Origin of the sequence: Noviherbaspirillum sp. (assembly GCF_035654295.1) — a bacterium.
In the GTDB taxonomy this organism is placed as follows: Bacteria; Pseudomonadota; Gammaproteobacteria; order Burkholderiales; family Burkholderiaceae_D; genus Noviherbaspirillum.
In genome coordinates, this window is sequence record NZ_DASRXF010000207.1 from 1 (window position 1) to 50,256 (window position 50,256).

The window sequence follows — 50,256 nt, forward strand, 5'->3', positions numbered from 1 at the left end:
TCCGCGACGAAGTGGCGCGGCTGCTGGATTCCTATGGGAATCATCCGGGACATGTGTTCAACCTCGGCCACGGCATTTCCCAGTACACCCCGCCGGAATCGGTGTCGGTGCTGGTGGAGGCGGTGCACGAGATGAGCCGGGACATGCGCGCGGGGGGCGCCGCCGGAGCCGCCAATGCCTGAACGGGCCATGCGCTCCCTGCTGGCCATCGTGCTGCTGTTCACGCTCGCCGCATGCGGGCGCAATGAAGCGACCTACCGTACCAAGGGCGAAGTGTTCGGCACGGTGGTCGACGTCAGCATCTACGGGGAAAGCGAGGCGCGCGCCAATGAACTCGGCCGGCGGGTGATGGAAGAGTTCGCCCGCCTGCACAAGAAATTCCACGCGTGGAAGCCGAGCGAGCTGACCGCGCTCAATGATGCGATCGCGCGCGGCGAACCTTATCAGGCGGACGCCGAAATGGTGGATCTGCTGAAGGCGGCAACCCGGCTGGCGGAGGATTCCGACCATACCTTCAATCCCGCCGTCGGCCGCCTGATCCGCCTGTGGGGCTTCCAGAGCAGCGAGATCCGTCCGCAGGGACCGCCGCCGGAAGAGATCCGGCGCCTGGTCGATGCGAAGCCGCGCATGTCGGACCTGGCGTTCGAGGGCACAACGATTTCCAGCCGCAACCCGTCCGTGATGCTGGACCTCGGCGGTTACGCGAAGGGCTACGCGCTGGACCGCGCAGCCGAGATCCTGCGTGCCGAAGGCGTGAAGGCGGCACTGATCAACGTCGGCGGCAACCTGCTCGCTATCGGCCAGCCGGGCAATCGCCTGTGGACGGTGGGCATCCAGGACCCGCGCGGCGCCGGGACAATTGCCGCGGTGGAATTGCGCGACGGCGAAGCGGTGGGCACCAGCGGCGATTACCACCGCTACTTCATGAAGGACGGCAAGCGCCACGGCCACATCATCGACCCGCGCACCGGCGAGACCTCCGACCATGTGGCTGCGGTGACCATCATCATCTCCGGCGGCAAGGATGCCGGGACACGCTCGGACGGCTACACCAAACCCCTGTTCGTCGTCGGCCCGGAGCAGTGGCAGGCGATGGCGGACCGCCTCGGCCTGAAGGAAGTGCTGCTGATCGATACCAAAAAGAACGTGATGATCACGCCCGCCATGCGTGAACGCCTGGCGAACGCATCACCGCATCCCGGATAACAGGCTCCCTCTCACACGGACCACATGAAGAAGATCGCGCCGACCAGCGCGCCGACGCTGGTCAGCACCGCGATCGTCCGCACGGTGTGGAGCTGAGTCCACAACAGCAGGCCGGTGATGGACAGCAGGATCATGCCGCCGGCAATGGTGTCGGACAGGAGCACCCAGAACGCATTGACGCCGATCGACATGTGCAGACGCGTCAGCGTGCCGATCGGCGTCGCATCGACCTGATCCAGCTTCACGAAACGGTTGCCGACGAAATACTCGGCGGTCACGCCGCGCTCGGGGCGGGTGAGGGTGACGGTCCAGCGTTCCGGCTGCATCACCTCCCTGTCTGCCCAGACCACGGCTTTCGCCGGCTGCGTCTTGATGACCGGCGGCGCCGCGGGTGCAAAGTTCAACTCCTGCTGCAGCCATGCCGACAGCTCCTCCGGCTTGCCGAAACTGTGCCCGGGCAGGGCGACCTGCGCCGTGCGCTGAACGGTTTTCTCCACCGGAATCTTCATGATCGCGCGATGGTTGAGCAGGAAACCCGTCACGCCGAACAGCAGGCCGAGCACCGCGCCCCACAGGCCGACGTAAAGATGGGTCTTGCGCAGCCAGGTGAGGAAGATTGCGCGCCGGCTGCGCTTGCGCACCCTTGCATCCGTTTCGGGGGAGGCATCGGTGGCGGTGTCGATCGAGCGGGTGAATGCGTCGGCCTTCATGGATTACTCCATCGGATGCTTGGGGGGAACGGCCGGGCCCGGATCGGCGCCCTCGCTCCTGACGAAGGTATAGGTGAAGTGGCTGCGCACGTTGTCGAACTTCGCATTGCCGAATTCACCCGGCGTCTTGTCTACGTGGAGCACATGCAGCACGTACTGTCCGCGCCACGGCGCGTTGATGCGCACCACACCCCGCGCATCCGTCGTGTGCTCCTGTATCCATGTGTTCGGCGCGATCACTTCCAGCTTCGCACCCTTGAGCGGCTGACCCCGATACAGGACGGTGAAGCTGTCCGCTTCCTGCGCCTGCACGTCAAGCGGCAGCACAGATGCCCCGTTCGCCGGCTGGCCGCTGCGGGCGTAGTAGTTGGTCTTGGCAATTCCGAGGCCGTGCTTTTGCAGGTCGCGCACCTCGAGCGATTCTTCCGCGACGACATGGCTCGCCGCCTTCCCGGAAACGGCGATATGGTCGGCTGCCCGCGTCATGACGGCGGCGGACTGCTTGCCGCCTGCATCCACGACAAACGCTTGTGGCCCCTTGATGTTGTCCAGCTTGCCGGGGCTCGGTTCCTTGAGCAGCGCTTCGGCTTCGCCGAAATAAAGCTTTGCGCCGGCTTCGCCGGATTCGAGCCACAGATAGTGGGCCTGCGCGGCGCCGCATGCTAGCAGCGCCGCCATTGCGATAGTGAGTTTCTTCATCGTTCGTTCTCCGTCAGAACTTGTATCGTGCGGTCAGCTGCACCGAGCGCGGCGCGCCGGGCAGGTTGAGGTTGGCAGAAGTGCCATGTCCGGACACGATGTACTCGCGGTCGAACAGGTTCAGCACATTGAGCGTCAGGTCGAGCGGGCCGGCGCGGTAGTAGGCCATGGCGTCGAACGTCGTGTAGGAGGGCAGGGCGACGGTGTTGCCCGGATTGGCGAAGCGGTCGCCGACGTAGTTCACGCCTGCGCCCGCACCGAAACCGCCGCCCAGCGCCTTGGTGATCCAGAGGTTGGCCGCATGCTTCGGTGTCAGCGTCGGCCGCTTGCCCTGCACGGGCTGGCCGGCGTCGCGCGCGACCGAGGCGGTCACCTTGCCATCGAGATAGGAGTAGCCCGACCAGATCTGCCAGCCGTGCGAGAGGTCGCCGGTGAAGGTCAGTTCCAGGCCATCGGTGCGTTGCGTGCCGATGGGGATGAGGCGGTTCGTGGCCGGGTCGGTCGACTTGATGTTGGTGCGCTCCAGGCGGAACAGCGATGCGGTGGCGGAGGCCTTGCCATCGAGGAAATCGAACTTCGCGCCGACTTCCTTGTTGGTGGTTTCCTCCGGCGCGATCTGCGCATTGTTCGCGGCCAGCGGGAAGGCTTCGGCGGACGGCTGGAACGACTTGCTGAACGAGGCGTAGTACGACTGCGCGAGGTTCGGCTGGTACACCAGGCCGGCGCGCGGACTCCATGCGGTGTCGGTACGGCTCAGGTTGGGCTGGCCGGGGCGGCGCTCCCGTGTTTCCTGCTCGAAGTTGTCGTAGCGGATGCCAACCAGTGCCTTCCATTGCTCCGACAGCGTCACGAGGTCCTGCACATACGCGCCGGCCGTCTTGAGGATGCCGAGGTTGTCGGTTGTTGGCGCGGCCGTCACGGTGAACGGCAGCACGGGCGATACCGGATTGAACAGGGAAACGGTAGCGATGTTGTTTTGCGTGCGGAACAGCTGGTCCTTGTCCTGCTTGCCGAATTCCACGCCGTACAGGATCTGATGCGCCATACCGGCGATGTCCGCCTTCTGCACCAGTTCCGTCTGGTTGAAGAAGCCGTCTTCGTCGCGCAAGACATTGCTGCGGTTGAGCGACGCGGTCAGCGCGGCTTCATTGACCGAAGCGACGTTTGTGTTATTGCGGTCGAGCGTATAGCTGTAACGGCGGAATGCATTGCGCAGCGACAACGTGTTACTGAAGCGGTGGTCCAATGTAAAGCCGAAGGCGTTCACCTCTGCCTGCGAAAAATCGAAGTCCTTTGCGTTGGCGGCGCCGTAATAGGTGCCCGCGGGGACATCCACCGGACGGCCGCGGTAAGCCGGTACACCGAAGTCGGTGACGCGTCGGTCGGACAGGTACTCGGCCTGCAGCAACAACTTGGTATGGTCGCCAAGCTTGAAGGACAGGGAAGGGGAGATCGCCTCGCGCTCCAGGAACTGCTGGTCGCGGTAGCTGTCGGCGCGTTCGATCGCGCCGGTGACGCGGAAGGCGACGCCGCTGTCCTCGACATTGCGGCCGATGTCGAACTCGCCGCGGCGCTGGCCCCTGCTGCCGACGGTCAGGCCGACTTCACTCCTGTCGATGCCCGGCTTTTTTGTGATGCGATTGATCAGGCCGCCCGACGAGCCGCGGCCGTACAGCACGGAGGCCGGCCCCTTGATCACTTCCACTTGTTCCGTGTTGGACAGATCGCGGAAGTACAGCGCGTCGTCGCGCAGGCCGTCGATGAACTGATCGGCGATGGCGGTGAAGCCGCGGATCGTCACCTGGTCGCGCTGCCCGTCGCCATGCGAGAGGCCGATGCCCGGCACCATCTTCATCACGTCCTGCATCGAATTTGCGCCCTGGTCGCGCAGCAGGGTCTGGGGAACGACGTTGACGGTCTGCGGGATGTCGCGCAGCGGCGCCTCGATCTTGGTGGCGCTCGATGCGGTGGGCGGGTTATAGGTCGGCGGCGCCTCGCGGCTGCTCTTGACCTGCACTTCGGGGAGATCGCTTTGTGCGAATGCGGGATGTTGTACGGCGAGCGCAACCAGCAGCGCCAGCCTTTTCTTCGGGAGAGTCATGGTCTCGAATCAAGGTTTGAAGAGGCTGGCTGGGACGGGAGGCCTGGCTGGCGGGTTAAGGAATTTGTGGGTTTGGTGGGTTTCGCTGCGCTCTGCCCACCCTACGGTTCTTTATTTGTTTGGTGGGTTTCGCTGCGCTCTACCCACCCTACGGTTCTTTGTGTGCCTGGTTGGTTTCGTTGCGCTCTACCTACCCTACGGTTCTTTATAAAGGATGGTAGGGTGGGTAGAGCGAAGCGAAACCCACCTTTACCGATAAAGGACTGTAGGGTGGGTAGAGCGCAACGAAACCCACCGAGTGCCGCCGCTACTTCCCCTGCGGATCGGTCACGAAACCGATCTTGCCGAGGCCGCCCGACTGCGCGGCCGACATCACCTGCGCAATCTTTTCGTACTGCGTGGTGCGTTCCGCGTGCAGGTGCAGCTCCGGCTGCGGTTCCTTCTGCGCGGCGGCGGCGATGCGGTTCCTGAGTTCGCCGTCGTCGATCACTTCGTTGTTCCAGTACACCTTGCCCTGCGCATCGATGGACAGGTTGATGTTTTCCGGCTTGGTCTGGTTCGGCTGGCTGGCCGCACGCGGCAGGTCCAGCTTCACGCTGTGGTTCATGACCGGCACGGTGATGATGAAGATGATCAGCAGCACCAGCATCACGTCGACCAGTGGCGTGGTGTTGATCTCGGGATTGAAATCGTCTTCGGAATCGGAGAGGGAGCCCATTGCCATGATGCGCTCCTTACTTGGCCACGGCGACCAGCTTGGCGCCTTCGGTCTGCTCGGCGCGGGCGCCGGTGACGAAGAGGGCATGCAGGTCGAAACCGAACTTGTTGAGCTTGCCGGTGATGGCCTTGTTGCCGCGCACCAGGGCGTTGTAGCCGAAGGTCGCGGGGATGGCGACGGCGAGGCCGAGCGCGGTCATGATCAGCGCTTCGCCCACCGGGCCGGCGACCTTGTCGATGCTGGCCTGACCGGCGGTGCCGATCGATACCAGCGCGTGGTAGATGCCCCATACGGTGCCGAACAGGCCGACAAAGGGTGCGCTCGAACCGACCGAGGCCAGCACGGCCATGCCGCTCTGCAGCTTGCCGGCAGCCTCGTCGATGGCCTGGCGCAGCGACAGGGTGACCCAGTCGCTGACCGACAGCTGGTCGTGCAGGTGGCCCTTGTGGGCATTGTGGTGGCGCATGGCGACCACGCCGGCCTGTGCGATGTCGGCGAAGGGATTGTCCTTGCCGAGGGTGGCGAGGCCCTCGGTGACGCTGGTCGTATCCCAGAACTGATGTCCGGCAGCCTTGCCAGCACGGCCGTAGCGCCACAGCTGCAAGGCCTTGGTGACGATCACATACCACGAGGCGATCGACATCGCGATCAGCAGGAAGGCGACGCCCTTGGTGACGAAGTCGCCTTGGGTCCAGAGAGTTTCGAGTCCGTACGGGCTTGCTTGCATGATGAGTCCTTCAGAAATTAGTTATCCAGCTGGAATCGGATGGGGACGACGGCGTAGGCGGGCACCGGCCGGCCGTCTTCCATGAATGGCTTGAACAGGGCGCGCATGACGGCCTGGCGCGCGGCTTCGTCGAGACGTGCGGAGCCGGAACTCTGCTGCACTTCGACGCGCTCCGGCCGGCCCTTGTCATTGACCAGCACACGCAGCACGGCCTTGCCTTCCTCGCCCATGCGGCGCGAGGCGGGCGGGTACTCAGGCTGCGGCGGCTTCAGGTATTCGATGCCCGAGGTGATGGTCCTGGGCAGGGCCGGCGCCGGTGGCGCGGGCGGGGCCGAAACCACGGGCGGCGCGGGCTCGGCAGCCGGTGCCGGCGGCGCGGGCGGCGCAGGCGGTGCGGTGATGGCGTTCTGAGAAGGGGCTGTGTTGACAACCGGGACCGGGGGCGGCGGAGCGACCCGCTTTTTCACCACGGGAACGGTTTTCGGTTTTTCAGGCGCGGGCTGGGGTTTGGGCGCTTCCGGTTTCGGCTGCGGTTGCGGCGTGACGAAGGTCACGGTCACTTCGCGCGGCAGGGCTTCGGCGGCCTGGCGCAGCAAACCGCTTTGCAGCGCGTAGAAAAAGGCGATATGCAGCAGGATGATCGTGCCCAGCGGGCCGATGCGGCGGAGTTGCTGACGAACATGCGCAGCGAGCGCGCCGGAGGAAGGGCGCGCGGCGGTAGCAGCGGCCGTCATGCGGGCAGGGCGGCGCAAACGCGCGCGAGATTCGTTTTGGATTGTGCGGATGCACACCCACGGCTGGCCATGTCACTTTCCTTGTGCGGTTCTTCTTCTGGCTGGCTACCGTCTGGCGTGACGCCGCGGATGGCTGGCTGGTTAGCGTTCCCGTCAGGATGTTTAATCCGGTAAATGAGAACAATTCGTATTTGCATTATTATCGATTTAGGCTAATAATGCAACGATTCCGGTGATTTACGGTAGCTGTTTCGCCGCTACCGCTCCGAAGCAAGACATTCCCGCCAGCCAAACGGCGCTCATGCGTCGTCAGCCAGCCATAGCGGCGCCATGCCGCACATCGTTTTATCCGCAATCCTCCCAGGAGTTTTCATGCAACACCGCTTGACTGTGCTGGCCGGCGCGCTTTCCGTCGCCTTTTCCTTTTCCGTTCCACACGCCCTGGCGCAATCCGCGCCTGCAAACGAGAACGAACTCTCGACCGTCACCGTCTCCGCGGAACGCACCGGCAGCTTCAAGTCCAATAGCGTGCAGGTCGGCACCTTCCGCGACATGGCGCCCATCGACGTGCCGCAGACCAGCAATGTCATCACGCGCGAAGTGCTGGATGCGCAGGGCGTCAACAGCCTGTTCGGGGCGCTGCAGAACACGGCCGGCGTCACGCGTTCGCAGCTCAACGGCTCGACCTACGACAACATCTCGATCCGCGGCATCCTCGTCGAGAACCGCTTCAACTATCGTCTCAACGGATCGCTGCCGGTGATCAACCTGGTGGACATCCCGCTGGAGAACAAGGAACGCGTCGAAGTGCTGAAGGGCGCATCGTCACTGTATTACGGCTTCGTGCCGCCCTCGGGCATCGTCAACCTCGTGACCAAGCGCGCCGGCAAGGACCCGGTGACCAACCTTGCCGCGTCGGCCAACCAGCACGGCGGGGCCAACCTGCATGTGGACCTCGGCCGCCGCTTCGGCGAGCAGGGGCAGGCGGGCGTGCGCATCAACGCCGGCGGCGGGCGCGAGGACATCGGCGTCGATCATTATTCGGGCAACCGCGCCTTCGCCACCGCCGCATTCGACCTGCGCGCCAACCGCGCGCTCAGCTTCAAGCTGGATGTCGAGCACTACCGCAAGGACGTGACCGAGCAGGCGCTGATCGACATTCCCGCTGCTTCAGGCGGCGTCATCACGCTGCCCGGCGTCCCGAGCAACCGGCAGAACCTCGGCGGCGAATGGCAGAAGTACGACGCGAAGGCGACCAACGTGCTGTTCCGCACCGACTACGCGCTCGACGACAACTGGAACCTGCTGTTCGAGGCAGGCAAGGCGCGCACCGAGCGCGACCGCAATCTCGGCCGCCTGCGCAATTACAATCTCGCCACCGGCAACGGCACGCTCAACATCACTTTCAACCGCGGCCAGTGGTGGGAAAACGAAAACTACCGCACCGAACTGTTCGGCCGCCTGCCCGGCGACCTGATCACGCACGAAGTGTCCTTCGGCTACACCGCGAACGAACGCCCGCAGGATGCCGGCACGGCACAGAGCGTGAACGTCCCGCAGAACCTGTACAACCCGGTCCTTATCGCCGAGCGCTCGCCCACGGGCGCCTTCGGCTCCAGCCCGCTGACCATCAAGGATCGCGGCTGGTACCTGTCCGACCGCATCCTGATCGGCGAACAGTGGCAGGCGATGCTGGGCGCGCGCAGCAGCCGCTACCAGAACGTAACGCCGACGTCACGCTACGAGGCGGATGAGGTGAGCCCGTCGGCATCGCTGATGTTCAAGCCGATGCCGGGCTTGTCGGTCTACGGCAGCTATCTCGAAGCGCTGGAAGAGTCGGGCACCGCGCCGACGGGTACCGTCAACCAGGGAGCGGTACTGCCGCCGGCCCTGGCCAAGCAGAAGGAACTGGGCGTGAAGGCCGAAGTTGCGCAGGGCGTGCTGCTGCAGGCGGCTTACTTCGATATCAAGCGGCCCTCGGCCACGACCACGAACAATGTGTTCGTGATGAACGGCCTCGCGCACTACAAGGGAATCGAGCTGGCCGCCAGCGGCGAAGTGAACAAGCAGCTCTCGCTCATCGCATCGACCGTCTTCATGAATGCGAAGCAGCTCAACGCGGCCAGCGCAAGCACCTTCGGCAAAGTGCCGGAGAACACGCCTGAGCGCACCGCCAGCCTGTTCGCGGAATACCGCCTGCAAGACGTGCCCGGCCTCGCGTTGAGCGGCGGCGTGTACTACGTGGGCAAGCGCGCGGTCGACAACGCCAACCAGGCCTTCATCGACAGCTATACCACGCTCTCGCTCGGCGCGCGTTACACGACCCGCGTGGCGGGCAAGCGCAGCACCTTCCAGGCGGTGGTGGATAACGTCACCGACAAGGACTACTGGTCTACCGCCGGCAACGGCCTGCTCGGCGTCGGCCTGCCGCGCACGCTGAAGGTGACGGCGAAGATGGAGTTCTGAAGCCGGGTATCCGGGACGGAAACCGGAGAGGGGGTTAGGAGGGCGCGAAAACGCCCTCGCATCGATAGAAGGTTCTGGGCATCGGCCACAGCCGGTGCTGCGAGAACGCCATCACGTCGCGCAGTTCCATCGAATCGAGGCAGAATCCGGACATGCCGGTGATGACATATTCCTCGTACTGATCCTGTGAGGGGATGTGCGTCTTCCTGCCCCATGCGCTGACGTCGACGCCGTTACCGGAAAACACCAGAACATGTTCATATCCATGCTTCATGCCGGAATGAAATCGCTGGCTGCCGCAGCGCTGAAAAGCGCCGTCCCAGACGAGTTCGCCGTTCAGCAGCCTGTGCAGCAAATCATCGGTTTCCTCGCCGGAGCGAAGACCCTTATAGAAATTACCGCTGACCAGATGCCCGTTGCCGGACAAGACCTCGAGAGCGTCGCGCCACGCGGTAATACAAGGTTGCATCGGACGCAGAAGAGCCGGCATGCAATACATGTCGGCGCGCTGCGCCAACAGCTGGATTTCAGAGGCATTGTCCCTGGCGCCGCTGTTCATGTACACCGCGCGCGCGCCGTCCAGGGTCAGTCGCGTCTTGACAAGTCCGCCGCCGCTCTGCGCTTCCTGCGGAGAAGCGACTTGAAGGTAGGCGCGTGCACTGTCGTCCAGCAAGGCTGCCAGCGCCTCGTTCTTCCCGAGAAAAACGTTGAGTTCGCTATCGATCCGATGAAGGAAACCCGGCGCCCAGATGTCGCGCAAATTTCTTGATTCGCGCGGGATGCGTTCCTGCAGGTTCCCGAGTGCAAATTGGCTTGAAAATGCGGACATCATGCGCAGGACCCGGGCAGCGGCGCCCCGCCTTCCGACTCCCTGGTCAACATCTTTTTGCACGTGCTGGAGAAGTGGCCGAAACTCGTCAAGCTCCATCAGGAGCTCCCGGCTCAGCCCGTCGCGCCCGAAATTGCCGAGATGGTGCGTTACCACGGCAAGGCTTTGCTCAAGGCGGTGACCCGTACTCGAAAAATGTCTGGATGCAGGCTGATGGAGCGCCCTGAAAATTCCATGTATCGGCATGCCGGTTTCCTGTTCTTCCGGTGGGTTTGGGGTGAAGGCAGCGCGCCATCCTAAGAGTGGTGGAATCGGCCTGCCAGCATCGTTGACAGGCATTAATGCTGCTTGGCGGCGATCCATGAAAATGCTTGTTACTATCTCACCCGTGCAACGATCGATAGGGAGGTTTGACCTTGTACCAGCATACCCAGACTGGAATGGCGATTTTCGCCGCAATGGCCATGGGGCTCGTCGTGGCGGTTCTCGTCCTGTTCCTGGTGCCGGTCCCGCCAGGCGAAGAGGCGGGGCGCTGGATCGTCGCCGGCACATGCGCCGTTCTCCTGCTCGCCGCCTGGTTCTTCTGCAGCCTCACCATCACTGTGCGCGGCGGACTGCTTGCGTGGAGTTTCGGGCCCGGCGTCATCCGGAAGTCGGTGCCGGTCGCGGAGATCGTGCAGCTTGAACCGACGCGCACCTCGATCCTCGCCGGCTGGGGTATTCACTGGACGCCGCGGGGATGGCTCTACAATGTTTCCGGCAAGGAGGCGGTCCGGATAGGCTTGAAGAGCGGGCGGCAGTTCCTCCTCGGCACCAACGAACCCGAGCGCCTGATCCAGGCGATACGGACGGCGCAGGGCCCAAGGGAGACGTCTTGAGATTCCGTATCGTCACACTGCTGCTTGCATTCCTGGCGCTTGCACATCCCGTCCAGGCGCAGGAGAAAGCAATCGAACGTCCCGATTGGGAGAAGCACTTCGCGGCATTCGATGCCACGGGCACCATCGTGGTCGCGGACGAACGCGCGAAGGCCGGCGCCACACTGGTCTATGACGACAAGCGGGCGCGCAAGCGTTATTCGCCCGCGTCCACGTTCAAGATTCCGCACACGCTGTTTGCGCTAGACGCGGGCGTGGTGCGCGACGAGTTCCAGAAATTCCGGTGGGACGGCGTTGCCCGGAGCTTTGCTGCCCACAACCAGGACCAGGACCTGCGTTCCGCGATGCGCACGTCGGCGGTCTGGGTCTACCAGGGATTTGCGAAGGAAATCGGCGAAGACCGTGCCAGAGACTATCTCGCGAAGCTGAACTACGGGAACGCCGACCCGGCGGTGCAACAGGGCGATTACTGGATCGACGGCAAGCTCGCCATCTCGGCCTACGAGCAGATCGGCTTCCTGAAAAACCTCTACCGGAACGCGCTGCCGTTCCGCATCGAACACCAGCGGCTCGTCAAGGACGTCATGATTGTCGAGGCCGGGCGCGACTGGATACTGCGCGCCAAGACCGGCTGGGAAGGGCGCATGGGCTGGTGGGTCGGATGGGTGGAATGGCCGTCCGGCCCGGTGTTTTTTGCGCTGAACATCGATACGCCCAACAGGATGGCCGACCTGCACAAGAGGGAGGCGATTGTGCGCGCCGTCCTGCGCACGCTCGAGGCATTGCCGGGTTAGGGGGCGGTCATCCAGTCGTTGACTCCCGGGAGAAAACCATGATGAAGACCTATCGCGGAAGCTGCCATTGCGGCGCAGTCAGCTTCGAGGCCGAGATCGACCTCACGCAGAGCACCTACCGCTGCAACTGCTCGATCTGCCGGCGCACGCGCTTCTGGCCCGCGATCGCCAAACCGGACGGGTTCCGCCTGCTGACGGGGGAAACCGACCTCACCAAGTACGTGTTCAACACGCGCAAGAACCATCACTACTTCTGCAAGCATTGCGGCGTGCGCGCCTTCGGTATCGGGAATGAAACGCCGGTAGGCAAGATGGTCGGCATCAACGTGATGTGCCTGGAAGGCGTGTCGGAAGAGGAACTGTCGAAGGTGCCGGTCACCTACGTCGACGGGTTGCATGACAACTGGCAGAATCCGCCCGCTTTCTGCAGCCATCTGTAACGCCTGCCGGCGGGCGCATTCATGGATTCGGCGGCATAATCTGGCTTTTCGCCTGACCATCGCATCCGGAAATGATTCCTCTCGACATCGCCCTCGCATTCTTCACCACGTCCGTCCTGCTCGGCATCTCACCCGGGCCGGACAATATCTTCGTGCTGACGCAGTCCGCGTTGCGCGGCCGGCAGGCGGGCATCTTCGTCACGCTGGGCCTGTGCACCGGGCTGATCGTGCACACGCTTGCGGTGTCGTTCGGCGTCGCCGCCATCTTCCAGACCTCGGCGCTCGCCTTCACCGTGCTGAAGTTCGCCGGCGCCGCCTACCTGCTATACCTTGCGTGGCAAGCCTTCCGCGCGCCGGCCACCGGCATCCATCTCGGCGAAGGCAGCGGTGCGAGCGGCTGGGAACTGTACCGGCGCGGCATCATCATGAACATCACCAATCCGAAGGTATCGATTTTCTTCCTGGCCTTCCTGCCGCAGTTCGCTGAACCGGCGCGCGGTTCGCTCACCATGCAGATGATGCTGCTCGGCGGCCTGTTCATCCTGGCGACGCTGCTGGTGTTCGGCACCATTGCGCTGCTCGCGGGAACGATAGGCCGCAAGCTGGGGCAGTCCGCCGGCGCGGAGAAAATCATGAACCGCGTGGCCGGGACGGTGTTTACCGCACTCGCCTTCAAGCTCGCGATGACCGACCGGTAAGGAGAGAGCGATGGCTTTTCGCCTCGTGCAATGCGATGTAAGCGGGCATCCAATGGAACCGGTCGGCCCGCTGCCGGAATTCGTCGCCGAGAATTGTGCCGGCGGCGCTGCGCTTTACGCATCCGTCGGCTTTGTGCCGCCGTGGGTCGGCTACATTGCCGTGGACGACGGCAAGGCGGTCGGCGGCGGCGCCTTCGTGGGCGCGCCGAAGGACAACTGCGTCGAGATCGCGTATTACACCGTCAAGGAACTGGAAGGGCGGGGCTACGCGGGAAAGACCGCGGCGGCGCTCGTGGACATCGCGAGCAAGGCGGCGCCGGGCATTACCCTTGTGGCCCACACGCTGCCGGAGGAAAACGCCTCCACCGCGATCCTCGCGAAACTTGGGTTCACGCAGACCGGCACGGCGGAGGACCCGGATGCCGGGACGGTCTGGGAATGGCGGAGGACATCATGACAGCGGCGCAGGAAACCCCCGACAGCATCCTCGAATTCTGGTTCGGCACCGAGGCCGATGACGCCGCCGTCGCCTCGGAGCGAGCGAAGCTCTGGTGGATCAAACGCGACGACACCGACCTCGCGATCCGCGAACGCTTCGAAGCCTGTGTGCGCAAGGCGGCGCAGCATGAACTCGACGACTGGGCGGATACGCCGCGCGGGCGGCTCGCACTGATCATCCTCACCGACCAGTTCCCGCGCAACATCTACCGCAACACCCCGGCGGCGTTCGGCTGCGATGCACAGGCCCGCGCCTGGTGCAAGGAAGGATTGCGCAAGGGCGAGCATCTGGCGCTGCGGCCGATCGAGCGGGTGTTCTTTTATCTGCCGCTGGAGCACGCCGAGTCGATTGAAGACCAGGAGCAGGCCGTGGCCTTGTTCCGTGAACTCATGGACAGCATCGATGCGGAAGGGAAGGACGTCTTCGCCGGATTCCTGGATTACGCGGTGCGGCACCGCGAAGTCATTGCGCGCTTCGGCCGATTCCCTCACCGCAATCGCATACTCGGGCGGGAATCGACGGAGGAGGAAAGGGCGTTTCTCTTGCAGCCGGGATCGTCGTTTTAGAGTGCCTGGCGGGTTTCGCTGCGCTCTACCCACCCTACGGTTCTTTATAAAGGACGGTAGGCTGGGTAGAGCGCAGCGAAACCCGGCATATCTTCAAGGTATAAAGGACGGTAGGGTGGCTAGAGCGAAGCGAAACCCGCCGCATGCAGACGGAGCACATCATGGAAATGAAAAAGATCAACGCAGGCAAGCTGCGTGCAATCGGCTACGACGCGCGCGAGCGCGTGCTTCGTGTCGAATTCGATGACGGAAGCGCGATCGAGTATTCCGGCGTCGGCGCCGAGGTATGGCGCAAGCTATCGACTTCCGGCGCTGCGTGGAGCTATTACCGGGACAACATCGAGGAAGAATTCACCGGCCGGCGCGGCAGGGTGCAGCCGCAGAAGAGCAGCAAGGCACTGGATGACCTCTTCAAGCCGCCGGCGGAGGATGGGGATGGTTAGGTGTCGCGGTGGGTTTCGCTGCGCTCTACCCACCATGCGTTCAAGGCCGTCGCGACGTGCCCTCCCATAACAAACTATTTCTTTTCGTCCTTCGCCTTCTTCGAGCAGAGCCCGATGTTGGTTCGTGCAGACCTTGCGATGGACTCCATTACATCGGCGTCCATGGGGGCGAACTCCTCCTTGATTTGTTCGGACGTCATCCTTGCGTATGCTGTCAAAGGTGTTAGCGTCTTCAGACATCCGCTGTAATCCTTCAGATGGTACTGCGTGATTGCCAAATCATTGCGGATTTCGCCATCTTCAAACATGTGTAATGTCTTGCTACAGCTGTGGAGAATTGGTTCCAGTTCTGCTCGGGCTGCCCGATAGTTTCGTTTTTTGTAGAAATCGATAAATCGTTTTCTCGCCAAACTCCGTGCATCGTAGATACATCCCTTGTGTGGTGTCAGATACATCCCGGTGAACCAGGCACGAACACCGCAAAATTGCCCGCACAGGTCGTCTGTGCGCTCGCCGATTGTTACGTCAATTCCATCTTTCGTTGGTTGAAAATGGATTACGCATTTCTTTTCACCTTCATCCACGTCAAGGTTCGCGCGCGTTCCCTGGATAAGCCCTTCCAATTCGCATGTGTGCGTATTTGGCCCGAGTGTTTGAATCGAGAACGGTTGGCCCTTGCTTGAGCCTGGCATAACAGTCAATGTTCCCCATCCCCTTTCTTGCAGGTATTCTCCAGGCCTGAAGTTGTTTGAGGCGAAGATGGAATTGGATGCTGAAATTGCGAGCGCGATGAGAGAGCGGAAAGCAATTTTCGGCAGAGTCTTCTTAAGAAGCATTTCATCCATACACTTCGGCCTTCAAAGATCAGCCACGGGATTAGCGCCAGCAATCAGCTTGTACTGCACGCCGTCAAAACGGTAGCGCGCGACATCCTTGACTTTTACCTTCGTACGTTCAGTTACGGCGCCATCCTTGTCTATCGCAATCGTGAATTTGCTGCTCGAGAATTCGATGTGGATATCTCGATAGAAGCTCGGCCGCTCGCCATCCACGAATTGCAGTGTGCTCTCCACTCTCCAGCACTCTTCCGTATCCTCCATGCACGAACCGACGTTATCGAAGTATTCCTTCAGACTTCCCAGTCCGACTACGCCGTTGGCAACGTCGTATATTTCAGCGATCCGTATCGTATTGCCATGCCACGTGCCCCCTGTCGATACAATAAAGCCCGGCTTGTGCGGAGCAAGCATGACCCAGGTAATCGAGCCGATGCGCCCATTAGAGCCCATGGTGGCTATGTTTTCTCTGCGCTCGACGAGCCGCCATCTTCGGCCATCGCGTTCCAGAAAGTAAACGTTCAGAAATCCTGGGGATGCGTGGCTATATTGCTCATTTCCGTCATCGTCGATGGGGACGCCGTTTACAACGACAATCGTTCGTCCGTCCTCCAGATCAGCGTTTGAAACGATTGTCATGCTGTACTTGCTTGTACCTCCTTGGATATCTCCGATCTCGGCTAATGCCCGACCCTGCTCCGCTTGATAGCCGTTCTGAAAAATGGCTCCCATTAGCTCTTCTTGTTGCATCTTTTTCTTTTCATGAATACTCAGTGCTTCCGACGGAGTCTTTTCTTCAATTGCTGCTGGAGATGAGGCAGGCGATGTGTCCCGATTCAGGGTGTTTTCCGAAGAACGGGAACATGCAGCCGATGAAATCGCCAGGGCAATCAGGGCGGTGTAGCGAAGAGAGCGTGGGGCTGGAAAGTTCATGCGCATTTTCGTTGCGGATGGTCGAAATCTCTGCAATTAAATGCTTTAGTGGTGAGAAGACCTTGCTTGTTCACTTGCGTGTTTGTCGAAGTAGTACAAACATGCTGTCTGGCTGGGTGTGTTGGCAGGTTTCGCTGATCCTTTATAAAGAACCATAGGGTGGGTAGAGTGCATCGAAACCCGCCATGCATCAAGAACCCGCTATCCGCGAGATCCCTGCGCAATCAGCCGCTTCGCTTCGTCCAGAATCTCCTCCGGCGAAAGCACGCTATCAAACGCAATCCGCTGCCGGCGCCCGTCCCGCATCAGGTCGATGCCGTAGCAATCGACACCCAGCACATGCGCGCCGAGCGCGCGCAGCAGGTCCGCTTCCTCATCCAGTCCCAGCACCTGCGCCGCTTGCCACGCATCCTGTTCCAGCCATCCCATCTGCGCAAAGCCGCCGATGTAGCGGACGCGTTGCGGCACGAGGCGGAAGAAGGCGAAATCCCCGAGCCCGAGGTATTGCTCCGCATCCGGCAGGTAGGGCACGTAGCGTTCCCGTAGCGCCGGTGCGGCGTCGATACGGTGGACGTCGCCGACCAGCGTCATGCGCGGCGATTCGAGCACGCTTGCCTGGCCGGCATCGGTGACGAGCAGGCTGGCCTGCGGACTGGCGAGCAGGTTCTTCGTGTGTTCCGCAAGAGCGCTGAGGAGGAAGACTGGGCAATGCGTCTCATCCGCTACGAAGGGAAGGGCGGTGGCAAACGGATAGCCGGGCATGCGGACGGCTTGCGTGGCGAGGGCGCCGAAGGGGGCGCGGTGCAGCAGGTGAATGGCGGCGGCGAGGTCGGGTTTCATGGGGCAGGGCGGGAAATCGGTGCAGGCCAGTGTAGCGCGAGGTGCGGCCAATGCAAGTCTTTGCCTGATGGCAGCGTTACGCGAAATCCCGGCTCTTGGTCTCCAGGCTGCCCAGCAGGTGGGTCAGGTCCACCAGCCGCTTTGCCACCAAGTGGCGCACCTTGCCTTCGCATTGCCAGACGCCGTACACCCCGAGCAGGTGCGAGGCGAGCAGTTCCTTGCGCTGGCTGTCCACCAGCGCTGGCCAGACGATCACGTTGACCGGCCCGGTCTCGTCTTCGATGGTGACGAAGACGGTGCCGCTGGCGGTAGAGGGGCGCTGGCGCACGGTGACGATGCCGCAGGCGCGCGCAAGCTGGCGGTCGGCGAAGGTGTTGAGGACTTCCGCCGGCAGGAAGCGCTTCTGCGCCAGGAGCGGCCGAAGCAGCGCCAGCGGATGGCGACCCAGCGTCAGGCCGAGGGAGCGGTAGTCGGCAGCGATGCTTTCGCCTTCGCTGAGGGCGGGCAGTTGCACGGCTTCTTCCTGCACCGGCGCCTTTTTCAGCAAGTCCTTGCCGGCTTCTCCGGCGACCGCCTGCCATAGCGCCTGGCGCCGGTTGCCGGCCAGGCCTTCGAGGGCATTCGCATGGGCCAGCGCCTGCAGCTCCTGGCGCGTGAGCAGCGCGCGCAGCGCGAGGTCGGCCATGTCGGCAAACGGACGGATGGCGCGGGCTTCCTCGATGCGGTATCCGGTGTCGGCCGCCAGCCCTTTGACGATGTTCAGGCCAAGCCGCACGGCAGGCCGGCCGCCCGCGGCGGGCTCCAGCTTCGCGTCCCAGTCGCTGGCGCGCACATCGACAGGCCGCACTTCGACGCCGTGCCGCACCGCATCCTGCACCAGTTGCGAAGGCGCATAGAAGCCCATGGGCTGGCTGTTGAGCAGGGCGGCGAGGAAGGCTGCCGGTTCGTGGCACTTGAGCCAGGAACTGGCATAGGCGAGCAGCGCGAAACTGGCGGCATGGCTTTCCGGGAAACCGTATTCGGCAAAGCCTTCGATCTGACGCACGATGGCGGCGATGAAAGCATCCTCGTAGCCTTTCTTGCGCATGCCGTCCCTGAGCTTCTGCTGGAACTTGCCGAGGTCGCCCTTGCGCCGCCATGCGGCCATCGAGCGGCGCAGCTGGTCCGCTTCGCCCGCGGTGAAATCGGCCGCGGCCATCGCGATCTGCATCACCTGTTCCTGGAACAGCGGCACGCCGCAGGTGCGTTCCAGCGCGGGACGGATTTCATCCTTGGGATAGGTGACGGGTTCCAGCCCCTGCCGCCGCCGCAGGTAGGGATGCACCATGCCGCCCTGGATCGGGCCGGGGCGCACGATCGCCACCTGGATCACGAGGTCGTAGAACTCCCTGGGCTTGAGGCGCGGCAGCATGGTCATTTGCGCGCGGCTTTCGATCTGGAACACGCCGACGGTATCGGCTTCGCGGATCATGGCGTAGGTCTGCGGATCTTCCGCCGGAATGTCCTGCATGCAGAAGGGTTCGTCGCGCCATTCGCCGATCATGTCGAGCGCGCGGCGGATCATGGTCAGCATGCCGAGCGCGAGGATGTCGACCTTCAGCAGGCCGAGCGCATCGAGGTCGTCCTTGTCCCATTGCACCACGCTGCGCTCAGGCATGGTGGCATTTTCGATCGGCACCAGGCGGGACAGCTTGCCGCGCGCGATCACGAAGCCGCCGGGGTGCTGCGACAGATGGCGCGGGAAGCGCATCAGCTTCTCGGCGATCTCCGACCACTGCTGCGCGATCGGCGAATCAGGAACCATGCCGCATTCCTCGAAGCGCTCCGACAGGCCGGTCTTGCCATCCCACCAGCGGTGCGACTTCGCGATCCGGTCCACGATGGCGAGGTCCACGCCGAGCGCCTTGCCGACGTCGCGCAGCACGCTGCGCGGCTTGTAGCTGATCACAACTGCCGTGAGTGCGGCGCGCAGCCGGCCGTATTTTTGATACACGTACTGGATCACTTCCTCGCGCCGCTGGTGCTCGAAATCGACATCGATGTCGGGCGGCTCGTTACGCTCCTTGGAGATGAAGCGTTCGAACAGGGAATGGCTGCGCGACGGATCGACTTCGGTGATGCCCAGGCAGTAGCAGACGGCGGAATTAGCCGCCGAGCCGCGTCCCTGGCAGAGGATGTGGCGGCTGCGGGCGAAGCTGACGATGTCGTACACCGTGAGGAAGTAGGGCTCGTAGGCCATCTCAGCGATCAGCGCGAGTTCGTGCTCGACCTGTTCCTGCACCTTGGCGGGAATGCCTTGCGGATAACGGCGATGCGCGCCGATCCAGGTTTCCTTGCGCAGATGGCTGGCGGGCGTTTCGCCGGCGGGCACCAGTTCGTCCGGATATTCGTAGCGCAATTCATCCAGCGAAAAGGTGCACAGCCCGGCGATGCGCACCGTTTCCGCCAGTGCGGCCGGGGAATAGATGTTCCCCAGCCGCAGCCGCGAGCGCAGGTGCTGCTCCGCATTGGGCGCGAGCTCGTAGCCGCATTCGGCCACCGGCATGCCGAGGCGGATGGCGGTGAGCGTGTCCTGCAGCGGCTTGCGGGAGCGCACATGCATGCAGACATCGCCGGTGGCGACGATGGGTAGCGCGTGTTCCTGCGCCACCTGTTCGACGAGGGCGCGGTGCTGGTCGTCGCGCGTCCGGTGCAGCAATGTCATCGCCATCCACGCGCGGCCCGGGAAAGTTTGCCGCAGCCATTCCGCTTGCATCCCCACCGCGGCGGCATCGGCGCCGTGCTCCGGCGCGAGGATCGCCAGGCAGTGCGGCAGGCCGCGCAGATGGGCGTAATCGGCGGCCGGTGCGCTCAGGTCTTGCGGCAGCAGGCGGTAGCTGCCCTTGTCCGCGCGCATGCGGGCGAGGGTGACCAGCTCGCACAGGTTGCCGTAACCCTCGCGGTTCTGCGCCAGCAGGATCAGCGTGAAGGCGGGGCTGCCGTCTTCATGCACCAGCCGGAACTGGCTGCCGATGACGAGGTGCAGGCCGAGCTGCTTCGCTTCCACGTGCGCACGCACCACGCCCGCCAGCGAGCATTCATCCGTGATCGCCAGCGCGTTATAGCCCAGGCTCGCTGCCCGTGCGGCCAGTTCTTCCGCATGCGAGGCGCCGCGCAGGAAGGTGAAGTTGGTCACGCATTGCAGTTCTGCGTAGGCGGGAAGGGTGTGCTGCGGGGTGGGCATGCTGCGAAGAATATACTGTATGAAAATACAGTATATGATCTATGCCAAGTTTCGTTACGGGAAAGCGAAGGCCGTTCGAAATAGTGAGCATTATTTTGTGCGAAATAATGGTACTATTTTGTGATTAACGATCTGACTATGACGACTGAAATGACGATGACCAACGCAATTTATGCCAATGCCACGGTAAGTATTACTGACCTTCGGCGTAACCCTGGTGCGGTGATTGAGGAAGCTGGCGATGCGCCTGTGGCTGTACTTAACCACAACCGCACGACCGCATACATTGTCCCGGCCAAAGTGTTCGAGATGTTGATGGAGGCAATCGAGGATCAGGATCTCGCGGAAATTGTAAGAAGCCGTCGCGGCGGAAGAACACAGAAAGTTTCCCTTGATGATCTATGAACTTGAGTTTCACGAAGACGCACTGAAGGAATGGAAAAAACTCGATCCCTGGCTCAAAGAACAATTCAAGAAACAATTGGCCAAGCGGCTCGAGAACCCGCATGTTCCATCCGCAAGGCTGCGCGGCAAGGACATGCAAAATGCCTACAAAATTAAGTTGCGCGACGTCGGCTATCGTCTTGTGTATGAAGTTAACGACCACACAATTACTGTGCTTGTCTTGGCAGTAGCAAAGCGGGACAAGAATCAGGCCTACGACCTGGCTCAGCGCCGGAAAGTTGAGCAGGCAGATCCACAAGAGCCTGCCCAACGTCGCCTGACGAAAGTGAAGTAATAGACCGACGAGCGCGATTTACGTCTTGCGCGCGCGATTGAGTCCGATCAATGGTTGCCAATAGCGCAACGGTAGACTTGTGCTGACCCATTTGCAGGAGGCAGCCATGCGTCTACCGGAAAGCATCAAGGCATGCGGCGTCGCGCTGGTTGCCACCCTTGCCGCCTGCGGAGGCGGGGTCGGAGAGCCGGGCGCCAATCCCAACGTGACCAACAGTCCGGACACCAGGCTGCATCCGGAGGCCTACGTCGAGCGCTGGTGGCCGGGATGCGCGGAAGACAAGCCGTGCCCACAGGCGGCGCGCTGACATGCCGCTCCGCCATCGCCTGCAACGCCTGCACCAGCGCCGCCGGCAACGCCGCCTGCGCGCCTTTCTCCCGTCCTTCTTGCGCCGGCTGCTGAGACCGAGGCGGCTTTCCTGAACCTGACGGGTTCATCATGCAAGACGTGATCCCCGTCCCCACCATCCTGTTCGGCGCCTTCGACCGCCACAACTTCGGCGACCTGCTGTTTCCCCATATCGCCGCCGCACTGCTTGCGCCGGCGCATCCTGTGTTCGCCGGCCTTGTCCAACGCGACCTGCGTCCCTGCGGCGGGCACCGGGTAGAGGCACTTGCCGATCTCACCCGGCGCTGGAGCGATTGCCCGGTCGACATCATCCATGCCGGCGGTGAACTGCTGACCTGCGATGCATGGCAGGCCGCGGTAATGTCCCTGCCGCCGGAAGAGGTGCTGGATACCGTCCTGCTTTTCGATGCCCGGCCGCGCGAAGCCTTCGCATGGGCGCAGCACAGGCTCCGTCTGTCCGCACTGGCACCCTACACCGTGCAGCGCCCGTTGTTCCCGCATGCACGCACGCTCATCTATAACGCCGTCGGCGGCGTGGACCTCAATTGCAGCGAGCCGGAATTGCGCTACGAGGTACTGGCGAACCTGCGTGCGGCCGATGCCGTCGGCGTGCGCGATACCGTCACCCAGGCCCACCTGAATGCGGCAGGCATAGACAGCCTCCTGATGCCCGACCCCGCCGTGATGGTGGCGGAACTGTTCGGCGACCTTATCCGGCGGCGCAGCGGGGAGGGGGAAGTCGCACGGATAGGGCAAGCCTTCCCACAGGGGTATATCGCCGTGCAGTTCAGCGTGGAATTCGACGACGATGCCACACCGTCGGTCATCGCCGCCCAGCTCGATACGCTTGCGCACAGCACCGGGTTTGGCATCGTCTTCTTCCGCGCCGGCGCCGCGCCCTGGCATGACGAGCTCGGCGGCTTCGCGCGCACGGCCGCGCGTATGCAGACACAGACCCGGGTGTTCATGTCGCTCGACCTGTGGGACATCTGCGCGCTGATCGCGGCGAGCCGGGCCTATGCCGGCAGCAGCCTGCACGGCAGGATCGTGGCGATGGCGTTCGCGCTGCCGCGCGTGAATCTTGTGCACGACGCGCAGCGCGGAAAGCAGGCAGCGTTCGCCGCGACATGGGAGGATGCGCAGGTCCCGGCCGCCGTGCAGGCAGACAGCATCGCGCAGGCCGCGCTGCAGGCACTGGGCGTCGATCCAGGCGTGCTTGAGACGAAGGCGCGGCAACTCGCGGGCTGCTACCGCGACGCATTCCGCGCTCTCTGCGGCGGCCGTTTTTCCCTGGGAAATACATAAGCATCAGCTTATCCATCGGCCAAAAAAATTAATTTTTCTTTTGGTTTTTTTGCCTATATATTCGCTTCTGCCTGACGGCGAAGACGGAGTTTCGCTGTCATGGCCGATTCATCCGTGGTTGCGTATGGAGACCCGTGTCGCGCAAGGCGCCGATGCGGAAACATGAGCGGCAAAGCCGCCGAACAAGAGGATGACCGGCGTATCGATGCGCACATGCGCTCCGCCTGTCCCGCAAGAATTCCAATCCTACGTGAGCACTTATGACCGACCCACTCATGCTGGCGCGCATCCAGTTCGCGAGCAACATCACCTTCCACATCCTGTTCCCGACGATCTCCATCGCGCTGGGCTGGGTGCTGCTGTTCTTCAAGCTGCGGCACGGCAGGACGGGCGACGCGAAATGGGCGCAGGCCTACCAGTTCTGGGTGAAGATCTTCGCACTGACCTTCGCGCTCGGCGTAGTCTCCGGCATCACCATGAGCTTCCAGTTCGGCACCAACTGGCCGGGCTTCATGGAAACCGTCGGCAACATCGCCGGCCCGCTGCTCGCGTATGAGGTGTTGACCGCATTCTTCCTCGAAGCGACTTTCCTCGGCATCATGCTGTTCGGCGCGCAGCGCGTGTCGAACCGCGTGCATACGCTGGCCACCTTCCTCGTCGCCGCCGGCACCACGCTGTCGGCGTTCTGGATCATCGCGCTTAATTCGTGGATGCATACCCCGGCGGGTTTCGCGATGATCGACGGCAAGGCCCATGCGCTCGACTGGATGGCGATCATCTTCAATCCCTCCATGCCTTACCGCCTGACGCACATGCTGCTGGCGTCGGGGCTGACGGTCGCCTTCCTCGTTGCCGGCATCTCCGCCTATCGCTGGCTGCGCGGCGACCGCGCGCCCTCCGTCATGGCCGCGCTCAGGACGGGCGTCACCATTGCCGCCTTGCTGATCCCGGTGCAGATCTTCGTCGGCGACATGCATGGCCTGAATACGCTGGAGCACCAGCCGGCGAAGATCGCCGCAATGGAAGGCATCTGGGAAACCGAACGCGGCGCGCCGCTGCTGCTGTTTGCGGTGCCCGACGCGAAGGAGCGCATGAACCATTTTGAAATCGGCATTCCGCGCATGGCGAGTGTCATCCTCAAGCATGATGCCGAAGGCGAACTGCAAGGCATGGACGCCTTCGGCGACAAGCATCCGCCGGTGGCGCCGCTGTTCTTCGGATTCCGCGTGATGGTGGGAACCGGCGTGCTGATGCTGCTCGTCTCCTGGATCGGCGCGTGGCAGCTGAAGCGAAAGAGCGTCCCGTCGCCCTGGCTGGCGAAGGCGCTGGTGGCGATGACCTTCTCCGGCTGGGTGGCCACCGTCGCCGGCTGGTACGTCACCGAAATCGGCCGCCAGCCCTATCTCGTGCAGGGCGTGCTCACCACGGCACAGGCCACATCGAGCGTGCCCGCGCCGATGATCGCCGCCACGCTGGCCATGTATCTCACGCTGTATGCCGTGCTGACGCTGGCCTACATCACTGTGCTGTTCTACCTGGCGCGCAAGGCCGGTTACGGCAAGCATGAGCCGGCACCTGCACCTTCAATGCACACACAACTCGCCAAGGCCTGAGGAGAGCGACATGACCGAACTGACCCAACCCGGCGGCTGGCTGCCGCTCGTTTTCCTCGGCCTGATGGGCATTGCCATGATGGCCTATGTGATCCTCGACGGCTTCGACCTCGGCGTCGGCATCCTGCTGCGCCGCGCCGAGGAGCATGAAAAGGACATCATGATCGCCTCCATCGGCCCGTTCTGGGACGCCAACGAAACCTGGCTGGTGCTGGGCGTGGGCATCCTGCTGGTCGCGTTTCCGATGGCGCACGGCGTCATCCTCGGCGAATTGTATTTCCCGGTCGCGCTCATGCTCGCCGGCCTGATCCTGCGCGGCGTCGCCTTCGATTTCCGCGTCAAGGCCAGGGCGGCGCACAAGCATGCATGGAACATGGCGTTCTATGCGGGCTCCATCCTTGCCACCGGTGCGCAGGGCATGATGATCGGGCTGTATATCGTCGGCTTCAATCACGGTACGCCGCAGATCGCGTTCGCGCTGTTCACCGGCCTGTCCTTGCTGGCAGGCTATGCGCTGCTCGGCGCCACGTGGCTGATCATGAAGACGGAAGGACGGCTGCAGCGCAAGGCGGTCGCATGGGCGCGCGGCAGTCTCTTGCTGTGCGCGCTGGGAGTGGCGGCCGTGTCCATCGTCACGCCCATGGTAAGCCGGCAGATCTTCGACAAATGGTTCGCTTTCCCGAACCTGCTGTTGCTGGCGCCGATTCCGCTGATGACGGCGGCGCTGTTCTTCCTCGCCGATTACGTGCTGCGCCGTCTGCAGGCATCCGCCGGGGACAACCAGCCCCTGTGCTGGCTGCCGTTCGCGGCGACGGTAGGCATCTTCCTGCTGGCCTTCAACGGGCTGGCGTACAGCGTCTTTCCCTATCTCGTGGTGGACAAGCTCACCATCTGGCAGGCGGCGAGCGCGCCGGAGTCGCTGGAGATCATCCTGTATGGCGTGGCGGTTGTGCTGCCGACGATCGTGGGGTATACGGTGTTTTCGTATCGGGTGTTCTGGGGGAAGGCGCGGGAGTTGAGTTATCAGTGATTGGGGGGGGAACGACGCTGGATCCCGGCCTTCGCCGGGATGACGGGGAGAGGGGGCGGATGCTCAGTGTTGGTTGCCCGCATGCGAAATGCATCGGGTCGCGTGCGGGTAGAAACGGCAGTGCCGCGCGCTTGCTCTTGCCCCGTCATCCCGGCGAAGGCCGGGATCCAGCGTCGTTAAAAGACGCGAAGAAAACTCACGCAAGCGGCTTATCCGTAGGCCGCCACTCCGCATCCGGCTCGCTTCTCGCGCGGATCCGTTCCCACTTCATTCCGCAGGCATTGCAGACGTAATACTCCACATGCCCGCTTGCCGTCGCGCCGAAGTTGATGCCGGCGTCGGAGTGCAGCAGCAGGTCGGCATGCGGCGAGACGGAGACGTTGGCGCCGCCGAGCGCGAGGCAGTTGGGGCAGGGCATATGTGCTTGTGCGTGAGGACAACATGTCTTCTGACCGCAAAAGCCTGCGTTGGTTTTCCTTAAGCCCGGCGAGCCTCGCCGATGGCGCCGAGCCCTTGCTCCATCCACCGCAGGATGTCCGCGAAAATCTTGCCGCGGTTCAGTTCGTTGAAATTCTCGTGGTAATTTTCCGGGTAGAAGTGATACTCGAGCAGCGACGGGTCGATGCTCTTGAGCATGGCTTCCGACGCACTCGCATCCGCCAGCTTATCGTCACCGGCCACGACCGCGAATGTGGGATAGCGCCAGGCCGGCATCCTTTCCGCCAGCCCCTCCTGCGCCGACTGCAACGCTTTCGCAAAACGGAAACTCACTTCGGTCGCGCGGATGTTGTCCTTCTCGTCCTCGTAATGCCGCTTCGTGATGACAGTGTCGTGCGTGAGCACATGGGTCAGCGATTCGAGCGGCACCTTCGCCGCGGGGAAAAGCCTTGCCAGCACGGACGACAGCTTGATCAGCACCGCCGGTACCTTGATCGCATTCACGTAGTACGGCGACGAGAGAATGAATCCCTTGATGGACGCATCGCGCGCAATGCGGTCGAGACCGAGGCGGGTGGCGATGAGCGCGCCCATCGAATGCCCCATCACGAAGACCGGCAACCCGGGATAGTTGCGCTTGACCCACTGCAGGAAGAGTTCGCCGTCGTCGAGGAAACTGTGGAAGCCGGGAATGTCCACGCGCTTCTTTCCGTCGTGCCCGCACATGTCATAGCTGACGGTGGCGATGCCCTGTTCGCGGAACCAAAGCGCCGGCGTGACGTAGTCGCCCGCATGTGCCATGCCGCCGTGGATAGCGAGGATGACGGCGCGCGGCTGCGCCGGTTCCCAGATGTGAATGGTCCGCTCGACCTTGTCGCTGCATTTGAGCCTGGCCAGCCTGTCCTCGGAAAAGCGCATGGATTGTCCCCAGTGATTGTTGTAGTAGGCGGAAAATGCCGATCTTACTGTATGTTCGGCAGGCGTCCGGTGTTTGAGAAATATTAAGCGTAGCCGCAGGCTGGAACTCCCGGGTCAAGCATTGTCCCTGTGGCGCATTTGCATTGGATGTTTCTTTGGTTTAACGCGGAATGTAACTTTCGGATACCATTCCTGCAAAGAAGAGGCAGCAGGGGAGAGGCAGTGGATTTATCGGATCAGCGTTACGACAGCTTGACTCATCTGGTCTACGAGACGCTGGAGGACAGGCAAGCCTGGCCGCGGGTCTTCGAAACGCTGCGGGAGGCGACGGATGCGCGCGCCATCCACCTGCTTGCCATCGACAAGCGGCATGGCGCGCTGTCCTATAGCGACGGTGCCGCAATGGCGCCGCAGATCGACCTGGAATATATCCAGAAGTACCAGTTCATTGACCCGCGCCTCAAGCTCATCCTGGAAAAGCATCCGCGCGAATGGGTGCATTGCCACGAGCATTTCGACGATGTGTACGTGGCGAACGATCCCTTCTACCAGGAGTTCCTGCTGCCGCACGGCGCACGCTATCTGTCCTCCTGCAAGCTGCTCGATGACAGCGAGGCGACGGTGATCCTGGCCTGCCTGCGCGCGCCGGACCAGAGTCCGTTCCCGCCCGAGGCAATCGCTTTCCTCGACAGGCTGTTGCCGCACATGGCCCGGGCCTGCCGCGCGGGCGTGAAGAATTTCATCTATTCGACGCAAGCCCTGGTCGGCCATGCGCTGGTCAACAAGCTGCGGCAACCGGTCGTGCTCATGACGACCACGGGCGAGGTGGTGCAGACCAACGAAGCAGCGAACCGTCTGCTGGAGACGACCCGCCTCATTCGGATCAGCGACGGGCAATTGCAGATGCCGGAGCGATACCGCCAGAGCCTTCTGGCGCAATGCGCGCTGATCGAGGGGCAGGTGCGTTCAGGAGCGGTGGTGACGGAGGGGGCAGCGCCGTTTACTTCGCTGCAGATCGTGGCAGATGATGCCGAGGGTGCGGACGAGGTGCTGTACGGATTCTTCACTACGCTGGTGCCGGAGCAGGTGATGGGCACGTTCGGCCTGCGGCCGCTCGTCATGCTGTTCTTTTACCATCCCGGTTCTGCGCCGCCGATCGATGTCACCCTGCTTGCCGCGGCGTTCGGGCTCACCAACGCGGAGTGCCGCATCGCTGCGATGCTGGCCGAGGGCATGAGCCTGAAACAGATCGCGGAGACGCTGGGCGTGCAGCACGATACCGTGCGCAAGCAGCTGCAGTCCGTCTACAAGAAGACCGCGACCAACAGGCAGCCGGAACTCGTCCGGCTGCTGCTTCATCTGCCTGCGAACGCCGCCTGGGCGTAGCGGTGCTTACAGCATTACCCAGCCGTCCAGGGTTCCTGCGATGGCCTGCTGGTAACCGACCAGGGCGGCCTGGCTGAAGTGCTGATGGGCTTCCGCTGCTGCGGCAAGAATGTTCTGCTGCAGGGCGGGCGGCAGCTGCGCCAGCGTGATGTCTTCGCTGAACAGTGCTTCGAAGTAGGGAGCGTCGCCCGGGGTAATGTACTTCTCGACGATCGAATAAACGATCGGATCCAGGTTGAACACGGTGTAGGTGTCGATCTGCTCCAGCTGCTTGTCGCCGATATGCACCCGCAGATCCGCCATGTCCTGGCCGTTGAGGATGACGTCAAGGATCTGGCCGCCTTTGCTGTCCGGCGTGAAGGAGCGGCCATCGAGGAGCTTCGCCGGCGTCAGCTCGCGCGCAACCCAGAGGTTGGACAGGAACTGAAGCTGGGCGGTGGTCAGCGCGCCGTCCGTGCCGAGCTGCTGCTTGGTGAACAGGTCCACCACGCCGTCGTTGAGGAATTTCGCGTTGTTGGGGTCGGTCGCCGGGTTGTAGCCGGTCTGCTGGGTTTCCTGGATCTTGGTCGCGATGCTCGCGCTCACCTGGGTGACCGAGCTTGCGTTCCCCGTAATGGACTGGTACTGGGCCGCGAGATAGGCGGGGTCGAGGGAGACAGCGGCGGTTTCCTGCGCGCTCACGGCCTGCGAGGCATGGGTGAAGCGATTGACGATCACGTCCTTGCCCGGCGTGCCGTCGGAAGTCGAGAGGCCGGCGTTGATCATATTGAGCACCAGCAGGCCGCGATTGTTCAGCGACGACAGTTCGCCCACCCAGTAATTCAGGCCATCGGTATCCGGGGACTTGTTGAAAACGTTGTTGTAGATCGCGGTGACGAAGTCCGCGTTGCTCTGGGAGGCCGCATACACCTGCTGAACGACCGGGAGCGAAAAAATGGTCTTGAGCGTGGCATCCAGCCCGTTGAAGTCCACTTCCCTCAGCCAGTAATTGAGGCCTTCGAGTTCGGGGGCGCGCTGAAAGGCGGACAGGTACACTTTGAGAAGGCTGCTTTTGTCTTGTAGGGATGCCATGGTTGATAGTCTCTCTGGATGGGGGGCGATTCGCGACCGGAATGTTGCATTTCCGGCCAGAAATTCTAATCAGTTATCCGGGGGGCTGTCGATACCTCAAACGGGGAATCATGATGATTCGGTGGGTTTCGCTGGGCTCTACCCACCCTACGCTTCTTTATAAAGGACGGTAGGGTGGGTAGAGCGCAGCGAAACCCACCGGTGCCCCGACGGCGCTCGATGGCGGTTTTCGCCGGGGAGCGCCGATACAACCAGGCGAATGCCAATTACAATCCGTCATCCCCTCCACCGAAGCCAGACAAGGAAGGACTGTGCCGCCAGCGCTCACTCAACTATTGCGACTATTTCCATTCTTGCAGTGGCAACGGCCGACCTCCGCCGCGTTTCGCGCTGACCTCTGGGCGGGCATCAGCGTCGCTCTTGTCCTGGTCCCCCAGTCGCTCGCCTATGCGACGCTGGCGGGAATGCCGCCATATACCGGCTTGTACGCCGCGCTGCTTCCGGCGGTGGTCGGGATCCTGTGGGGATCGTCGCCTTTGCTGGCGGTCGGGCCGGTGGCGTTGACGAGCATCCTGGTGTTCGGCTCGCTGTCGGCAATCGCAAGGCCCGGCAGCCCGGAATGGATTGCGATGGCGGTCTGGTTGTCGCTGTACAGCGGCATCCTCCAGTTCGCCCTCGGTGCGCTCAAACTCGGCAAGCTTGCATACCTGGTCTCGCAACCGGTCGTGACGGGTTTCATCAATGCCGCCGCGGTCATCATCATCGTCTCCCAACTGCCTCAATTGCTGGGGCTGGAGTGGCGGCTCGGCGAGCACGGAATCGTGGAGCAGATCCTGCAGCCGTCGACGGAGATGCTGGTGACAGCCGCCTTCGGATGTGCCGCGCTTGTGCTGCTGCTGTTGCTCAAACGCCTTGCGCCGACACTCCCCGGCATACTGATCGTCACCGTCCTTGGCATTGTGCTGAGCGACTTGATCGGATACGAGGACCTTGGTGGAGCGGTGGTCGGACGGCTGCCGGACGGACTTCCTCCGCTTGCGCTTCCGCCGGCCATCCCTTTCGACAGCCATCGCGAGCTATTGCCGGCTGCACTGATCCTGGCAGTCATCAGCTTCACGGAGGCGATGTCCAGCTGCCGCGTCCTTGCGCGCAAGACAAAGACCAGGTGGGATGAGAACCAGGAACTGATCGGCCAGGGCCTGGCGAAAATGGCGGCATCGGTTTCCAGCGCTTTCCCGGTCAGCGGATCGTTTTCGCGCTCGGCCTTGAACCTCTATGCCGGCGCCACCAGCCCGTGGGCCTCGCTCATCGCGACGGCATGCGTCCTGGTGAGCCTGCTGTTCTTGACGCCGTACATCTCGCCCCTGCCTTATTCGGTGCTGGCCGCGATGATCATGGTGCCGGTCTTCAACCTGCTGACGCCGTCGAGCTTCCTCCACCTGTACCGGATCTCGCGCGACGACGCCGTTGTCGCTACGGTCACCTTCATCGTGACCATCATCTTCACGCCCAAACTGCATTACGGCGTGTTCGCCGGGCTCGGCCTGACCATGGTGACCTTCCTGTACCGCCGGGCGCATCCGCGCATCATCGAGGTCAGCCGCCACCCCGACGGCACGCTGCGCGACCGCCAGCGCTTCAGCCTGCCGCCGCTGAGTCCCCGGGTGCTCGCCGTGCGCATGGATTCTGCGCTCAACTTCCTTACCGGCGTGAATCTGGACCGGTTCATCACCGAACGGATCGAAGCCTCCCCGGAGGTGCGGCACGTCCTGATCTCCGCGTCGGGCATCAATGACATCGACGCCACCGGGGTGGAAACGCTGGAAACCATCTACCAATCGCTGCGCGAGAAGGGCATCACGGTCTATCTGACGAACGTGAAGAAGCAGGTCTGGGATGTGCTCGAGCGGGCCGGGCTTGTCACCAGGTTGGGGACGTCCCGTATATTCGGCACCGACGCCGAAGCGATGCACGCCATGGAGAACCTTCAGGAATGATTACCATCTTCGGCAGGGCCACTTCGATCAATGTGCGCAAGGTGCTGTGGGCGTGCGCCGAGCTCGAGCTTTCATTCGAGCGCGAAGACTGGGGCAGCGGCTTCCGGCCGACCGACGCGCCGGAATTTCTCGCGATGAATCCGAACGCGCTCGTGCCGGTCATCCGCGACGGCGATTTTGTCCTGTGGGAATCCAACACGATCATCCGCTATCTCGCTTCGGCATACGGCGGGGCCTGGCTATACCCGGCACAGCCGCGCGAACGCGCCCGCGTCGACCAGTGGATCGACTGGCAGGCCAGCGACCTGAACCGGTCGTGGAGCTACGCTTTCATGGCACTGGTGAGGAATTCCAGCGCGCATCGGGATCCCGGGCAGATTGCGGCGTCCGCCGCCGCATGGTCGGGGTACATGACCATACTCGACAAGCAGCTGGAGAAGACCGGCGGCCATGTCGCCGGCGACGCATTCACGCTGGCGGATATTCCGGTCGGGCTGTCCGTCCACCGCTGGTTTTCCACGCCGCTGGCACATCCGCACCTGCCCGCGGTATCCGCTTACTACGACTTGCTTTCCCGGCGCGCAGGCTATCGCGAATACGGGCGCAACGGCATTCCTTGACTCTATGAGGGAATAACCAGAACGTCACTGTCGGTCTGGTCGATCGCATCCCGCGTGACGCTGCCCAGGATCATGTCCGCCAGGCGTGAGCGGCCGTGCTTTCCCAGCACAATCAGGTCAGGCCGGGTTGCCTTCGCGTGGTCGCGCACGACAGGCCCGGGCAGACCGAAGGTAATTGTCCGCTGCATGCGCCGCTCGCCCGGGTCGAGCGCGCTGATGAACCGGTTGAGCTGTTCCCAGGCTTCCTCAAAAGCCTTCATCTGGTATTCGTCGATGATGTCGCGCGATACGTTCGCATAATGCATCTTTCCTTCGAAGAAGACTTCCAATGCATGAAGGAAGGTGATCTGCGCTTGCGGGGCAATCGCAAGCGCTGCTTCTGCCGCACGGCGGGAATCATCGGAGAAGTCGACCGGTACCAGGATGCGCTGGTAAGCCTGCGACGGTTCGTTCTTCACGACGAGCAAAGGTGCTTTGCACAGGTGTGCCAGCTTGTCGGCGGTATTGCCGAGCAGGACATCGGAAAAGAAGTTGCCGCCGTGTGCACCGACGACGACAAGATCCGCCTGCAGCTCGTCTGCCCGTGCAACGATCTCGGGAGCAGGTCGTCCGAAGCGCACCTGGCAGTTGAGTTGTACGCCGTAGCTCTCCCTGAGCAGCTCTGCACGCGCCGCAAGCGCCTGGCCGGCGTTCTCCGTCGCCAGGGCTGTTGCCGACTCAATGCTGCTGTTCATGATCCTGGCAAGGATTTCCGGCTCGCCGCGCTCCCTCACTGTCAAGAGCTCGGCATCATCGCATTTGTGCTCCTGCATGAGCAAGGCCGCGCGCGCCTCCGCGCGTTCGGCGCGGTCGGAACAGTCGGTCGCAACCAGCAGGCGGTTGAAGACGTGCATGGATTTTTCGCCACGCCGAGGGGAATCGTATCGCGTCATGCCTGGTCCTCCGTCACTGGCTGGCAGCATTGGCATGGTTTGCTTCGCGCGATGTCTGTCCTTCTCCTTTCAACTTCTGGAGCACATAACGGGACATGCCTTTGGCGAGTTCATGTTCGCCCATGAACACCTGTCCCGCATGTTCTTTCCGCAGCAGTTCCGCCTCTTCGTCACTATGGATACGCACGATGGTCTCGATCCGGGGATTGAGCGTGCGCGCAATCTCGATCATGGCACGCACATGGAATGTGTCGGGGGTGGCGATGACGAGGGCCGCCGCGCGTGCAACATGCGCCTGGATCAGCACCTCCGGCTCTGCTGCGTTTCCCGCCACCGCCGGAATGCCTTCCTGCCGCAAGCGCTGGACGATCTCGCGGTTATCCTCGACCACGACGTAGTGAATGCCGTGCGCCTTCAGGTCGGCCGCAATCCGGCGGCCGACCCGGCCGTAGCCCACCAGTACGACTTGTCCGCTCAGTCTTTCCTGCGGCACTGCCATGGGCAGCTCGGCCAGGGGATCGGCGCGCCTGTCAAGGCGCCTCGCCAGGCCCGAATGCGCCTGCAACCAGCGTTGCACGGGCCCGATCGCCTTGAACATGAATGGATTGAGTGCGATCGACAGGATCGCGCCGGCCAGCACCAGGCTCTGCGCCTCGGGGGGCAGCAATCCGAGTGACACGCCGAGCGCCACCAGGATGAAGGAAAATTCCCCGATCTGGGCCAGGCTTGCCGATACCGTCAGCGCCGTGTTCAGGGGATAGCGCAGCAGTAGCACCAGCAGGAAGGCGGCAACGGACTTGCCGAAGATGATGATGAACACGACGGCCAGCACCTCGAGCGGCTGTTCGACCAGCACGGCGGGATTGAACAGCATGCCGACGGAGACGAAGAACAGGACGGAGAACGCGTCCTGGAGCGGCAGCGACTCCGTCGCGGCGCGGTGGCTCAGTTCGGATTCGCGCAGCACCATGCCGGCGAAGAAGGCGCCCAGGGCGAAGGAAACGCCGAACAACTTGGCCGATCCGTAGGCGATGCCGATGGCGGCGGCGATCACGCATAGCGTGAACAATTCCCGCGAGTTGGTCTTCGCCACTTGCCAAAGCAACCAGGGAAAGACTTTCCTTCCCACGACGAGCATCAGGCTGATGAAGATGGTGACCTGTCCCAACGTGACCAGCAGCGCGTTCCACAGCGAACCTCCGCCGTCCGGCGTCTCGCCGCCCAGCCATCCCGACAGCGCCGGCAACAGCACCAGTACCAGCACCATGGCAAGGTCTTCCACGACCAGCCAGCCTACCGCGATGCGCCCGTTCATCGATTCAAGCGCGCCGCGCTCCTCCAGTGCGCGCAACAGCACGACGGTACTGGCGACGGAGAGACACAATCCGAATACCAGCCCGGCGCCGAAGCTCCATCCCAGCCACAACGCGATACCGAGTCCGAGGAGGGTTGCCACGCCGATCTGCAGGACCGCGCCGGGCAGGGCGATCTTCCTCACTTCCATCAGGTCATCGAGCGAAAAGTGCAGGCCGACTCCGAACATCAGGAGCATGACGCCGATCTCCGCCAATTGCGCGGCAAGGTCGGCGTCGGCAATAAACCCGGGAGTGAACGGGCCGAGCACGATACCGGCAAGCAGGTAGCCGACGAGCGCCGGCAGCTTGACGCGGGCCGCAAGGAAACCGAATACAAGCGCAAGCCCGAATGCGGCGGCGAGTGTTGCAATCAAACTAACATTGTGGTGCATGAACTTCGTGTCCTTCAGTATTTGCCAGAGCTGCGGAGCTTAAGCGGCAAGTCATGGGGCTGCGCCCGACGGGGGCGCGGGGACGGTCGATCTTGCGACTTCTTCCGGATACGCCGGCCATGCACGAAAAAACCTCGCCGGAGCGAAGCACACGAGCGGACGCGCAAGGAAACAGGACGGAAATCAGCGTCCTGCACCGGGTGGCAAACGGGAAAAATCGCCGAACCGCGAGATCAGGCGAGCAGCCGTGGAGGCGGCTTTATTCGGGGAAGGACAGGGGAGAGGTGGATCAGCGCAGGAAACGTGGCCAGGGCGACCAGGTGCGGAGGCCTGGAGATCGGGAAATGAAAGACCGCGTAGTCGGACAGTTCCTCGATGTCGGATGACACCTGCTGACCGTCTGCATCATCGCTATCCAGGCAGGAAGCGATGTCGCAGACATCCTCCTGGCCTTGCAGGGACGAGACAACGTGGACGCCTGCCGCGGCGACGGTCCCTTGCACGGAAAAGATGAAGAGCAGAAAAACGATGAGCAGTTTCTTCATGAGGCCGCCATTTTACATGTGTTTCAAGGCGTGACGAATTTTCAGGCCGGATGGAATGCAATGGCGTTTCGCAAGTCTTAGCTATTGCAGCGTGCGAACGGCGGCTAAACGGACGCAGGCACTTTTATGAAACGCTTCTTTATCGGACTTCTGCTCGCAATCTTTTCTGTCCAGGGCGCTATTGCCGCCGTCGGCGACGATGCTCTCTTGCAGGATTGTTCATGCCTGCAATGGGCAGGGAGCAACAGCATCGATTCCGAGAGCCCCGAGGTTTTTCCCGTTATCGAAGAGCTGTCCGATTACGTGATCCTTGGCCTGCCGCCGCCCATCGTCCGTCACGAGCTTGTTGTCCCGTCGATCCTGCCGGTGCACCTGCTTTCCCCTGATCTCCCCAAGATAAAGCCGCCGCCAAGAACCTGAAGAGAAGTTCCGCTTCAGATCATGCCGGGCGGCGACGCGACCGCCACGGCTTGCTCATGCATGAAATATCCGTGGGAGAAATGCCATGTTTCACAGCATCTTGTGGCCGGTTGACGGTTCGGCCATGTCTTTCAAACCGTTGCAGGAAGTCATCGATCTGGCAAAACTGTCGGGGGGGAAAATCGTCGTGCTCTCGATCGCGCAGCCGCGCCTGTTTTACTCTACCGAGCCTGGCCAGCTGCAAGATGGCAAGGCGGCGGAGGAGAAACATCTTGAAGCGGCGCGGGAGAGCGTGCAAAAGGTGCGCGAGATCGGGCGGCGTGCCGGGGTCGAGTGTGAAAGCATCGTCTCGATGTCCCACATCCCGGGCGATGCCATTCTGGAAACCGTTCAGAAAACGAACTGCGACCTGATCGTGATGGCGACGCGGGGCAGGATGGGCGTGGTCGACACGCTGTTCAAGGAGAGCACAACGCAGGACGTGCTCCGCAGGTCGCCCGTTCCCGTGCTGGTATTTCCCTCGCAGGGGGAGGGGGCCGTTGACCCCGGTTGATGCATAGCTTCAGCCGATTTCCGATAGGCAGGATCAATGCATTGGCTGCCGGTAGCAGGCCATTACATGCTGTCCCGATTGCCAACAGCATAACGTGCAAGAAGTTGTTTCAACTCCTGCTGGTTTAACTGGAGATCTGCCATCGCTTCCGCCGGCATGGGTTTGCCGACGATGTAACCCTGTATCCTTACGCATCCGGCAGCGTGCAAATACTCAAGCTGTTCATCGGTTTCCACGCCCTCCGCGATGACGGCAATGCCAAGGCCATGGGCCAGGGCGATCGTTGCGCTGGCGATCGCGGCACTGCGAGGATCGGAGGTGATGTTGCGCACGAAGCACTGGTCGATCTTCAGCTTGTCCAGGGTGAAGCGGCTGAGGTAGCCAAGCGAGGAGTAACCGGTGCCGAAGTCGTCCAGCGAAACGCGAACGCCGAGCTTTCTCAGGGCGGCGACCTGGCGGATGGCCGATTCCGTGTCGCGCATGAGGACGCTCTCCGTCAGCTCGATCTCAAGGCAGTGCGGGCTCAAGCCGGTCTTGCGAAGCGCTGCTTCAACCGTTTCGAGGAGGGTTCCTGTGGCAAGCTGGTGAGCCGAGACGTTGACGGCGACAGATAGCGGCGCAAGGCCGCTATCCTGCCACGCCTTGGCCTGGAGGCACGCCTGGTGGATAGTCCATTCACCGATCGGGGCAATCAGGCCCGTGTCCTCCGCCACCGGGATGAACTCGCTGGGCATGATCGTCCCCAGTTCGGAGCTCGTCCAGCGCAGCAGTGCTTCGACACCGCAAAGGCTTCCATCCCTCAGGCACACCTGCGGCTGGTAATAAAGGACCAGCTCATTGCGCGACAAGGCACCCCGCAGCGCGTGCTCGATGGACATCCAGTGGAGCGCCAAGGTATTCATCTCTGCCTTGAAGAATCTGACGATACCTGGCCCATGCTGCTTGGCGTGTGAGAGTGCCGAGTCAGCGTTCATCAGCAATTCGCTCGCGTTGTTCCCGTCGTACGGATACACGGCAATGCCGACACAGGCAGTCAATGAGATCCTCCGGTCCGGCAGTTCGATGGGAGTGGCGAGGTCTTCCAGCAGCTGGTAGGCGAAGTTGACGACGTCGTTCTGATCCTCGAATTCCGTGTACACGACGACGAACTCGTCGCTTCCGGGGCGGGCGAGGGTGTCGGCATGGGGCAGCCGTTTTGCAAGACGCGCGGCGGATTCGCGCAGTACAGTATCGCCGGCATCGTGGCCCAGGCTGTCGTTGATGCGCTGAAGCCGGTCAAGATTGAAGATCATGACGGCAAGCCGGGGATCTTCCGCGCGCGCGGCCTCGATCGCATGCTGCAAGCGGTCATTGAGCAAGCGGCGGTTGGGCAAACGCGTGAGCGGATCATGGTTTGCAAGAAAGGTCAGTTGTGCATTGGCTTCCTTGATCCCGCTGAGATCCGTCATGATCCCTACGTAACCGGTGCGATGCCCCTGGCCGTCACGCATCGTACTGATGGTCAGCCACTGCGGATAGGTCGCGCCGTTCCTGCGCCGTCCCCAAAATTCTCCCCGCCATTCGCCCGTTACCTCGACCGACTGCCAGACCGCCCGGTAGAACATCTCATCGTGCTGGTCGGATTTCAACATGCGGGAATGCTGGCCGAGTACCTGCGATTCCTGATGGCCGGTAATGCGTTCGAACGCGGCATTGACGGCGACAATCTTCCCTTCCGTATCCACCACGACGATGCCGTCCTGCATATGATCGAACACGCGCGCCGCCAGGCGCAGTTTTTCTTCCGCCAGACGCCGTTCGGTAATGTCTTGCAGAGTGCCGGTGAGGCCGATGACATCGCCGCTCCCATCCAGGCGCCTTTCGACGCTCGACTGCAGATAGCGCACCGGTCCTCTTTCCGGATTGGTGCGCAGCTCTCCGGACCATGCCGATCTCTGGCTCAGGGCATGCTTGATCGTCTCGCGGTCGTCGGGGTGAAGGGCGGCGAGGAATTCAGTCACTGAAGGGGCGCCGTTCGCCTTGTCCATCCCCAGGAGCACGAACATTTCATCGGACCATTTTCCCGTATTGCTGCCGAGGTCGAGGTCCCAGCTTCCGAGGTGCGCGAGGCGTTGCGCGCCGGCCAATGCGGCCTCGCTTGTCGCCAGCGCATCGTGAAGCAACATGCGGCGGCGCAGTTCGCGCAATCCGGCGCTGCCCAGCCAGAAGACGGCAAGCAGAAACACGGCCGAAACCGCGATATAAGCTTGCGCCGCACTTCGCCATGGCGCCATCGCTTCCTGGACGCCGATGCCAACCAGCACCACGAGCGGACGCTTTTGTACCTGCCGGTAGAAATAGATGCGTTCGATGCCGTCGACACTGCTGAACGTGCGGTAACTGCCGACGCTGGATTGGGGCAGTGCCGCGATGAATTTCGGGAGAGGATCCAGTTTTCTTCCCTCGGCCCCGGGTGATTCGGGAACTCGCAGCATCAATGTGCCATCGGTAATGGACAGGGAAACGATGCCCTGGTTTCCGATCTTGATCGCCTCGTAAAACCTGCGCAAGTGCTTGGGCTCGAACGCAGCGGCGATCACGCCGCCAAAGCTGCCGTCCGGTTTCGCCAGCCGCAGGCTGACGCCGATGAACCAGACCCCGTGTTTGCTGAGAAGGGGGCGGTCGATGTAGAGACCGTGTGCGGGGTTGTCCCGGTGGGCCTTGAAGTAATCGCGATCCGAAAGATTGTATTTTCCGGGGAGGCGTTCGCTGTCATGGATCATGTCGCCGCTGGAATTCAGGACCCAGATCGCGCGTACGAAGGGCAGATTGCGGATGCTGCTGGTGAGGATCTCCTGGACGGCGTCGTCACGTCCGCTTGCATTTTCGGGGAGGAGTTGTATCGCCCGGGAAGCGCCGTGCAGCGCGAGTTCCACCGCATTGAGGCTGTCCGCGGTCTGTTGCTCAAGGACGCGTGCAAGCCTTTCGGAAGCGATGGACTGGCCCTCGAGCAAGCTTTCCCGGGCTTGATAGAGGGTAAAGACGAGATTGGCGCAAATTGCAATGAACAGGACCGTAAGAAACGCAACAAGCAGGGTGTGAACGCGGCGCCCTCCGTTTCGCTTGTCGCGGAACAGGGATGACAAGAGCTTCAGCACGGAAGGATTGCCGCTATCCATTGGATGGAACCCTCGGGATACAGACGAGTGAAATACGCCGCCTGTGCATGGTAAGCGCAGCAGGACAGATCGAGGCTGCGCTAGTGCCTCGGTGATTGATCTTCGCTAAGAGGGGTGCGGTGCATGGCAAGTGCCCGGATAATTCATCGGTTATCAGACTTCTTCTCGCGGCGTTCCTGATCAGCTTTTGCCAACGCGGAATCTTCAGGCCGCGCATCACCGCGCAACAACTTCAGGCAAACAACCCCTGCAGATACCAGCACACCTCTTCACCCATCCGCTCCCGGTACACCCAGTAGCAGGTCGATGCCGTCCCCTGCGCAATGAAGTAATCCCGCACCACCAGGCCGCCGTCCCACCAGCCGCATTCGATCCGTTCCGGTCCCTGGATCAGGCGCAGCGGCGAGCCGTAGAACGGCCGGTCGTCGCGCATGATCAGGGCGAGCGGCGTTTCCAGTATCCAGAAGGGCCGCTCGACAGGCGGCGGCGGGTGGGCAGGGCGGGTGACGGTCGCGGCCGGGGCCCAGGCATTGCACACTTCGGGACGGTGGTCGGCGCGGGGCGCGGGGGCGAGCACGCTGCGGTCGCCCAGGCGCGCGGTCAGCAGTTCCAGCAGGCGGTGGTAGTCGGCGGGAGTGCCGCCGGGATCGGGGAACAGCGACTCGGTGGGCGGCTGCATCGGGCTGACCTGTCCGGCCTCCAGGCGCAGGCCGATCACGGGGGCGGCGAGTTCGATGCGGCCCAGCCTTTCCTTGAGCAGGCGGGTGAGGTGTTCTTCGTGCCACACCGGATCGGCCAGCGCGATCTCGATTGGCGTGGGCGGAATCGCGGTGCGGCCGCGCTCGTGCTGCAGCAGCAGGATGAAGCGCGAGACCGCAAGCTGCTGCGCGACCAGCCAGCCGGTCATCTGCAGCAGCAGGCGGCGCGCGGCGAACAGCACGGCTTCCGCGTGCTCGATGCGGTCGGGCAGTTCCAGCTGCGCGGCGAAGGTCTTCGGCGCCTGTACCCAGTCGTACAACTCCGGCGCCTGTCCGTAGGCGCGGTCGAGGCTGTCGAGCACGTCCTTGCCGCAGCGGCGCTGCAGGCCGGCGCGCGGCAGCCGGCGCAGGTCGGCGAAGGTGCGGCAGCCGATGCCTTCCAGCCATTCCTGCCAGGGGCGCAGCGCGGGCAGCAGCGTGCAGCGCAGGGCATCGAGGCGGCGTGCCATGGTTTCCATGCCGGCGGCGCGGCGCCGGGCATTGCCGCGCACGCTGCGGTAGCGCGCGAGCAGCCAGGCGCCCTGTGCGGTGGGCGCCATGCCGAGCTGGGGCGTGAATCCGAGCGCATCGATACTGCCGCGCACCAGGCGGCAGAGCGCGCGCCGTCCGCCGAAGGCGCGCAGGCTGGCAGTGACGTCGAGCAGCAGGCTGGCTTCCTCGGCCAGCGCCACTTCCGGTGTGTACTGCAACAGCGTCAGCGCAATGTCATCCAGCGCTTGCTGTTGCCGCAGCGGGTCGTGCTCGTGCAGTACCGCATCGGGGCAGAGCGTCAGCACGCCGGCGCGGCGCATGTCCCTGCGCACGCCGGCGGCGGCGGCCTCCATGCTCATGGTCAGCACGCGTTCGCGGTCGACGACGACATGCAGGCCCGGTTCAGACCAGCGCGGCCGGAATGTTTCGAGCGGCAGGTGCGGCAGGTGCACGCTTATCCATGTGCGCATGGTCGGGGTCGATGGTGGAGGTGGTGGGGGTGGTGGCAAGGGCCGGCGCGGCGGGCATGCCGTCAAGCCGCAGGAAAAGCGTTTCGTCGCGCTGCGGACCGCGCCGCTTGACGATGTCGATATCGATGCCGCCCATGGCGGGGCGCAATGCCAGGCGCAGGGGCGAGGGCGAAGCGTCCTGCGCGCAGGCCAGGGGACGCATCATCCAGAACAGGATCTCGGTACCTTGTGCGGCAAGGTGCAGGCGGCGCAGCGATTCGGCGCGCACTTGCTGCTGCCAGAACACCAGGGCGCCGCAGCTGCCGTTGCGCAGGATCTGCTCCGCGCTCCACAGGGCATCGGCGCTGCGCGCGGTCTTGATCCACAGGAGGCGGTCGGCAGGCAGCCCCCACGCCGTCCAGGCGGCGATCTGCGGGAGATGCGGCGGCTGGAGCAGGGCGATGCGGCGCTGGCGGGAGGCCGCTTCGAGCGCGGGACGCAACAGGCGCATTTCGCCGATCCCGGCTTGCTGCAACAGCAATTCGACCAGGGCCGCGCTTGGCCAGCCGCCGTTGGGCAGTTCGCGGTCGAGCGCGGGATGGCCGGTGGGCGTGACGGCCGCCTGGTAGGAGCCCATCTGGTCGGCGCGCCAGACCGTGTTCGGCAGGGAGGAAACTAAAGCGGACATCCGGACCTCTTAATTCTTCTTTCTGGCAAGGAATTGCTTTTCAAAATTTACTGTATGAATATACAGTAGAATCCGGATGCCGATTAGTCAAATTGGTTATGTGATTAATCCGGTTTTATATTGCCCACACGCTTTTTTGCCTTTCATGCAATCCCGCATCACCTCCGTTGGCCTCCTCGTCAAACCCGACCCGGCCGACCGCTTTACCTACCCGGACCATATCGACCGCGGCAGCCTCGACGCCTTGCCGCCGAAGCCCGGCATCTACATCTTCCGCGACGAGCAGGAGCGCCCGCTGTACATCGGCAAGAGCGTCAACATCCGAGCCCGGGTGCTCTCGCACCTGCGCACCCCGGAAGAGGCGCGCATGCTGCAGGCCAGCCGGCATGTGGAGTTCCGGCGCACCGCCGGCGAGATCGGCGCCTTGCTGCTGGAGTCGCGCCTGATCAAGGAAATGCAGCCGCTGCACAACAAGAAGTTGCGCCGCACGCGCGAGATGTGCACGCTGCGCCTGGCGCCGGATGTGAATGCGATGCCCGAGATCGTCTACGCGCGCGACCACGACTTCGCCGTCACGGCCGACCTGTATGGCCTGTTCGCCACGCGCAAGGCGGCCCTGGAGCGGCTGCGCATGATCGTGGAGAGCGAGCGGTTGTGTCCCGCCATGTGCGGACTGGAGAGTGCGGTGCGCGGGCGCGCCTGTTTCGCCCGGCAGATCGCGCGCTGCCTGGGCGCCTGCATCGGCGAGGAGCCGATCGAAGATCACTACCTCAGGCTGCGCGCGGCGCTGGAGGAAATGCGCATCGTTGTCTGGCCCTATGCCGGTCCGATGGGCATCGTGGAAGAGTGCGACGGCTGGCGGCAGACGCATGTGATCGACCGCTGGTTCTACCTCGGATCGGTCGACCATGTGAAAGGCGCGGCGCCGGTCAGGCAACCGGCACGCCGGACATTCGATGTTGATACCTACAAGATCCTGGTCCGGCCGATGATGCGCGGGGAGTTGCATATCGAACCGCTGGAGCCGGCGACGCTGCGCGGACGGAAACCGGGGCGCGCATAAAAAAGCAGTACAACCGGCAAGCGCCGGTTGTACTGCCCACACCACGTTACCTGACTGGAGCCGTGCTTACTTGGAGGTCGAGCCCGGGGTCGTCGTGCTGCTACTGCTGCTGCCCGGCGTCGTGCTGCTGGTGTCGCCGCTGGAGCCGCTGGAGGAGGAGCCCGACGAGCCGCCGCTGGTGCTGCCACTCGTGCTGCCGCTGGAACCACCGCTGGAACCACCACTGGAACCGCCCGTGCCGCTCGGCGTGCTGCTGCTGGAACCGCCGCTGGAGCCGCCGGTACCGCTCGGCGTGCTGCTGGAACCGCCGCTGGAACCGCCGGTGCCCGAGCTGGGTGTGCTGCTTGTCGCGCCGCTGGTCGAACCGCCTGTGCCGCCGGCCGAGCTGCTGCCCGCGCTGGGATCCGTGCCGCTGGTGGCGCCGCTTGCGCTACCCGACGGCGTGCCGCCCGTGGCGCCGGTCGATCCGGTGGTGCCGCCTGCACCGCCTGCGCCACCTGCGCTCGATGACGAGCTAGCGCCGCCGGTGCTGTCCGTCGTACTGCCAGTCGTGCTGCCCGTCGATCCAGCTGTCGAGCCGCCGGTCGAGCCGGTGCCGCCGGTCGAGCCGGTGGTTCCCGCCGTGCCGCTGGACGTTCCGCCAGCCGATCCTGCGCTCGAGCCGCCGGCTCCAGCGCCAGCACTGCCCGAATCCTTGTTGCATGCGCCCAATGTCAGTGTGGCGACAAGCGCCGCGAGCAATACTGAGTATTTCATATCGGTTCCTCTCAAGAAAATATAGTTGTAGAACCCGCTTCCATGCATGGTTGAACAGGCTCCAATGTTGCGTTCTCGGCTAATTGGAGAAACCAACGGGTGTTAAGTGCCTGATTCAGGTTTGATAAATCTCAATGACGATATGTTTATTTCAATACGGGCAGCGGCGTCCGAATGACCATGGCCGCATGTTGTCTTTGGGCAATCTGTTGTCACATGGCTATATAATGGCGTGAATAAGAACAAATAAACCGTGACCGGAGCCACGACGGGCCTCGGTTATCCGAGGGCTCATGAACAACTCTTCCCTGCGCCGGCAGCTCGTGCTGCCGTACGTGCTACTAGTGCTATTCGTGTCTGCTGCCATCGCCTGGGTGTCCTACAAGGCGGGGGAAGAGGCCGTCGGTACCTTGTCCAGGCGCGTATTGACCGACATGGCCCTGCGCATCGGCGGCGCCACCGAGCAGCACCTGGCCGGCGCCGTCACCGCCCTCAATGCAGTCGATCCCGACCCTGCCATGCTGCCGCGCACGCGGCCCTTCGATGCGCGTCCCGCGTCTCTCGAAGAGCGTCTATGGAGCGCAAGCGGCCTGTTCATGGAGGTCAGCAATTACGTGTATTTCGGCAGCGCGGACGGCAGCTTCATCGGGGTCAACCGGGTCAACAAGGATTTTGTCGAGCTCTACCTGCGCGAGCCCGGCGCCACAGCGCGGCAGGTCTATTCCGTTCACACTCCCGGCGACCGCGGCCGCGTCCTGCGCACGGACGACTACGATCCGCGCAAGCGTCCCTGGTACGTGGCCGCCGCGGGCAAGGCCGGGCCGGTCTGGTCCCCGGTGTACAACGATTTCACTTCGCGCGAGCCGACCCTCACCCTCGCGCGCGCCGTGTACGGCCCGGACCGCGCCGCTGCCGGCGTGATCGCCACCGACCTGACCCTCAAGGTCCTCACCGACTTCCTGCGCGCGACGAGGGCAAGCGGCAACGGCGTGGCGTTCGTACTCGATGCGGAGGGCTACATCGTGGCGACTTCGGGCGACGAGCTGCCGTTCAGGATGATCGACGGCGTGCCTGCCCGGTTGCGGGGCGACGAGGTGCCGTCGGCGCTGATCCGCGATGCCTACGCCAGGGTCGTCGAATGGAGAAAGGCCGTGACCGACACCACGGTGCCGCTGGCCGCCGGATTCGCCACCGATGCCGGTGCGCTGGACATTGCAGCCAGCATCACGGGCCGCCAGTACGGCCTCGACTGGACCACGGTGGTGGCGGTGCCGCGCTCCGACTTCATGGGCGGCGTCACCAGCAGTTTCATCCAGGGCATGGGCATCGCGGTGCTGTGCGTCGCGGTTGCGCTGATCCTCGGCCTGTCCGTCCTCAACCGGGTGCTGCGCGACATTCGCGTGCTGACCGACGCCGCCAAGAAGATCGGCGACGGCGAGCCGCTGCCTTCGCTGAACATCCGCCGGCGCGACGAGATCGGCCAGCTGGCGCTGAGCTTCTCCGAAATGGAGCACAACCTGCGCATCGACAAGCTGACCGCCGTGTTCAACCGCGCCTCGCTGATCGCCCAGATCGCCTCCCTGCGGCGCCAGCTGGAGCAGAACACGGGCGACCGGCCTAACTTTGCCTTGCTCTTCATCGACCTCGACCACTTCAAGAAGATCAACGATCACTACGGCCACGGCGCGGGCGACAAGATGCTGGTCACCGTGGCGGCGCGCCTGAAGGAATCCGTGCGCGTGAGCGATGTCGTGGCGCGTTACGGCGGCGACGAATTCGTGGTCTTGCTCAAGGGTGTGACAGATGTGGACGACGTGGTTGCCATGGAGGAGAAAATCCGGCGCATCGTCGAGGAGCCGGTGTTCCTGGACCACGGCAAGGCAGCGGTCGGCGTCTCCATCGGCTGGGCGCTATTCCCCGAGGATGGCGAGGACGTGGATGCGCTGCTGAAGATCGCCGACAAGCGCATGTTCGACACCAAGCGCATACGCAAGGCGGCGCGCTAGCGGGAATGACGTGACTTGTAGCGTGGGTAGAGCGAAGCGAAACCCGCGCGAACATCCATCTGCGGGCCGCATCGCGGGTTTCGCTTCGCTCTACCCACGCTACAGTTCTCTATGCATTTCCAATTCATCCCCCTTTATGCCTAGTTCCGACAGGTAATTTATTTTCCGGGGGAAATCCATCATACTGGCGTAATAACCATTATGAAAATGGGGACATTATGCCCGCTGACCTGGTTCCGCATCCGTCTCCCCCCGGCATGGCGCCCGCTGCGCCGGGCACCACCATCAGCCGGAAGATCGCCGCGGTCTTTTCGGTCGTGCTCGTATTTGCCGTCGCAAACCTGGTTGTGGTGCGCTCCATGCTTGACGACGTCAATGGCGTGGCCGAAACCGTCAACGTGGCTGGCAAGCTGCGCATGCTCACCCAGAAGATCGCCTTCGAGACGAGCAAGGCGCTCCAGCTTCCCGAGGCGGGGACGGGGGAGGTCGACGCCGCGCTCGCCGATTTCGAGACCGCGCTGGATGCCCTGGCAGGCGGCGGGGAGGCCTTCGGCTACCGTCTCGACATGCTCAAGCCGGCCCATCTCGTGCATCTCGATGCCGCCCGGGCGGACTGGGCACGCTATCGCGGGCAGGTGGAGGCTGCCCTGGCCGGACGCGGTATTGCGATAGAGGGGGCGACGGGGCAGATCACCGAGAGCGCGGCCCGCCTGCTCGGCGACGCAGAGGCACTGGTCGCCTCGCTGACCCAGGAAGCGCAGCAGGCGCAGGAACGCGCGCTGATGAAAATGTATGCGCTCCTCTTGCTCGACGTGCTGGTCCTGCTCGCTGTATTCGTGCTGGTGCGCAGGCGCATCGTGCACCCCCTGCGCGAACTGGCGCAGCGCAGCGCCGAACTCGCCGCGGGCAACTACCGGGTCAGCGTCGAATGCCAATCCAATGACGAGATCGGCCTGCTGGCCTGGCGCTTCAACGATTCCGCGCGCCGCATCGGCGAGCTGATCGGCCACATCGAGCAGGAGCGTCTGAGCCTGCAGCAGGCGGAGTCGATGTTCCGCGGTTTTGCGGAAAACTCGGTGGTCGGGGTCTACATCGTCCAGCATGGCGGCTTCCGCTTCGTCAATCCGAAGATGGCGCAGATGTTCGGCTACACGGTCGGGGAGATGACGTCCGGGGTGCGGGCCTACGACCTGGTCGTGGACAGCGAGCGCGGGGCCGTCGAGGAGAACGTGCGCAAGCGCCTGCGCGGCGAGATCAGCGAGGTGCACTACGAGCGGCATGCGCGCCGCAAGGACGGATCGGTATTCGATGTCGAAGTGTTCGGCTCGGCGATGCTGCTCGACGGTGAGAATGCCACTATCGGCATCATGCTCGACATCTCGGAGCGCAAGCGGCTCGACCTCGCGCTGCGGGTGCTGAGCGCGAGCAACCAGGCGCTGGTGCGTGCCACCGACGAAACGGCGCTGCTTTCCGAGGTCTGCCGTATTTTTCGCGACATCAGCGGCTTCCCGTTCGCATGGGTCGGTTTCGCCGAGGATGGCGCGGCCAGGCGCGTGCGTGCCGCCGCGATGGCGGAAATGGAGGAGGGTGCGCTGACGTCCACTGTCGGCCACGTGACCTGGGGCGAGGAGGCGACGGCCAGGGGCGTGACCGGAACCGCTATCCGCGAAGGACGCGCGGTGGTCGTCCACGACATGCAGACAGGCGCGGTGCACTCACCGTGGCGCGACTTCATGGTCCGTTTCCGGATCGTGTCGGCGATGTCCGTGCCGCTGAAGGCCGGCAACGCCATCCTCGGCGCGCTGACCGTCTATTCCCATGAGGCGAACGCCTTCGGCCCGAACGAGGTGAAGGTGGCGGAAGAGCTTGCCGACAACCTCGCCTACGGCATCTCGGCGCTGCGCGCCGAAGCGGCGAGGCGCGAGTATGCGCGGCAGCTCGAGTACCACGCCGGGCACGACATCCTTACCGGCCTGCCCAACCGCGCCCTGCTGCAGGACCGCCTGAACCAGGCCATCGCGTATGCAGCGCGCTACTGTTATTCGCTGTGGGTCCTGTTCCTCGACCTCGACCGCTTCAAGTTCGTCAACGACAGCCTCGGCCACAAGGCCGGCGACGCCGTTCTCAAGACTGTCGCCGCGCGCCTGCAGGCCGCGGTGCGCGAGACGGACACCGTGGCCCGCCTGGGCGGCGACGAATTCGTGCTGGTGCTTCCCGAGCGCATCGATGAAAGCCTCGCGACCTCGGTCGTCCAGCGCATCATGGATGCGGTGGCCGAGCCGCTGGTAGTGGAAGGCCATGAGTTCTTCCTCGGCTGCAGCATCGGCGTGGCGGCGTATCCCGCCGACGGCGAGGACCCCGAGACCCTCATCAAGAACGCCGACATCGCGATGTATCGCGCCAAGGAAAGCGGGCGCAACAACTTCCAGTTCTATACCGCGGCGATGAACGAACGCCTGCTCGAGCGCCTGCGCATCGAGGGCGACTTGCGCAACGCGCTGGAGCGCGGCGAGTTCGTGCTGCACTACCAGCCGCAGATCGACCTCGACACCGGCCGCACGGTGGGCATGGAGGCGTTGATCCGCTGGCTGCATCCGGCGCTGGGCCTGATTCCGCCGCTGCGCTTCATCGGACTGGCGGAAGAGACCGGCCTGATCGTGCCGATCGGCGAATGGGTGCTGCGCACGGCATGCGCGCAGGCGGTTGCATGGCAGCGCGTGGGCCTGGGCAAGCTGCGCGTGGGGGTCAATCTTTCCGCGCGCCAGTTCGCCCAGCACGACCTGGTGCAGGCCATTGCAAGCGCTTTGCACGACACCGGGCTGGCGCCGCACCAGCTCGAACTCGAGCTGACCGAGAGCCTCGTGATGACTGACGTCGAGCGCGCCATCGGCGTGCTGGCCGAACTCAAGGCGCTAGGCGTGCTGCTGTCGCTCGACGATTTCGGCACCGGCCACTCCAGCCTGTCCTATCTCAAGCGCCTGCCGATCGATGCGCTGAAGATCGACCAGTCCTTCGTGCGCGACATCACGCAGACCCCGGACGACGCAGCCATCGTTGCTTCGATCATTTCCCTCGCACACAACCTGCGCCGGCATGTCATTGCGGAAGGCGTGGAAACCTACGAGCAGCTGCGCTACCTGCAAGACCACGGCTGCAAGGAAATGCAGGGGTATTACTTCAGCAAGCCGGTGCCGGCGGAAATGTTCGAACAGCTGCTGCGTCAGGATGCGCAGGCAGCCGCTACCCGCTGTTGATCAGGCCGGCTCGACGTAGGCGCGCAGGAAGGTCCTCTTGCTGCTGTCCGGAAAGCGGATGGTCACCTTGTCGCCTTCGTTGGCTACGACCTGTCCTTCGCCGTACTTCGGCACCTTGACGTTGCGCCCCGCTTCCAGTGCGCTTGCCTGGCGCGCCGGTGCGGGGCGCGCTTGCTGCTGGCGCGGATGCTCCGGACTGAGCGCCTGTTCGGGCGGCTGCCTGCAGTTGTCGCAGACGCCGCAGTGCGACCAGGTCACCTGTTCGGCGAAATATTCCAGCAGTACCTTCCAGCGGCAGAATCCCGTCTGCGCATAGAACACCAGGCGCTCCAGTGCTTCATGATCGCGCGCGCTCTTGTCGCGGTAGGTGCTCACGAGCTCTTTCAGCTCTTTCGGCTTGACGCGCTGCTTCAAGAGGTGGAAGTCGAGGTTCTCGTCCTGTTCGAGATAGCCGCCATCCTTGAGCAGTTTCAGGGCGACCTGCAGCCGTGTGTCCGACACCTGCTCGAGATGCTCCTGCAACTGCGCGAGGGAAACGTTGCGACGGTCCGCGAGCAATTCCTGCAGCCCCGAGTACACCACGCCGAGGTCGTCTGCCCCAGGGTAGCGCCGGGCAAGGAAGAACTGCTGTACCTGCTTGTCCTTGGCGTGATAGAGCAGGATGCAGTCCGCATCTTCGCCATCACGGCCGGCCCGTCCGGATTCCTGGTAATACGCTTCGAGGTTGGCGGGAATCTGGTAGTGGATGACGAAGCGGATGTCCGGCTTGTCGATGCCCATGCCGAAGGCGTTGGTGGCGACCATGATGCGGCTTGCGCCGTTCATGAAGTCGTCCTGGTTCTGGCTGCGCTGCTTCGCCGACAGCTGGCCGTGATAGAAGGTAACGCTTTCGCCGGCTTCCTTCAGTGCGGCATGCACTTCCTCGACCGCTTTGACCGTCGCCGTGTAGACGATGCCCGGGCCCTGCGCCTGGCGCACCTGTGCCAGCGCGAGCGAGAGCTTTTCCTGCTCGCCAGTGGCGGTGACAACGCGGTAGTGCAGATTTGACCGGTAGATACCGGTATTTATGACATGCATATCGGCCAGGCCAAGCTGCTTGCCGATGTCTTCGATGACGTCGTCCGTGGCCGTCGCCGTCAACGCCAGCACAGGCGGATTGCCGAGCGCCTCGACGGCCGCGCCGAGGTGCAGGTAGGCCGGACGGAAGTCATGGCCCCAGTGCGAAATGCAGTGCGCCTCATCGATCACAAACAGGCTCACCCGGTTCTGCCGCACGGTGGCAAGGAAATCGGGATCGGACAGGCGTTCCGGCGTGGCGAAGATGAATTCGTTATCGGCCTGCCTGATGCTCTCGAGCACCGATTCTTCCTCGCGCGTGCTGAGCGTGCTGTTGACTTCGGCCGCAGCCACACCGGCGGTCTCAAGCTTCCCGGCCTGATCCTTCATGAGCGAGATCAGCGGCGAGACGACCAGCGTCACGCCGGGCAGCTTCAGCGAGGGGAGCTGATAGCAGAGGGATTTGCCCGCGCCCGTGGGCATGATGGCGAGGGTGTTGTTGCCCTGCAGGACGCTTTCGATGACCTCATGCTGTCCGGGACGCAGGTGGCGGATGCCGAAGGTTTCGTGCAGCGCCTTCTGCAAGGCCTTGTCG

The 50,256-nt window shown here is 63.2% G+C and carries 46 protein-coding genes; 25 read left to right on the top strand and 21 right to left on the bottom strand.

Translation table 11 applies throughout. The features are described from left to right. On the top strand, window positions 1-182 hold a 182-nt coding region (locus tag VFF99_RS19260), incomplete at its 5' end, for a uroporphyrinogen decarboxylase family protein (protein WP_325020544.1). After that, a complete protein-coding gene (locus VFF99_RS19265; RefSeq protein WP_325020545.1) occupies window positions 175-1,206 on the top strand; it encodes an FAD:protein FMN transferase in 1,032 nt (343 codons plus the stop codon). The genes VFF99_RS19260 and VFF99_RS19265, both read left to right, overlap by 8 nt. A gap of 11 nt (window positions 1,207-1,217) precedes the next feature. On the opposite strand, the gene VFF99_RS19270 is transcribed toward VFF99_RS19265, so the two are convergent. The 6 genes from VFF99_RS19270 to VFF99_RS19295 form a co-directional block, all read right to left on the bottom strand. Beyond that, a complete protein-coding gene (locus tag VFF99_RS19270; RefSeq protein WP_325020546.1) occupies window positions 1,218-1,916 on the bottom strand; it encodes a PepSY-associated TM helix domain-containing protein in 699 nt (232 codons plus the stop codon). A 3-nt stretch (window positions 1,917-1,919) separates the two neighbouring features. Then, window positions 1,920-2,615 carry a DUF4198 domain-containing protein gene (locus tag VFF99_RS19275; RefSeq protein WP_325020547.1) on the bottom strand — a complete coding sequence of 232 codons (696 nt, stop codon included), beginning with the start codon at window positions 2,613-2,615 and terminating at the stop codon, window positions 1,920-1,922. A gap of 13 nt (window positions 2,616-2,628) precedes the next feature. After that, window positions 2,629-4,716: a TonB-dependent siderophore receptor gene (locus VFF99_RS19280; RefSeq protein ID WP_325020548.1), complete on the bottom strand. Its 2,088-nt coding sequence runs from the start codon at window positions 4,714-4,716 to the stop codon at window positions 2,629-2,631. 307 nt (window positions 4,717-5,023) lie between these two features. Further along, window positions 5,024-5,440, bottom strand: coding sequence for a biopolymer transporter ExbD (locus VFF99_RS19285; RefSeq protein ID WP_325020549.1), 417 nt, complete (start codon window positions 5,438-5,440; stop codon window positions 5,024-5,026). A gap of 10 nt (window positions 5,441-5,450) precedes the next feature. Next, complete coding sequence (locus tag VFF99_RS19290) at window positions 5,451-6,161, bottom strand: MotA/TolQ/ExbB proton channel family protein (RefSeq protein ID WP_325020550.1); 711 nt, start codon at window positions 6,159-6,161, stop codon at window positions 5,451-5,453. 17 nt (window positions 6,162-6,178) lie between these two features. Then, complete coding sequence (locus VFF99_RS19295; RefSeq protein ID WP_325020551.1) at window positions 6,179-6,895, bottom strand: TonB family protein; 717 nt, start codon at window positions 6,893-6,895, stop codon at window positions 6,179-6,181. Window positions 6,896-7,267: 372 nt separating this feature from the next. Between VFF99_RS19295 and VFF99_RS19300 the strand changes: the two genes are divergently transcribed. Next, the gene (locus VFF99_RS19300) at window positions 7,268-9,361 is read left to right on the top strand and encodes a TonB-dependent siderophore receptor (protein WP_325020552.1); all 2,094 of its coding nucleotides are present in this window, start codon (window positions 7,268-7,270) and stop codon (window positions 9,359-9,361) included. 34 nt (window positions 9,362-9,395) lie between these two features. Here VFF99_RS19300 and VFF99_RS19305 read toward each other — a convergent pair whose 3' ends face one another. Continuing rightward, complete coding sequence (locus VFF99_RS19305; RefSeq protein ID WP_325020553.1) at window positions 9,396-10,553, bottom strand: hypothetical protein; 1,158 nt, start codon at window positions 10,551-10,553, stop codon at window positions 9,396-9,398. 53 nt (window positions 10,554-10,606) lie between these two features. Between VFF99_RS19305 and VFF99_RS19310 the strand changes: the two genes are divergently transcribed. The 7 genes from VFF99_RS19310 to VFF99_RS19340 all read left to right on the top strand — a co-directional run bounded on the left by VFF99_RS19310 (window position 10,607) and on the right by VFF99_RS19340 (window position 14,508). Beyond that, entirely contained in the window at window positions 10,607-11,068 is a 462-nt protein-coding gene (locus VFF99_RS19310) for a hypothetical protein (RefSeq protein ID WP_325020554.1), read from the top strand. Beyond that, a complete protein-coding gene (blaOXA, locus tag VFF99_RS19315) occupies window positions 11,065-11,862 on the top strand; it encodes a class D beta-lactamase (RefSeq protein WP_349256565.1) in 798 nt (265 codons plus the stop codon). The genes VFF99_RS19310 and blaOXA overlap by 4 nt, the downstream gene beginning before the upstream one ends. A 38-nt stretch (window positions 11,863-11,900) precedes the next feature. Next, window positions 11,901-12,302, top strand: coding sequence for a GFA family protein (locus tag VFF99_RS19320; RefSeq protein WP_325020555.1), 402 nt, complete (start codon window positions 11,901-11,903; stop codon window positions 12,300-12,302). A gap of 71 nt (window positions 12,303-12,373) precedes the next feature. Next, on the top strand, window positions 12,374-13,000 hold the full coding sequence (locus VFF99_RS19325; protein WP_325020556.1) for a LysE family translocator: 627 nt from the start codon (window positions 12,374-12,376) through the stop codon (window positions 12,998-13,000). 10 nt (window positions 13,001-13,010) lie between these two features. Continuing rightward, window positions 13,011-13,457 (top strand): GNAT family protein, encoded by a 447-nt coding sequence (locus VFF99_RS19330; protein ID WP_325020557.1) that lies wholly within the window; start codon window positions 13,011-13,013, stop codon window positions 13,455-13,457. Next, window positions 13,454-14,065 (top strand): DUF924 family protein, encoded by a 612-nt coding sequence (locus VFF99_RS19335; RefSeq protein ID WP_325020558.1) that lies wholly within the window; start codon window positions 13,454-13,456, stop codon window positions 14,063-14,065. The genes VFF99_RS19330 and VFF99_RS19335 overlap by 4 nt, the downstream gene beginning before the upstream one ends. Before the next feature lie 161 nt (window positions 14,066-14,226). Further along, window positions 14,227-14,508, top strand: coding sequence for a KTSC domain-containing protein (locus VFF99_RS19340; protein ID WP_325020559.1), 282 nt, complete (start codon window positions 14,227-14,229; stop codon window positions 14,506-14,508). Window positions 14,509-14,582: 74 nt separating this feature from the next. On the opposite strand, the gene VFF99_RS19345 is transcribed toward VFF99_RS19340, so the two are convergent. The 4 genes from VFF99_RS19345 to VFF99_RS19360 all read right to left on the bottom strand — a co-directional run bounded on the left by VFF99_RS19345 (window position 14,583) and on the right by VFF99_RS19360 (window position 20,340). Continuing rightward, window positions 14,583-15,353, bottom strand: a complete 771-nt coding sequence (locus VFF99_RS19345; protein ID WP_325020560.1) for a hypothetical protein — start codon at window positions 15,351-15,353, stop codon at window positions 14,583-14,585. A 12-nt stretch (window positions 15,354-15,365) separates the two neighbouring features. Continuing rightward, window positions 15,366-16,277 (bottom strand): hypothetical protein, encoded by a 912-nt coding sequence (locus tag VFF99_RS19350; protein WP_325020561.1) that lies wholly within the window; start codon window positions 16,275-16,277, stop codon window positions 15,366-15,368. A 201-nt stretch (window positions 16,278-16,478) separates the two neighbouring features. Next, window positions 16,479-17,117: a HugZ family protein gene (locus VFF99_RS19355; protein ID WP_325020562.1), complete on the bottom strand. Its 639-nt coding sequence runs from the start codon at window positions 17,115-17,117 to the stop codon at window positions 16,479-16,481. A 76-nt stretch (window positions 17,118-17,193) separates the two neighbouring features. Further along, window positions 17,194-20,340 (bottom strand): error-prone DNA polymerase, encoded by a 3,147-nt coding sequence (locus VFF99_RS19360; RefSeq protein ID WP_325020563.1) that lies wholly within the window; start codon window positions 20,338-20,340, stop codon window positions 17,194-17,196. A 156-nt stretch (window positions 20,341-20,496) separates the two neighbouring features. Here VFF99_RS19360 and VFF99_RS19365 point away from each other — a divergent pair, with 156 nt between their 5' ends. From VFF99_RS19365 to VFF99_RS19390, 6 genes are all read left to right on the top strand, one after another. Continuing rightward, window positions 20,497-20,745: a type II toxin-antitoxin system prevent-host-death family antitoxin gene (locus VFF99_RS19365; protein ID WP_325020564.1), complete on the top strand. Its 249-nt coding sequence runs from the start codon at window positions 20,497-20,499 to the stop codon at window positions 20,743-20,745. Continuing rightward, complete coding sequence (locus VFF99_RS19370) at window positions 20,735-21,079, top strand: type II toxin-antitoxin system RelE/ParE family toxin (protein ID WP_325020589.1); 345 nt, start codon at window positions 20,735-20,737, stop codon at window positions 21,077-21,079. The genes VFF99_RS19365 and VFF99_RS19370 overlap by 11 nt, the downstream gene beginning before the upstream one ends. Window positions 21,080-21,185: 106 nt before the next feature. Next, complete coding sequence (locus tag VFF99_RS19375; RefSeq protein WP_325020565.1) at window positions 21,186-21,386, top strand: hypothetical protein; 201 nt, start codon at window positions 21,186-21,188, stop codon at window positions 21,384-21,386. Window positions 21,387-21,517: 131 nt separating this feature from the next. Further along, the gene (locus tag VFF99_RS19380) at window positions 21,518-22,732 is read left to right on the top strand and encodes a polysaccharide pyruvyl transferase family protein (protein ID WP_325020566.1); all 1,215 of its coding nucleotides are present in this window, start codon (window positions 21,518-21,520) and stop codon (window positions 22,730-22,732) included. Window positions 22,733-22,992: 260 nt separating this feature from the next. Next, on the top strand, window positions 22,993-24,345 hold the full coding sequence (locus tag VFF99_RS19385) for a cytochrome ubiquinol oxidase subunit I (RefSeq protein ID WP_325020567.1): 1,353 nt from the start codon (window positions 22,993-22,995) through the stop codon (window positions 24,343-24,345). Window positions 24,346-24,355: 10 nt separating this feature from the next. Then, window positions 24,356-25,375, top strand: coding sequence for a cytochrome d ubiquinol oxidase subunit II (locus tag VFF99_RS19390; RefSeq protein ID WP_325020568.1), 1,020 nt, complete (start codon window positions 24,356-24,358; stop codon window positions 25,373-25,375). Window positions 25,376-25,571: 196 nt separating this feature from the next. Here VFF99_RS19390 and VFF99_RS19395 read toward each other — a convergent pair whose 3' ends face one another. Together VFF99_RS19395 and VFF99_RS19400 are read right to left on the bottom strand one after the other, a co-directional pair. Then, window positions 25,572-25,793 (bottom strand): hypothetical protein, encoded by a 222-nt coding sequence (locus VFF99_RS19395; RefSeq protein WP_325020569.1) that lies wholly within the window; start codon window positions 25,791-25,793, stop codon window positions 25,572-25,574. A gap of 59 nt (window positions 25,794-25,852) precedes the next feature. After that, window positions 25,853-26,731 (bottom strand): alpha/beta fold hydrolase, encoded by an 879-nt coding sequence (locus tag VFF99_RS19400; protein WP_325020570.1) that lies wholly within the window; start codon window positions 26,729-26,731, stop codon window positions 25,853-25,855. A gap of 222 nt (window positions 26,732-26,953) precedes the next feature. On the opposite strand from VFF99_RS19400, the gene VFF99_RS19405 reads away from it, so the two are divergent. Then, the gene (locus VFF99_RS19405) at window positions 26,954-28,117 is read left to right on the top strand and encodes a helix-turn-helix transcriptional regulator (RefSeq protein ID WP_325020571.1); all 1,164 of its coding nucleotides are present in this window, start codon (window positions 26,954-26,956) and stop codon (window positions 28,115-28,117) included. A 6-nt stretch (window positions 28,118-28,123) separates the two neighbouring features. Here VFF99_RS19405 and VFF99_RS19410 read toward each other — a convergent pair whose 3' ends face one another. Continuing rightward, entirely contained in the window at window positions 28,124-29,188 is a 1,065-nt protein-coding gene (locus VFF99_RS19410; RefSeq protein WP_325020572.1) for a DUF4214 domain-containing protein, read from the bottom strand. A gap of 353 nt (window positions 29,189-29,541) precedes the next feature. On the opposite strand from VFF99_RS19410, the gene VFF99_RS19415 reads away from it, so the two are divergent. Beyond that, window positions 29,542-31,185: a SulP family inorganic anion transporter gene (locus VFF99_RS19415; RefSeq protein WP_325020573.1), complete on the top strand. Its 1,644-nt coding sequence runs from the start codon at window positions 29,542-29,544 to the stop codon at window positions 31,183-31,185. Beyond that, a complete protein-coding gene (locus VFF99_RS19420; protein ID WP_325020574.1) occupies window positions 31,182-31,805 on the top strand; it encodes a glutathione S-transferase in 624 nt (207 codons plus the stop codon). The genes VFF99_RS19415 and VFF99_RS19420 overlap by 4 nt, the downstream gene beginning before the upstream one ends. A gap of 2 nt (window positions 31,806-31,807) precedes the next feature. Here VFF99_RS19420 and VFF99_RS19425 read toward each other — a convergent pair whose 3' ends face one another. The 3 genes from VFF99_RS19425 to VFF99_RS19435 form a co-directional block, all read right to left on the bottom strand. Beyond that, complete coding sequence (locus VFF99_RS19425; RefSeq protein WP_325020575.1) at window positions 31,808-32,698, bottom strand: universal stress protein; 891 nt, start codon at window positions 32,696-32,698, stop codon at window positions 31,808-31,810. Window positions 32,699-32,750: 52 nt separating this feature from the next. Then, window positions 32,751-34,484 carry a YbaL family putative K(+) efflux transporter gene (ybaL, locus tag VFF99_RS19430; protein WP_325020576.1) on the bottom strand — a complete coding sequence of 578 codons (1,734 nt, stop codon included), beginning with the start codon at window positions 34,482-34,484 and terminating at the stop codon, window positions 32,751-32,753. 233 nt (window positions 34,485-34,717) lie between these two features. Beyond that, window positions 34,718-35,029: a hypothetical protein gene (locus tag VFF99_RS19435; protein ID WP_325020577.1), complete on the bottom strand. Its 312-nt coding sequence runs from the start codon at window positions 35,027-35,029 to the stop codon at window positions 34,718-34,720. Window positions 35,030-35,155: 126 nt separating this feature from the next. Here VFF99_RS19435 and VFF99_RS19440 point away from each other — a divergent pair, with 126 nt between their 5' ends. Both VFF99_RS19440 and VFF99_RS19445 read left to right on the top strand, forming a co-directional pair. After that, window positions 35,156-35,449, top strand: a complete 294-nt coding sequence (locus tag VFF99_RS19440; protein ID WP_325020578.1) for a hypothetical protein — start codon at window positions 35,156-35,158, stop codon at window positions 35,447-35,449. An 85-nt stretch (window positions 35,450-35,534) separates the two neighbouring features. Further along, complete coding sequence (locus VFF99_RS19445; protein WP_325020579.1) at window positions 35,535-36,002, top strand: universal stress protein; 468 nt, start codon at window positions 35,535-35,537, stop codon at window positions 36,000-36,002. Window positions 36,003-36,064: 62 nt separating this feature from the next. Here VFF99_RS19445 and VFF99_RS19450 read toward each other — a convergent pair whose 3' ends face one another. The 3 genes from VFF99_RS19450 to imuA all read right to left on the bottom strand — a co-directional run bounded on the left by VFF99_RS19450 (window position 36,065) and on the right by imuA (window position 41,526). Continuing rightward, complete coding sequence (locus VFF99_RS19450) at window positions 36,065-39,160, bottom strand: bifunctional diguanylate cyclase/phosphodiesterase (RefSeq protein WP_325020580.1); 3,096 nt, start codon at window positions 39,158-39,160, stop codon at window positions 36,065-36,067. Between the two features lie 232 nt (window positions 39,161-39,392). After that, window positions 39,393-40,859 (bottom strand): DNA polymerase Y family protein, encoded by a 1,467-nt coding sequence (locus VFF99_RS19455; RefSeq protein ID WP_325020581.1) that lies wholly within the window; start codon window positions 40,857-40,859, stop codon window positions 39,393-39,395. Next, window positions 40,792-41,526, bottom strand: a complete 735-nt coding sequence (gene imuA / locus VFF99_RS19460) for a translesion DNA synthesis-associated protein ImuA (protein WP_325020582.1) — start codon at window positions 41,524-41,526, stop codon at window positions 40,792-40,794. Before imuA ends, VFF99_RS19455 begins: the two co-directional genes overlap by 68 nt. 145 nt (window positions 41,527-41,671) lie before the next feature. Here imuA and VFF99_RS19465 point away from each other — a divergent pair, with 145 nt between their 5' ends. The 4 genes from VFF99_RS19465 to VFF99_RS19480 all read left to right on the top strand — a co-directional run bounded on the left by VFF99_RS19465 (window position 41,672) and on the right by VFF99_RS19480 (window position 48,605). Then, the gene (locus VFF99_RS19465; protein WP_325020583.1) at window positions 41,672-42,589 is read left to right on the top strand and encodes an endonuclease; all 918 of its coding nucleotides are present in this window, start codon (window positions 41,672-41,674) and stop codon (window positions 42,587-42,589) included. Window positions 42,590-42,767: 178 nt separating this feature from the next. Beyond that, window positions 42,768-43,370: a hypothetical protein gene (locus VFF99_RS19470; RefSeq protein WP_325020584.1), complete on the top strand. Its 603-nt coding sequence runs from the start codon at window positions 42,768-42,770 to the stop codon at window positions 43,368-43,370. Window positions 43,371-43,638: 268 nt separating this feature from the next. After that, window positions 43,639-45,351, top strand: coding sequence for a diguanylate cyclase (locus tag VFF99_RS19475; RefSeq protein ID WP_325020585.1), 1,713 nt, complete (start codon window positions 43,639-43,641; stop codon window positions 45,349-45,351). Window positions 45,352-45,569: 218 nt separating this feature from the next. Then, window positions 45,570-48,605 (top strand): EAL domain-containing protein, encoded by a 3,036-nt coding sequence (locus VFF99_RS19480; RefSeq protein ID WP_325020586.1) that lies wholly within the window; start codon window positions 45,570-45,572, stop codon window positions 48,603-48,605. Here the strand turns inward: VFF99_RS19480 and VFF99_RS19485 are convergent. Further along, on the bottom strand, window positions 48,606-50,256 hold a 1,651-nt coding region (locus tag VFF99_RS19485; protein ID WP_325020587.1), incomplete at its 5' end, for an ATP-dependent DNA helicase RecQ. It abuts the gene before it with no gap.

Bases quoted from the DNA above. Each gene is read 5' to 3' on its own strand.
- VFF99_RS19265 (WP_325020545.1), top strand. From the start codon at position 175: ATGCCTGAACGGGCCATGCGCTCCCTGCTGGCCATCGTGCTGCTGTTC.
- VFF99_RS19270 (WP_325020546.1), bottom strand. From the start codon at position 1,916: ATGAAGGCCGACGCATTCACCCGCTCGATCGACACCGCCACCGATGCC.
- VFF99_RS19275 (WP_325020547.1), bottom strand. From the start codon at position 2,615: ATGAAGAAACTCACTATCGCAATGGCGGCGCTGCTAGCATGCGGCGCC.
- VFF99_RS19280 (WP_325020548.1), bottom strand. From the start codon at position 4,716: ATGACTCTCCCGAAGAAAAGGCTGGCGCTGCTGGTTGCGCTCGCCGTA.
- VFF99_RS19285 (WP_325020549.1), bottom strand. From the start codon at position 5,440: ATGGCAATGGGCTCCCTCTCCGATTCCGAAGACGATTTCAATCCCGAG.
- VFF99_RS19290 (WP_325020550.1), bottom strand. From the start codon at position 6,161: ATGCAAGCAAGCCCGTACGGACTCGAAACTCTCTGGACCCAAGGCGAC.
- VFF99_RS19295 (WP_325020551.1), bottom strand. From the start codon at position 6,895: ATGACGGCCGCTGCTACCGCCGCGCGCCCTTCCTCCGGCGCGCTCGCT.
- VFF99_RS19300 (WP_325020552.1), top strand. From the start codon at position 7,268: ATGCAACACCGCTTGACTGTGCTGGCCGGCGCGCTTTCCGTCGCCTTT.
- VFF99_RS19305 (WP_325020553.1), bottom strand. From the start codon at position 10,553: ATGGATCGCCGCCAAGCAGCATTAATGCCTGTCAACGATGCTGGCAGG.
- VFF99_RS19320 (WP_325020555.1), top strand. From the start codon at position 11,901: ATGATGAAGACCTATCGCGGAAGCTGCCATTGCGGCGCAGTCAGCTTC.
- VFF99_RS19325 (WP_325020556.1), top strand. From the start codon at position 12,374: ATGATTCCTCTCGACATCGCCCTCGCATTCTTCACCACGTCCGTCCTG.
- VFF99_RS19330 (WP_325020557.1), top strand. From the start codon at position 13,011: ATGGCTTTTCGCCTCGTGCAATGCGATGTAAGCGGGCATCCAATGGAA.
- VFF99_RS19335 (WP_325020558.1), top strand. From the start codon at position 13,454: ATGACAGCGGCGCAGGAAACCCCCGACAGCATCCTCGAATTCTGGTTC.
- VFF99_RS19340 (WP_325020559.1), top strand. From the start codon at position 14,227: ATGGAAATGAAAAAGATCAACGCAGGCAAGCTGCGTGCAATCGGCTAC.
- VFF99_RS19345 (WP_325020560.1), bottom strand. From the start codon at position 15,353: ATGGATGAAATGCTTCTTAAGAAGACTCTGCCGAAAATTGCTTTCCGC.
- VFF99_RS19350 (WP_325020561.1), bottom strand. From the start codon at position 16,277: ATGAACTTTCCAGCCCCACGCTCTCTTCGCTACACCGCCCTGATTGCC.
- VFF99_RS19355 (WP_325020562.1), bottom strand. From the start codon at position 17,117: ATGAAACCCGACCTCGCCGCCGCCATTCACCTGCTGCACCGCGCCCCC.
- VFF99_RS19360 (WP_325020563.1), bottom strand. From the start codon at position 20,340: ATGCCCACCCCGCAGCACACCCTTCCCGCCTACGCAGAACTGCAATGC.
- VFF99_RS19365 (WP_325020564.1), top strand. From the start codon at position 20,497: ATGACCAACGCAATTTATGCCAATGCCACGGTAAGTATTACTGACCTT.
- VFF99_RS19370 (WP_325020589.1), top strand. From the start codon at position 20,735: ATGATCTATGAACTTGAGTTTCACGAAGACGCACTGAAGGAATGGAAA.
- VFF99_RS19375 (WP_325020565.1), top strand. From the start codon at position 21,186: ATGCGTCTACCGGAAAGCATCAAGGCATGCGGCGTCGCGCTGGTTGCC.
- VFF99_RS19380 (WP_325020566.1), top strand. From the start codon at position 21,518: ATGCAAGACGTGATCCCCGTCCCCACCATCCTGTTCGGCGCCTTCGAC.
- VFF99_RS19385 (WP_325020567.1), top strand. From the start codon at position 22,993: ATGACCGACCCACTCATGCTGGCGCGCATCCAGTTCGCGAGCAACATC.
- VFF99_RS19390 (WP_325020568.1), top strand. From the start codon at position 24,356: ATGACCGAACTGACCCAACCCGGCGGCTGGCTGCCGCTCGTTTTCCTC.
- VFF99_RS19395 (WP_325020569.1), bottom strand. From the start codon at position 25,793: ATGCCCTGCCCCAACTGCCTCGCGCTCGGCGGCGCCAACGTCTCCGTC.
- VFF99_RS19400 (WP_325020570.1), bottom strand. From the start codon at position 26,731: ATGCGCTTTTCCGAGGACAGGCTGGCCAGGCTCAAATGCAGCGACAAG.
- VFF99_RS19410 (WP_325020572.1), bottom strand. From the start codon at position 29,188: ATGGCATCCCTACAAGACAAAAGCAGCCTTCTCAAAGTGTACCTGTCC.
- VFF99_RS19420 (WP_325020574.1), top strand. From the start codon at position 31,182: ATGATTACCATCTTCGGCAGGGCCACTTCGATCAATGTGCGCAAGGTG.
- VFF99_RS19425 (WP_325020575.1), bottom strand. From the start codon at position 32,698: ATGCACGTCTTCAACCGCCTGCTGGTTGCGACCGACTGTTCCGACCGC.
- ybaL (WP_325020576.1), bottom strand. From the start codon at position 34,484: ATGCACCACAATGTTAGTTTGATTGCAACACTCGCCGCCGCATTCGGG.
- VFF99_RS19435 (WP_325020577.1), bottom strand. From the start codon at position 35,029: ATGAAGAAACTGCTCATCGTTTTTCTGCTCTTCATCTTTTCCGTGCAA.
- VFF99_RS19440 (WP_325020578.1), top strand. From the start codon at position 35,156: ATGAAACGCTTCTTTATCGGACTTCTGCTCGCAATCTTTTCTGTCCAG.
- VFF99_RS19445 (WP_325020579.1), top strand. From the start codon at position 35,535: ATGTTTCACAGCATCTTGTGGCCGGTTGACGGTTCGGCCATGTCTTTC.
- VFF99_RS19450 (WP_325020580.1), bottom strand. From the start codon at position 39,160: ATGGATAGCGGCAATCCTTCCGTGCTGAAGCTCTTGTCATCCCTGTTC.
- VFF99_RS19455 (WP_325020581.1), bottom strand. From the start codon at position 40,859: ATGCGCACATGGATAAGCGTGCACCTGCCGCACCTGCCGCTCGAAACA.
- imuA (WP_325020582.1), bottom strand. From the start codon at position 41,526: ATGTCCGCTTTAGTTTCCTCCCTGCCGAACACGGTCTGGCGCGCCGAC.
- VFF99_RS19465 (WP_325020583.1), top strand. From the start codon at position 41,672: ATGCAATCCCGCATCACCTCCGTTGGCCTCCTCGTCAAACCCGACCCG.
- VFF99_RS19475 (WP_325020585.1), top strand. From the start codon at position 43,639: ATGAACAACTCTTCCCTGCGCCGGCAGCTCGTGCTGCCGTACGTGCTA.
- VFF99_RS19480 (WP_325020586.1), top strand. From the start codon at position 45,570: ATGCCCGCTGACCTGGTTCCGCATCCGTCTCCCCCCGGCATGGCGCCC.